We start from the raw sequence: 57,671 nt of genomic DNA, 5'->3' as shown, positions 1-57,671 counted from the left end.
TTTATCATTTGCGGCAGCTATCTCTTTATTAGCGGCAATGTAGCCTAATCTCCAGCCTGTCATGGCAAAAGCCTTTGAAAATCCATTAACCACAATTACCCGATCTTTAATGCTATCAAACTGAGCAATCGACTCATGGCTATCAACAAAGTTAATGTGTTCATAGATCTCATCAGATAGGATATAGATGTTTGGATATTTCTCAAAAACCTTAACTAGCGCAGCTAATTCTTCCTTATTATAAACCGAACCTGTTGGATTACATGGCGAAGAGAACATGAAAAGTTTAGATTTTGGTGTAATGGCAGCTTCTAGTTGCTCAGGTGTAATCTTAAAATTACTTTCAAGATCAGTATCAATAAAAACTGACTTCCCTTCAGCAAGCGTTACCATTTCTGAATAAGAAACCCAGTAAGGTGTAGGAATAATCACTTCATCTTCTGGATCAATTAATGTCAGAATTACGTTTGAAAGAGATTGTTTAGCACCAGTAGAAACTACAATCTGAGAGATATCATAATCCAGATTGTTTTCAGTCTTTAGCTTTTTAACAATGGCCTGGCGTAAATCAGGATAACCTGGAACAGGGGAGTAGCGGGTGTAGTTTTCGTCTAATGCTTGTTTTGCAGCATTTTTAACATGGTCAGGCGTATTAAAATCGGGTTCACCAACGCTTAAACTAATGATGTTAATGCCCTTAGACGCTAATTCGCGACCAAGCTTAGTCATTTTAAGGGTTGCAGATTCTGATAGACTGTTGATTCTTTTAGATAAGGTGCTCATGGTTAATTACTTTGAAGGCAAATATATAAACCAAATATTATTCTGCACTAAAAAATGCATAGTTTTTATTATTTAATTTGAACGATAAGCGTATTTTTGGAAAAAAAAATCGTGACAATCAAGAAAAAAGCAATAGCCATTTCACTTTTAGTGAGCGTGGTATTGATGTTTGCTAAATTCGTAGCCTATTTTATTACAGGGTCTAATGCTATTTTAACAGATGCTGCAGAGAGCATTGTTAATGTTATAGCCGGAAGTTTTGCTTTCTACAGTATCTATTTAAGTACACAACCACGAGATGAAAATCACCCTTATGGCCATGGTAAAGTAGAATTCTTCTCCGCTTTTGTTGAAGGTATATTAATTCTTATTGCCGGTGTGATAATTATTTTTAAATCATCTTACAATCTCATTTACCCCCATGCAGTTGGTAAGCTATTAGAAGGTACTTTGATCATTGGGATAACAGGCTTAATCAATATGATTGTAGGTTTAAAGTTGATCAGTATTGGCGAAAAGGAACATTCTGTAACACTAAAGGCTGATGGAAAACATTTATTGACTGATACTTATACCAGTGCCGCAATTGTTATAGGCTTGATTTTAATACAACTGACAAATATAATTTGGCTCGATAGTTTGTTATCAGTATTGGTGGGCTTTTATATTATTTATACCGGCTATCAGCTTACTAGAGGATCTGTTGGTGGATTGATGGATGAAAGTGATTTTACTCTTGTAGAGGAGGTTGTAGATGTTTTACAAAAAAACAGGCACAATCCGTGGATTGACGTTCATAATCTTAGAACCCAGCAATATGGGCCAGAATTTCACATCGATTGCCATGTTACCCTGCCTTACTACTTTGATTTAAACCAGGTTCACCGAGAGATATCGCAAATTGATGAACTGATTAATAAAAATGGATTTCGAAAAGCTGAATTATTTATTCACGCTGATCCATGTTTACCCGAGTGTTGCCACTATTGCCATATGAGCGAGTGTAAAGTTCGTGCACAAGATTTCAAGAGCGAGATTGTCTGGACACCTGAAATCGTTATTAAAAACAAAAAACATTTCGAAAATGAGTTACTTTAATGTCAGGGTATACGGTTTAATCATTAACCAGAATAACGAAGTTTTAGTGAGTGATGAAGAGGAGTATGGTGTGCGTTTTAGTAAATTTCCTGGTGGTGGCTTGGAATTAGGAGAAGGTTTATTAGATGGCCTTAAGCGTGAATTTATGGAAGAGTGCAACGCAGAAATTGATATTATAAAGCACTTTTACACTACAGACTTTTTTGAGAAATCTTCTTTTAATGACAGTCAGCTGATTAGTATCTATTATCTCGTAAAAGAAAAAGCACCACTGCAATTGACCTTTAAAACTAAAATTTTTGATTTTGATTCAGAAGGTGAAATACTACAGGCATTTCGGTGGGTTGCTATTAACGATCTCGTAGTTGAAGATATCGCTTTTAAAACAGATCAGGTAGTGGCTCAGATGTTAAAAGATCAGTTTGCTAAAATTTAAATGCTTTTAAAAATGAATATTAAAATAGGAGAAATTTAATTCCTCCATTATTTAACCCAATGGCATTTTGCTTGTATCCATATAAAGAATATTCCAGCGTTGCCCATCCAAATCAATAAAACCGCAGCCATACATCCAACCATCTTTATAGCCAGGTTCGCCATAAAGTATTCCTCCTGCTTCGATTACTTTTTTGGAGATTTCGTCAACCTCTTCAGGACTTTCCGCATCAATTGAAAATAAAACTTCTGAGCCGGTTAATTGCTCCGGAAGATCCACACCTGCAAAACCTTCAAAAATAGATTTTTGGAAAAGCATGATCACCAATTTATCATCTCCAACAAGAAAGGATGCCGAATCATCACCAGCACCATAATTTGTATTAGGCGTAAATCCGATGTGTGTAAAAAATGCTTTTGATTTACTTACATCTTTAACAGGTAAATTAATCCAGATTGATCTTGTCATAATGTGTGGTAATTCTATTTTAAATGGTGTAAGTAAAAATGCTTGCCTGGTAACTAATCAAAGCAAGCAAGACTTACATTTATTTTTTAGTCGTTTTCTTCAGGTATTTTTTAGCCAACTCTTCTGGCGCTACCGTACAATACGATTTGGTTATCGCATCCTTTAAGGTTTCAGGTTCAATAAATTTGATCTCAAAAATAGTCCATCCTTGCTTTCCCCAACCTGCTTGTGCAGGATAAATTGCAGAAGGATCTAAATCAGAAAATTTATTTTGATCTTTAGGTGTTAATCTAAAAACGGCCTTTAAATTTAAATTATCAATAGTAATGAAAATTTTATCATCAACTTTAAAAGAGTTTTTATTTGCGTTAGGTGCTTCAGCAACATTTTCAAATGATAGGGTAAGATCTCTAAAAGAATCTGGAGTCATAATATTAGTTTTAAAATTAATCTTTTGATAGAATAATATAAGCGTTTTGAATTAACAAACTTACATCAATTTTGATGGTTTTTCGAAATATAAAATTCGGGTATAGCTGTAAAATCTTGTTTTATGTGATTTCGGTTGCACTATTACAAATGAAATCACATCATAAGGGATATATGAATTAGAGTTGAAATAACTTTTGAGGATATTGCTCGGCGTGGTTCAATATTAAATTTAGAATGTAACTGTTTGATTGATAAACAGCCAGGTCATTTTTAAGCGGAGCTATACCATCTGAAAGGAAATTCTTATTAGTAAAGTAGCCCATGCCATAGAATTTACCTTTCTCAATCAGTAGGCAACTTATTTCATCAGCCTCTCTACCTTCATCAACCAATGCAAAGCTCGGTTGAGTGTGTAGAATATCATCTATTGCGGCATTCAATTTTTTATTATAAACAGACACAGTTTCAATACTGCTGCAGGCACCAAAACATTGGCCATTTTCATGGGCTTTACAACGTGTAGCCGTTTTCTGTAAATAACAAAGTTTATTGCAAAGTTGATATTTATCTATAAGCAGATTTAAAAAATTATATCCTTCCAGCAAGCTATTAAAACTTTGAATGGCTTTGTTGTTGGTTCTATGTTTATCAATTCCAAGGCGCAGGTACCCATTTTGATCTTCGAAAATACATAAGTCATATTTATGTTCATAGCGTTTCATCGCCCTGTTATTTTCTGGCCAAAGGCGTTTAATTTCATTAGCCTCCAGTATTAAAGCCATTAACTCAGTACCGCAAAGTACATAATCAATATGATGAATATTTTTTAAGAAATCCTGACGCTGTTTATTGGCTTTGTTACCTGTGAAATGACTGGCAACCCGTTTTTTTAAATCTTTAGCCTTACCCACATAAACAATTTTTCCTTTGGCATCTTTAAAATAATAAACTCCAGGTTGGTTGGGTAATCGTAAAAAAGATTCCTTATTCAGATTTGGTGGTAAAACTTGTTCCTTAGAGGTCTTTTTAAGCATTTCTGCAATAACACCTTCCAAATCATGTTCTAAAAGCAGATTAAAAAGAATACTGGTAGCATCGGCATCGCCGGCTGCACGGTGACGATTTTGAATTGGAATATTTAAACTGCTACATAATTTACCCAAGCTATAGGATGATTTGCCTGGAATTAATTTTCGGCTTAATCTTACCGTACACAATTTTCTACATTGAAGATCAAAACCTGCCTGATCTAAATGATGTTTGAGAAATGAATAATCGAAGTTTACATTATGGGCCACAAAAACCTTATCATGCAAAAGTTGATAAATTTGCAGCGCTACATCACCAAAAGTAGGTGCATCAACCAACATACTGTCATCAATTCCAGTAAGCGCTGTAATATAGTCTGGAATAGGTATACTAGGGTTGATAAGGGTGCTAAATGACTCTACCACTTGATTACCATCATGAATATTGATGGCAACTTCAGTAATACCATTTGCTGACGCGTGGCCACCAGTGGTTTCAATATCTACAACTGCGTATAACATAGGTTTAATTGAAATACAAATTTATGCTAAAATAATTAGTATTACAACGATTTAGATATTTCTTAAACAAAAAAAGCGACTGCCTAAAAGGGTAGTCGCTTAAATACGATGTATAAACTTTTAAAGTTTCCTTAATAATTTGCTCAGGTTTGGCTTAATACCAATTGAGATTGGAACAGTGTTAAAAGTTCTATCCTGAATTTTTTTGAATCCATACATATAGCTAGCTTCAATAAATAAGTTAGCTCCTCCAATGTTATATTCAATTCCACCTCCACCTTCGGCAATCCCCAAACTATTGGATTTGTTATCCATATTTACTTGTAAGGTACTCGCATTAACACCTGCCTGAGGCGTTAAGATAAATCCACCTCCTGCACCAGCAAAGCCATAAAATGCCCATTTATTTACAATTTTACGATAACCAAGGGCTACGTTCAATAAATAAGTAGTCGATCTGCCTTTTTGTATAGTATATGCAAAACCCGGATCAGGCGTAATTTGATTAAAAGTAAATGCATGCAAACTCACTTTTGGATAGAGAAACAAGCCACTATCACCTAAACCTAAATTAATACCCAATGAGGTTGAAAATTTAGGTTTAAAGTAATCTGATGTTTGTCCCATTGGAAAAGCAAAGCCAACACCACTCATGCTGTAAAGCTTATCTGGTCGACTGGTTTGTGCACTTGCATTTATAGATAATGCGGTACATAGCAATATGATCGGAGTTAAAAATCTGATTTTCATATACGTATATTAGTTGTTAGTTAGTTTATTTACTTTTTGCAATAAATCAGTCATGTTAAATGGTTTTTCTAAGTAATCATCAGGATGAAATTGCTGCGATGCAATATAATTCTCATTATAACGGGCAGATGCCAAGATAACCGGTATGTTCTCCGTTTCACTATTTGAACGAAGCTCTTTAAAAACTGCCCGGCCATCCATTCCATTTAGCATAATATCTAAAATAATCAGATCTGGCTGATAATCTTTAATCGTCTTAAAAATAAATCTGGGTGATAACAGCGGATAAACATTATATTTTTGGGCTTCTAGCGCAAGTTGAAAGACTTCTAAGATATCAGGATCATCATCTACAACTAAAATTCTTTTCAAAATAGATATTCAATTAATAATTTAGTGGACTATCCTAATACAAATTTACTACAGGAAAGTTTTAACCAGAAGGCAAAAATAATAAGTGCTATAGTTTAATTTTTTTAAAGATCTTATTTCATAAAAGAAATACAAGCTCTTTATTTACGCCATTCCACATGAAATGGGATTTTTCCTATCATCAAAATAAGATCATCTAGATTGCAGTATATTCAGATTTTATCAATAAAGAAATGAATGAATTTAATATTAAATATGATTAGTAAAATAAATAACAAATGAATAAAATGATTATATTTAAAATATTGTATTTCAATATTTTATCCTTAAAATAGTATTTATCAAAGTATGAATTGTTATCGTCTACGACTATAAAATCTAAACATCATCCCATGAAAAATAAAATTGATCGTTTAAGTGTTTCCATCACCAATAAGGTGATCGAACTTCAGGAACACGGGTATGACTTCGATTTCCTTCTGCTGGCCAATGGAAGCTTACTTTGTATGCAAACCAATATGAATTATCCCATCAATAGTGTGTCAATCAATATGATAGAGCATGGTTATGATTTTTTTGGAAAGTGTTACAAAAACATTCATGCCGTAGAAACAGGAAATGGCGAACGTGGCGTATTACTCACTGAATCCATCTTATAATTAATCATTCTGCATATTTCACTGTTTTTATTTTAAATCGTAAATCATGTTTTGGCATTCCTATAAGTTTTAAATGAAAATATTTAGTTTTGCAATTCAATTTTGATTGAATTTATTTTTTTTCATTAACATTTTCCTTTCTTATTGATAAAGAGCAACTTTATCTGCAAATCTTTCTTTATACAGTGCTTAAAACATTTTCAAAGCTTCATTTTCTTTTCAGTTTTAATTTTATTGAATATATTTAAACAAAAATGAGTCATGTCACTATATCATATATAATCAATTTGCTAAAAGTCTGCTCATCTATAAAATTTATCTAATCAAGTATAATTACGTTATCTCAAAATTTAAAAACATCGCCCACATCAATTGTGTTAAATTATTTGGTGGGTTTAAAATATCATCCAAAATCCCAACGCTACCACATGAAACAAATATTTGATCAGCTATCTGCAGACTTTAGTAAGCTCACTACTCAACGTTACAGTACGAGCTTTTCTTTAGGTATTTATTTCTTAGGGAAAGAATTGCGTCAGCCTATTTATTCGATTTATGGTTTTGTGCGTTTGGCTGATGAAATTGTTGATAGTTTTCATGAATACGATAAGAAATATCTGTTGGATAAATTTAAACAGGATACTTTTGAAGCCATTGATTTAGGAATTAGTTTAAATCCCATTTTAAATTCCTTTCAGAAAGTTGTTAATCAATATCAAATTGATCATGAGCTGATTTCTCTTTTCTTAAATAGCATGGAAATGGATCTCCTGGAAAAGACATATACGCCCGAATTATATGGAGAATATATTTTGGGTTCTGCAGAAGTTGTCGGATTAATGTGCCTAAAGGTTTTTACCAGTGGTGATGAATCAGAATATCAGCGTTTAAAACCATACGCGATGAAATTAGGCTCTGCCTTTCAAAAGATAAACTTCTTACGGGATATCAAAGCAGATTACCAAAGCCTTAACCGATGTTATTTTCCAAATGTAAATCTGAAAGTATTCTGTGATGTAGATAAGAAAGCCATTGAGAATGAAATTGAGGATGAATTTGCTGAAGCACTTATCGGCATTAAGATGCTACCGATGAGTTCTAGAAATGGTGTCTATTTGTCTTACATCTATTATAAAAAGTTATTTTCTAAAATTAAGGGTTTAAGTGCGGAAAGAATAATGATGGAAAGAATCAGAATTTCAAATCACCTGAAAATTGGTTTAATGTTCGATTCCATTATCAGACACAAATTAAATGTGATTTAAGGCTGAATGGAAGACCAAGTAATTCTAGTCGACGTAAATGATTTTCCAGTAGGTTACATGGAAAAATTAGAAGCACATCAAAAGGGCATACTTCATCGAGCCTTTTCTATATTTATCTTTAATTCAAAAGATGAGTTATTGTTACAACAGCGTGCGATAAATAAATATCACTCCGGTGGCTTATGGACAAATACCTGCTGTAGTCATCCTAAACCCGGAGAAAATAACCTGGAGGCCGCCAATCGCCGGTTGATGGAAGAAATGGGAATGAAGACCGATTTAAGTTATGCGTTTAATTTTACTTACCGGGCAGCGTTTGATAATGGATTAATAGAACATGAGTTTGATCACGTATTTTTTGGAAAATCAGATCTTCTTCCCATATTAAATAGGGAAGAGGTAGAGAACTTTAAATATCTGAGTTTACCTTCATTAAAGGAAGAATTACAACGTAATCCTGATGATTATACACCATGGCTTAGAATCTGCCTGGATAAGGTAATCGAGCATTATCAATCCTATTAAAACTAAAAACGGGCATACAGCCTAAGCCATATACCCGTATCTAAATTAACGCTCTCGGCAGCAAATATAAGGTAAGATTATTGATACTTCCAAATTACTTAATATGTATTTTACATTTAGATTATATAACAAGAAAGGCTGAATTAGGGTGGTTTCATAAGATGCTGTCTTTCAGTATTTTGATTTTCAAACGAAGACTTTATAATTTTTAAAAAATTATTCTGTTAACAATTTAATATCATTAAAAAGGATAAATTAACCATGTTACAGTTTTTTAAACCTGAATTTATTTTTAATTCTCTCATTAAAATATCTGCCCTTTGAAGTTGCAGATTTAAAGGAATTGAACACCGTTTGCGGCACATTTTTATAATGATAGATGTATCCGCTAACAAATACAATGGTTAATATTTTTGATTCGGCGTGATAGCTAAAACTTTTAATGACAGACGAAGGCATAAAATCTATTGCATAATAAAATCAAATACGCTTATTTTTCTTCATCTGCATGTAGCTCAGATTCTTCTTTTGCTACCCTTATTTTTTCTTTCTTCAGATCGATCCTGATAATATTATACAAACTCATATAAATATTGGCAATCCATACTATAGAGAAAAATGAAATAATATAGCCTCGCCAGTCAGGATAAATTAGGGTATACCTGGTAATAAGCAGGATTAAAATGGTAACGTAATGGCTAAAGCAATATTCGCAGGTAAAAACGTAAAAGAACTTTCTTTTAATTAAGCGCTGGCAGTTTTTAGATCGATCAACACAAAACAATCTCGCTTCCTTAAAAATTTCCTCTTTAGTAACTGTCCAGGCAATGCAAGCCACTGGTATGGCCAATACGAAAAGATAATAAATAGGTAGCTCCATAAAAAAGTAGATTTGTTTATAGTAACCTTAAATCCAGGTAAATGTTTACATGCGTTTAAACATTTTGAAAGGTGAGCTGTTAGTTAGGTATTCAATTTAAAATGTTATGGATAGATCAGAAATTATTGCACTTCTTGAGGTGATTAATCAACAAGTGAGTTCTTCAGTATTAGGTGGCAGAGAAGATGATTATGAAGAATTGGAAAGCATGGGTTTAATTACCATTGATAGAGATTCGGTGCAATGGGCTGCTACAATAACGCCAGCCGGAATCGCTTATTTGGGACATGATTAATGCCTGGAGGTAGGCATAGTTTAGCTTGATTATGAATTTAATCTGTTAAATTTGCGATAAGTGAAAAAACTGCATGTATTTAATATGCCTTTCACTTATACTTATGAATAATTTTCAACTTAGAACAGTTAACGTTACCAGATATGTAACGCCTTTGCGTGAAGGCGGCTCTATGCCTGCAATTGCCGAAGCGGATGATGACTTTCTGTATGTATTAAAGTTTCGAGGGGCCGGACAGGGACCTCGGGCATTAATTGCAGAATTAATTGGTGGTGAAGTTGCCAGAATACTTGGCTTACGCATACCAGAATTGGTTTTTGCCCAGTTAGATGAAGCCTTTGGCCGTACAGAGCCTGATGAAGAAATTCAGGATTTGCTGAAGGCCAGTGTGGGCTTAAATCTGGCGCTGCATTACCTTTCAGGTGCCATTACTTTTGATCCAACCGTAACTACAGTAGATCCGAAATTAGCCTCGCAAATTGTATGGCTGGATTGTTTTTTAACCAATATGGATCGTACTTGCCGCAACACCAATATGTTGGTTTGGCATAAAGAACTTTGGTTAATTGATCATGGCGCATCCTTATACTTTCACCATTCCTGGCAAAACTGGGAAGAACAGGCTACACGCCCGTTTTTTTTAGTTAAAGATCATGTATTACTTCCATGGGCATCAGAGCTGGAAGAGGTTGATCAGGAATTTCGCGCTATCCTTAATGGCGAAAAAATAAATGCCATCATTGATTTGATTCCGGATGTCTGGCTAGAAGGAGAAACCAATTTTCCGACTAAAGAAGCGCATAGAAAAGCTTACGCTTATTTTCTGGAAACCAGATTAAATCATTCTCAAATATTTTTAAAAGAAGCACAGCATGCAAGAGAGATACTTATTTGAGTACGCTGTAATTCGGGTAATGCCAAGGGTAGAACGCGAAGAGTTTCTTAATGTTGGCATCATTTTGTTCTGTGCGAAGAAGAAATTTTTGAAAAGTATTTTTTTTCTGGATGAATCTAAAATTAAGGCCATTTATGCGAAGATTGATCTGGAAGATTTGATGGCTAACTTGACAGCTTTTGAGCGAATCAGCAGTGGAATAAAAGGATCTGGCCCCATTGGCGAATATGATCAGGCATCCAGGTTCAGGTGGTTAACGGCCACCAGAAGTACAGTAATACAATGTTCAAAAGTTCATCCTGGATTTTGCCTTGATGCAGAAGAAACCATGATCAGGTTACACCAGGAGCTGGTACTCTAAAACTTGAACATTAACCATTTCAATCAAGCTTAATAAAATTCAATTGTCAAAAGAATATTTTAAAAATCTGCAGGATCTGCTTCATATCGAGCGTGAAGAAGATTTACAGTCGTACTTAAAGCTAACGCAAAATACCTCAGCCGCTGATCGGAGAGCGCTTGGATTAACCTGGTACCCAATCGCAATTCGCAATACAGAAATGGGTAAAGGTGATTATTTAACGGTAGAATTAGAGCGAACCACCCATCAGGATTTGTCGCATCAGTTTCGGTTTGGTTCGTCAGTGGTTTTATTTTCTAACCATGATCCAAAAACTGATCAGGTGGAAGGAATTATCTCACATCAAAGTGCCAATAAGGTGAAAGTAAGTCTTCGGATAGATGAACTGCCTGACTGGGCCAGGGATGGTAAACTTGGTTTAGATTTATTATTTGATAACAATAGCTATGATGAAATGCAGCAGGCATTGAAACAGGCTACAAATCTTACCGAAGATGCTGCTGAAAACAAGTTAATTAAAGTAATTGCCTCGGGTGAAAAACCTTCTTTTCAACATACTGAAAAATTCATTCTGCCTAATGGACTCAATGAATCTCAGCAACTTGCAGTAAGTAAAATCGTTTCTGCAGATCACCTGGCTATTATTCATGGTCCTCCCGGAACTGGCAAAACCACCACTATTGTACAGGCAATAAAGTCGTTAATTAAACACCGCGATCAAAAAATATTGGTTGTGGCTCCAAGTAATACGGCAGTTGACTTACTGACTGAAAAACTAGCGATAGAAGGTTTAAATGTAATTCGGATAGGAAATCCGGCAAGGGTTTCAGAAAAATTGTTATCAGCTACCTTAGATCATCAAATGGCTGATCATCAGGAAATGAAAACAATCAAGACCTTAAAAAAACAGGCAAGTGAGTACAAAAACATGGCGCATAAATATAAGCGCAGTTTTGGTAAGGCTGAGCGTGACCAACGTAAGGCACTCTTTGATGAAGCGCATAAAATAGGGAAGGAAATAGAAAAAACCGAATCCTATATCATGGATCACCTGTTTAATAAAGCGCAGGTAATTACAGCAACATTGGTAGGAGCGAATCACTATACTGTTCGCCAATTGAAATACCATACTGTAGTGATTGATGAGGCTGGACAAGCTCTGGAACCTGCTTGTTGGATTCCGATTTTGAAAGCCCAAAAGCTAATTTTAGCAGGCGATCACTTTCAGTTACCACCAACTATAAAATCTACAGAAGCAGCAAAAAAAGGATTAAGTAATACTTTGCTCGAAAAGTTGGTAAACCTTCATCCTGAATCTGTTGTGCTTTTGAATGAACAATACCGCATGAACAAAAATATCATGGGCTATTCATCAAAGGTTTTTTATGAAGACAAATTAATTGCACATGCTTCGGTAGCTGAACAATTGCTTTTTAAAGATGATGAGCCACTCAATTTTATTGATACTGCTGGTTGCAGTTTTGATGAAAAGTTAGATGGTACAAGCACCACCAATCCGGAAGAAGCCGCATTTCTGATCAGACATTTGCATCAACTGGTAACCCGGTTACAAATGGATTTTTCTCTGGAATATTTTCCAACCATTGCCATTATTTCCCCCTATAAACAGCAAGTCCAGATTTTAAAAGCCCTGATGCTGGAAGATGATCTTTTACTTAAGCACCAAAACAAAATTGCCGTAAATACCATTGATAGTTTTCAAGGGCAGGAGCGGGATGTGGTTTATATTAGCTTAACCAGAAGCAATTCGGAAGGAAATATTGGTTTCTTATCAGACACGAGGAGAATGAATGTGGCGATGACCAGAGCTAGAAAAAAATTGGTGGTAATTGGCGACAGCTCTACACTTTCTAAAGCTAAATTTTATGCAGACTTTATTGGTTATGCTGAAAAACTAAACACTTATCATAGCGCCTGGGAATATATTGATACCTAGATAGAATTGTATTACAGTTTATTTTTTATTTTGTATTAAATTATTATTTTTGAACAGATAATCCTAGATTTCGATTCATTTAAAGCTCAAATTGAAACAATTCATAGTTGATTTTGATTAATTTGAGTCAGAGTTCGGTGATTTAGACTTCACAGAATCCAATAAGTATTTAAATGAATCAAGGTTTGAAAATTTTAATTGCAGATGATAGCGAATTGATGCGTATCGTCATGAAAGGTTTTTTTAAGAAATTTCTGTCAACATGTGAAATTTCAGAAACCTCCAATTTGTCAGAAACATTTAACCTGCTGAATAAACAAGATTTCGATTTTCTTTTGCTGGATATCAATATGCCGAGTGGCGATAGTGATCCGGATACCGTTAAAGAAATATTAGCCATACAGGAGAACGTAAAAGTTTGTATGTTTTCTGGTAATGACAAAAATACTTTAGAACAGGACTATCGGGACGCAGGCGCTATCGGTTTTATTCAGAAAAACGGAGACATGTCTGAAGCACTAAAAGAAGTATTAGCTAACAATTTCTAATTTATTTTCTTCCAGTTTTCCTGAAATTGTGGCTCCGGCAATCAGCAGTTCGTTGGTGATCATTTTGGTGTATTCTGTAATTTCAGATTTAAAGTCTTTAACAGATGAACCAGACCTGATTTCTTCCAATCGCTTTTCCCACTGACCGGTTAATTCTGCCTGTGCAATTTGCTTGTCTTTAACCACTTCGTAAACCACAAGGCCCTTAGCAGTTGGAACTAAATTTCTTTTTTCACGCGTGATATATGTTCGGGTAATTAGTGTTTCAATAATAGATGCCCGGGTGGCTGGTGTACCTAATCCGCTGTCTTTCATTGCATAACGCAACTCTTCATCTTCAATTTCTTTACCACAAGTTTCAAGGGACTTAAGCAGAGAAGCCTCATTATACATGGCTTTTGGCTTGGTCTGTTTTTCCAGCAATGATTTTTCTGTAATTGGCAATTGTTCACCCACTACCACCTTTGGTAAGGCAGCATTATCCTCATCTTTTTTATCTTCATCCGTTTCATTAAAAACAGCACGCCATCCTGCCGATCGGATTACTGTTCCGTTAGCCAGAAAAGTTAAACCCGATTGAATGGTGATTTTGGTAATTTCCTTCAGGCATTCCTGGTGAAAAGCTTCGATCATCCTACCCACCACCATATCATATATCGCTTGTCGGTCACTGCTTAAACCATAAGCTTCTACGCCCGTAGGTAAAACTGCATGGTGATCAGTCACCTTTTTTGCGTTAACACTGCGCTTATTGAGTTTGATGGTTTGTAAAAATTGTGCTTGTTTACCGAAATCTGGATGATTGGTAAACTTTGAAATTAAATTGGGCACACCTGCAAAAACATCATCTCCAATATACCTGGAACCTGTACGAGGATAGGAAACCAGTTTGCTTTCATATAAGTTCTGTAAAATGCCCAAAGTCTGATCAGCAGTATAGCCTTTCTTCTTATTGGCTTCTTGCTGTAAACTACTTAGATCGTGCAGGAGTGGTGGTGGTTCTTTTCTAGGTTTTGCTTCCACAGCAGTGATGTTTCCACCATTTGGAAATCCAGATGCTACGTCCTCCACCAGAGCAAATAATTTTTCCGCCTCTTCCTTATCTTTATAGTTTGTGGTTGAAACAGCCTTAAAAACCTGCTCATCTTTAACCAATAAAATACTGAGCTGGTAATAGGTTTGTGGAACAAAGTTTTTAATTTCCAGGAAACGGGCACAAATCATGGCCAGGGTAGGTGTTTGCACTCTTCCCAATGACAACACGGTTCTGTTCCCAGCAGAAATACTAAGCGCCTGCGTGGCATTCATTCCCACCAGCCAATCTGATTCAGAGCGACAATGGGCAGAGTTGAAAAGTGTATCGTAATCCGTTCCGGGCTTTAAATTCCGAAAACCATCTTTAATGGCTTCATCAGTTTGTGAGGAAATCCAAAGTCTTTTAAACGGCTTTTTGCATTTAAGGTAATAATAAATGTAACGGAAAATTAATTCACCTTCCCGTCCGGCATCCGTAGCCACTATGATTTCTGTAGCCTCATCAAAAAGCTTTTTAATCGTATCTAATTGTTTTCTTACCGCAGGATCTTCAACAAACCCATCTTTAGTTTTTATTTTACGGATGGCTAGCTTAAACTTAGCTGGCAACATGGGTAAATGTTGTCGCCTCCAGCCAATAAAACCATAATCCTGAGGAGGTGCCAATTGTAATAAATGCCCAAATGCCCAGGTAAAAGAATATCCTTTACCTTCAATGTATCCATCTTTTCTGGTGGTTGCTCCGAAAACTTTAGCAAGTTCACGACCAACAGAGGGCTTTTCTGCAATTACAATTTTCATGAATGGGGCTTATTTTTCAAACCCCAAAGATCGCTAAAATAACTCATGGCGAGCTTAATTTTTTACTCACATGTTAAAGTATTGAGCGCTAAACATTTTGATGCTTTCTGTGTTAGCTTCTTGTATTTTTTTAACCTGCAGGATGATATTTATTGTATTTTACGCAGCGGTTTGCAAGGAAATAAGGAAGAAATGTTGTTTGTCAGTTTAAAAGATTTCTCCATTTCGGTCGAAATGACGATAGGTTAAATATCGTTTAGAATATGTGTAACTGAATGAAGAAGCGTTGTTTGTCAGTTTAAAAGATTTCTCCACTTCGGTCGAAATGACGATAAGTTAAATATCGTTTAGAATATGTGTAACTGAATGAAGAAGCGTTGTTTGCGGTTTAAAAGATTTCTCCACTTCGGTCAAATGACGATAAGTTAAATATCGTTTAGAATATGTGTAACTGAATGAAGAAGCATTGTTTCCGGTTTAAAGGATTTCTCTTTTTCGGTCGTAATGATAATATAGGTCGAAATCAGTTTAGTAACAATTGCTACCTATTCAAATCATAATGATGAATGGAAAAACAGTATAACTTATTTAATCATGAAATTCAGGTTCATTTTGAACCAAAACTGGTAAGGGTATTTAGTGATGCTGCACTTTGGGCATTTCTGAAAGATGATGCAGGAACGCGATTTGAAATTTTAGTTAAAATCATTAAAGATGATTACCTGAAGAAATATGAGGTAGAACTTAATATCACCAACGATTCATTGATTGTAGAAATTTTGGTTCACGTATATTGTGACTATATTGGTTTAAGATTTAATCAAGTGGTTAAGATTAAATTCATTCAAAAATTAGTCGTTAAGTTACTAGAGCGGGCTGAAGTGGTGGATTGCGGCGAGCGGAGTGTAGATAGCAATCGCTGGGTTTGGGATTTGCTCTCCAAATATAAAAAAGCTTTTATCAAAATTCTACCTAAAAATTTAAACAGGAGAAAACTGAAATAATAGCTGAATTTTAAAGTTCTTTTGCTAAATTCACAAGAAAACCCTTCAATTTTTCTAAAGAGTCAATAATCTTTTGATTTTCTTTTACATCCGATTTATTATTTTTTAAATGCTCTTTAGCGCCTTTAAGTGTAAAGCCTTTTTCATCTACTAAATTGAAGATGATTTTAAGGTTTTCAATGTCTTCAGGTGTAAAAAGACGATTGCCTTTCTTGTTTTTCTTGGGCTGAAGGATATCAAACTCCTTCTCGTAAAAACGGATTTGAGATGCATTAACATTAAACATTTCAGTCACTTCGCCCATCGTATAATACATTTTATTAATGTCTCTTTCTTTGTACGGCATAACTTGTGCTTGATTATTAGGGTTTTACATCGATTATTTAAAGCATTCAAATGTAACTCGATTTTTCCTGATTAACGCAATAAAATTTTAATTTTGTTCCTTCAATATTTAAAATAATGACAGCTAAAGAGATAAGACAGGCATTCCTTCATTTTTTCGAACAGAAACAACATCATATAGTGGTTTCGGCACCCATAGTGGTAAAAAACGACCCTACTTTAATGTTTACCAATGCCGGGATGAACCAGTTTAAGGATTTGTTTTTGGGAGAGGCTGCTATTAAATATGCCAGAGTTACAGATACACAACGTTGTTTGCGGGTATCAGGAAAACATAATGATCTGGAAGAGGTGGGTATAGATACTTATCACCATACCATGTTCGAGATGCTTGGAAACTGGAGTTTTGGCGATTATTTTAAAAAGGAAGCCATTGCCTGGAGCTGGGAATTATTAACTGAGGTGTATAAAATACCTAAAGATCAATTATACGTTACCTATTTTGAAGGCGATGAAAAAGAGGGTTTAGAGAAAGACCAGGAAGCTTACGACCTTTGGAAACAATATGTGGATGAAAGCCATATTTTACCCGGCAATAAGAAAGATAATTTCTGGGAGATGGGCGAAACAGGTCCTTGTGGTCCGTGTTCTGAAATCCATGTTGACTGTCGTACTGATGATGAAAAGGCATTGGTTAATGGCGCTACTTTGGTAAATGCCGATCATCCGCAGGTAATTGAAATCTGGAACAATGTTTTTATGCAGTTTAACCGTTTGAAAGATGGTTCATTGCAAAGTTTGCCTGCCAAACATGTGGATACCGGAATGGGCTTTGAAAGATTGGTAAGGGTTTTACAGGAAAAAACGTCTAATTACGATACCGATGTTTTCCAGCCGATGATTCAGTTTATTGCTGAAAAATCAGGCATTCAATATGGCGCTGATGAAAAAACGGACATTGCCATGCGGGTAATGGCTGATCATATCCGTGCCATTTCGTTCGTAATTGCTGATGGTCAGTTGCCATCTAATAACAAAGCTGGTTATGTTATCCGCAGGATTTTACGCCGTGCAGTTCGTTACGCTTATACTTTTTTAAACTTCAAAGAGCCATTTTTGAATCAACTGGTACCTTTGCTGGCTGAACAGTTTAAAGGCGTTTTTGATGAATTGGTTGCACAACAGGATTTTGTACAGAAAGTGGTTTTAGAGGAGGAAGTTTCTTTTTTGAGAACCTTAGGTCGTGGAATTGAAAAGGTTTTGGAATATGAGCGCAAAAAGTATCTTAATGATAGAGGATATGATATTAATTCTGAATTGTCTTTAGAACAGTTTAAAGATAAAGTCGCATATGGAATTAAGGTTGATGGTGATTTTGCATTTGAATTATATGATACCTATGGTTTTCCAATTGATTTAACAGTATTAATTGGTAAAGAAAGAGGTTTTAGAGTTGATACGGATGGATTTGAAATAGCACTCGAAAAGCAAAAAAATCGTTCTCGTGCCGCCACAGCTATCGATACTGGCGATTGGGTAATCGTTAATGCTGATGATCAAAGTGAATTTGTAGGTTATGATGATTTAGAAATTGCAACGGAGATTTTAAAATACCGTAAAGTTAAAGCAAAAGGGAAGGAGCAATATCAGATTGTTCTACGCCAAACGCCTTTTTATGCAGAAAGTGGTGGACAAGTAGGAGATACTGGTCGTTTAGAAGATCACAGTCGCCAGTTTTGGGTAGACATTACAGATACCAAGAAAGAAAATGGATTAACAGTGCATTTTGCAGATATTCTGCCAGATAACCTTGAAGGAAAATTCTGGGCAGTGGTGGATGAAGATAAACGTGTGCTCACTGAAGATAATCACTCTGCGACACACTTGTTGCATGCTGCTTTAAAACAGGTTTTGGGTCAGCATGTTAACCAGAAAGGTTCATTGGTGAATGCAGATTACTTACGTTTTGATTTTTCACACTTTGCGAAAGTTACAGAAGAAGAACTTGCACAAATTGAAGTCATTGTAAACCAGAAAATCAGAGCAAACATTAAGCTGAAAGAACAAAGAAATGTACCTTATCAAGATGCCATTGAAAGTGGTGTAACAGCTTTATTTGGTGAGAAATATGGTGATTTTGTTCGGATGATTACTTTTGATGATCATTTTTCAAAAGAACTTTGTGGCGGTACGCATGTAAAAGCAACCGGACAAATTGGTTCATTTAAGATCGTTTCTGAAAGTGCCGTTGCAGCAGGTGTTCGCCGGATTGAGGCCATCACGGCTGATAAAGCGGAACAGTATTTCTTAGATCAACGTAAAGAATTAGGCCATTTAAAAGCACTCTTAAATGGTTCGAAAGATCTTTCGGCATCAGTCCAAGCTTTACTGGATGAAAACACTAAACTGAAAAAAGAAATCGAAAAAACCACTTTAGAGCGTGTTGGAAACTTAAAGAATGAAATTGTACACCATGTAAGGGGCATAAATGGGGTAAACCTTATTGCCAGACACATCGATCTGCAAAGCGCTGATGCCATTAAAAATTTGGCTTTCTCACTTAAAGATATGGTTGATAATCTCTTTTTAGTATTTACCACTGAAATTGATGGCAAGCCTGGCATTACTGTAATGTTATCTGATGGCCTGGTAAAACAGGGAATGAATGCATCCAACATCGTTCGTGAGCTGGGTAAGGAAATTCAGGGTGGAGGTGGAGGTCAGCCTTTTTATGCGACTGCTGGTGGTAAAAATCCTGCTGGTTTAGGAAAGGTGCTGGAAAAAGCTGAAGATTTTATTCCAAAAGGATAATAAATTATCGTTAGCCGGGATCTCTAATCCCGGCTTTTCTAGTTGCGGATTTAAAATCCGCAGTTAATTATAGGCGAGATTACAAATCTCACCCAACGGTTAGTTAGCCGGGATCTCCAATCCTGACTTTTCTAGTTGCGGATTTAAAATCTGCAGTTAATTATAGATAATATTTTACTCTAAAATCTTAAATCTTCATGCAATTGGTTTATATGAGGATTTCTTATTTATAGCTTACTATCGTGCTGACTACATCAGGCTAATAAACTTTTAACGCTTGTATATTTAGGGACGTTTTGCTCAAAAAGATAAGATCAGCAGAAAATAATTACATTGCATAATTAATACTCACTATTAAACAAGTTTAAATGGGCCTCGGATTTTCGTTATTTTTTATTTTTATTGCTATTAAAATAATGAACAAACATCTGGATAAAGATATTATTCAACCCACGGTGGTAGAAAATCCAAACCTCGGCGAAACCAAACTCATCAATTACTTTCCGATAATTTTTCACCTCACTATTATTGTACTGATTTTGTTCTCGTGTTTTAGGTCTGGAATTATGAGCGAGGCACGTATAGGCTTACTGATTTCAGATGGGATTTTTCAATTTGTAAGTACCATACTCATTTATATCATTGCGCTTATCAATCCGTTTGTATCTTTTTCCACCGAAATGAGAAAAAAAATTACCGATAAGGCTCAGGATCAGGATTTTAACTGGCTCAATTGGCTATTAAAAAATAGAAACTGGCAGTTATTAAAGGGTTTAGCCTGTATTGCTATTATAGGCTATTGCATATATGAAGGTTATCTGGTTATCCCAAATTTGAATCAGGGCGTTTTATCAGGAATAGCAGTTGTGCTGATTTTCTTTTTTGTACTCAGTAATATCATACAGTTAATTCAAAATCCGGTATTGTTTAAGCAAAAAACATTGTTTAGGCTATCTATGCTTTACAAGTCTTTCAAATTGGTCTTCCTGATATCTCTTGGTTTGCTTATAACTATTTTCGTCTTCACACTAGTTTTGAAGATTGATCAGCATAAACGTATTCTGACTTCGGGAAGCATATTGCTTGTTTATAATGTGGTGATGGCTTATAATGAATTCAAAATCCTTCGCGTTAATTAATGATACTTCCTCAAAGCACGGATTGCAATAAACAATCCAATCAGTGTTAAAAATGCACTTAAAATAAAAGGAGCACCAGGAAAATATAAAGGTGTTCCATCTTCAATAAAGTAAACAAAAATATGGCTAACCAGCCATGGCCCGATAATAGCGGCAAGGCTTTGCAAACTGGTGGTAATTCCTTGAATTTCTCCTTGTGCATTTTCTGGCACCTGGTTGGAAATAATACTTTGCATCGCTGGTCCGCCAATACCCGCCAAACAATAAGGTATGATGAACAACATCATCATTGTTCCGTTTTTAGCAAAGGCAAAACATAAAAAACCGATCACATATAGTATTAATCCAATATAAATTGCCTTTCTATTTCCAATTTTGGGAATAACAATCCGGATCAATCCACCTTGAACTAGCGCAACCATAATCCCCACCACGGCCAGCGAATAGCCAATCATCTTTGGTGTCCATTGGAACTTTTCAATCACATAATATGACCAATTGGATTGAACGGAATGACTGGCAATATAAAGTAATAATAAAGTGGCCAGCAAACCTAAAATCGCCGGGTATTTTGATGCATTGATAAACGAACCAACCGGATTGGCACGTTTCCATGAGAATTTTCTACGTTTCTCTTTTGCCAGCGACTCTGGCAGAATAAAATAACCATACAACCAGTTGAGTAATGACAGGCCCGCTGCAACCATAAAAGGTACTCTTAACCCAAAGCTGCTGAGCAAGCCTCCACCAACTGAACCTAAAATAAAACCTAATCCAAATGCAGCACCCACTAATCCGAAGTTTTGAGCTTTTTTCTCCGGTGTTGAGATGTCTGCAATGTATGCCATACCAGTAGTAAAGCTTGCACCGGTAATCCCGGCAATAATTCTTCCTATAAAAAACCAGAATATGGATGGCGCAAAGGAGAGAAGCAGATAATCCATGCCAAGGCCAAACAAAGAAAAAAGCAAGATTGGTCGCCTGCCATACTGATCACTTAAACCACCCAGGATGGGAGAAAAAATGAATTGCGGCAAAGCAAACGCAACCATAAGGTAGCCTCCATAATCTGCAGCTACGCTAGTGCTTCCACCGGTAAATTCTTTTATAAGATTTGGTAAAACCGGAATGATGATTCCGAAACCAGTACAATCAATCAAAAGCGTAAACATAATAAAGATCATCGCCGATTGTTTCTGCTGAGCCATAGGTTTAGATTATATACAAAAATAGAATTTTGGAGTTAATCTTTTAAGGGTTATTGTTTTAATTCAATAATAAGGTGCTGGTTTGATTTTTAAAGATTGGTGGCATTAGTTATTAAATGTTGATTGGATGAGCATACCTGAATTTGATAATTACGGATTGATTTTAACACCCCGGTCTGCGACCACCCCTCTGAAAGAGGGGAATTACGATCGCCATTCCCTCCGATGCATCGGAGGGTGATCAAACGGCCAGGTGGTTGAAATATAAATACCTATTCAAAGCATTGTAGTTAGATCATTAATCAAATTAAGGTTATTAAGATACGAGGAATCGATATTATAAAAAACTTATTTAAATACGACTGTAAGAACACCAAAAAAATCTTTCATCTAAAAACCTTTAACTACGGCCAAAACTTTTCCACAATGCCTTATTTCGGCATATTTTTGCTAAATTCGCAAGGTTATAACAATAGCTTTTTGAAACATCGTTTTTGATAACGAGAATAATAACTTATGGCAGAAGATTTAGAAAATCAACAAAACGACAAAATCATCCAGATTAATATAGAGGAGCAGATGAAATCGGCCTACATTGACTATTCAATGTCGGTAATCGTATCAAGGGCTTTGCCTGATGTACGTGATGGCTTGAAACCGGTTCACCGCCGTGTTTTATACGGCATGCTTGATCTGGGCGTTACCAGTAATAAACCACATAAAAAATCTGCCCGTATTGTTGGTGAAGTTTTAGGTAAATATCACCCACATGGTGATGCATCTGTATATTTCACCATGGTTCGTATGGCTCAGGATTGGAGTTTGCGTTATCCAATGGTAGATGGACAAGGAAACTTTGGTCACATCGATGGTGACTCACCAGCTGCGATGCGTTATACAGAGGCTCGTTTCTCTAAAATCGCAGAAGAAATGCTGGCCGATATTAATAAGGATACGGTAGATTTTCAGTTAAACTTTGATGATACCTTACAGGAACCAACAGTTTTACCTGCAAAAATCCCTAACTTATTGGTAAACGGATCTTCAGGTATTGCAGTGGGTATGGCCACGAACATGGCGCCACATAATTTAACTGAAGTAATTGATGGTGTAGTAAATTATATCGACAACAGAGACATCACGATTGAGGAATTAATGAAGTTTGTAAAAGCTCCTGATTTCCCTACCGGTGGTATTATTTATGGCTATACAGGTGTAAAAGAAGCTTTCGAAACAGGGCGTGGACGTATCGTGATGCGTGCCAAGGCTGAAATCGAAAGCATTAAAGACCGCGAAGTAATCATCGTTACAGAAATTCCTTATCAGGTTAATAAAGCCATGATGATTGAGCGTACTGCTGAATTGGTAGGCGAGAAAAAACTGGAAGGTATTTCGAACATTAAAGATGAATCGAACAAAGATGGTATCCGCATCGTTTACGAAATTAAGCGTGATGCAAATGCATCCATTGTTTTAAACAACCTATATAAGTATACTGCTTTACAAACATCATTCAGTGTAAATAATATTGCATTGGTGAAGGGTCGTCCACAAATGTTAAATCTGAAAGATTTAATTGTACATTTTGTAGACCACAGACATGATGTTATTGTTCGCCGTACCAAATATGAATTGGCTGAAGCTGAAAAACGTGCGCACATTTTAGAAGGTTATTTAATTGCTTTAGATCATTTAGACGAGGTAATTAAATTAATTCGTGCATCAGAAACTCCAGAAGAGGCTCGCATGGGCTTGATGGAGACATTTGGTTTAAGTGATCTTCAGGCACGTGCCATTCTGGATATGACACTTCGTCGTTTAACAGGACTAGAGCGTGATAAAATTAAAGAAGAGTATGCAGAATTGATGAAAACCATTGAAAGCTTAAAAGCTATTCTTGCTGATGAAGGTTTGCGGATGCAGATTATCAAAGACGAGTTAGCAGAAATTCAGCAAAAATTCGGCGATGAGCGTAGAACAACTATTGTTCATTCAGCTGAAGACATGAGCATGGAAGATTTCATCGATGATGAAGAAGTAGTGATCACCATTTCCCATGAAGGTTACGTAAAACGTACGCCAGCAACTGAGTTCAGGGCACAAGGTAGAGGTGGAAAAGGATCTAAAGGAAGTACTTCACGAAACGAAGATTTCATTGAACACATGTTGGTGGCTACTAACCACAATTATATGTTATTCTTTACCGAAGCCGGAAGATGTTTCTGGTTGCGGGTTTACGAAATTCCGGAAGGTTCCAGAACCAGTAAAGGAAGGGCGATACAAAACATTATCAATATTCCGAAAGACGAGAAAATTAAGGCTTACATCAAAGTGAAGAACCTGAAAGATCAGGAATACTTAGAGAACAATTTCATTATTATGTGTACTAAAAAAGGTACCATTAAGAAAACCTCTCTGGAGTCTTATTCACGTCCGCGTGTAAATGGTATTAACGCCATCAATATCAACGACGGAGATGTATTATTAGAAGCTTGTTTAACTAACGGTCAGAGCGAAATTGTAATGGCATTACGTTCTGGAAGGGCCATTCGCTTTAATGAAAGTACCGTTCGCCCGATGGGTAGAACAGCTACCGGAGTTCGTGGCGTGAGACTTGCGCATGATAAAGATGAGGTTGTTGGCATGATTGCTGTAAACAATCCGGAGGTTACGGTGTTAGTAGTATCAGAAAAAGGATACGGAAAACGGACTGACATTGAAGATTACCGCGTAACCAATCGTGGTGGTAAAGGTGTAAAAACAATCAATGTAACTGAGAAAACCGGACAATTAGTATCCATTAAAGACGTTACAGATAGCGAAGATCTGATGATCATTAACCGTTCAGGTATTGTAATCAGAATTCCTGTTTCAGCATTAAGAGTAATGGGACGTGCTACGCAAGGTGTGCGTTTAATCTCGCTGAAGGGTGATGATGAGATTGCATCGGTTACGAAGATTGATCACGAAGAGGATGAAGAAGAAGCAGTTGATTTAGATGGTGTATTGGTGGTTGATGGTGAAGAACTAGAAGCTGATCCAACTACTGAAGCTGAGGAAACTGAAGAAGAGGAAGAAGAAGGTGATGCTGATAACGAAACGGAAGAATAAGTTAAACTAAAATAAAAATTAGAATAAAAATTATGAAAAGAGTATTTCTAGGTATAATTTTAGCAGGAGCGTTTAGCGCTACATTTGCTCAGAAAAGTGAGGTTAATGAAGCTAAAAAAGCATGGGGAATTTTTCAGTTAACAACACAAGGTGCAACACCTTTGGATAAAAAACTAGAATCTATTAAAGCTGGTTTGGCCCATACAGATAAAGCCATTGCTGATGAGAAATCTAAAGTAATGCCTGAAGCATGGTCATATCGTGCGTTATTTGCCTCTTCAGCAGCTATCATGGATACAGTGAATGTGGCTAACGCTGATGCAAATTTAAAAGTTGCTCAGGATGCATTGGTAGAAGCTAAAAAACTAGATACCAAAGGCGCTGAAAAAGAAAACATCACATTGGCTGAAACCAATATTTCCAATGCGGTTAGAAACGCAGGTGTTTTGGCTTACAATAAAAAAGACTACAAAACTGCTTATACCAAATTTGTACAGGCCACAGTAATGAATCCAACTGATACTGCAATGTATCTGAATGCGGGTATTGCTGCCAGAAATGTAGAGGATTATCCAGGGATGATTCAGCAATTTAAAAAGGTAATTTCTTTAAATTCTCCGCAATCTAAAGATTTATATAACGAATTGGTTGATGTAACTTTAAGAAAACAAAAGGATACTACAGCTGCCTTAGCGCTTATCGCTGAAGCTGTTGCTAAATATCCGGACAATGCGGATTTGATTAAAACAGAAACTCAAATCTATATTGATAGAGGTGATGTAGCAAAATCTGAGAAAATGTTAAATACATTGGCTACAAAAGAACCTACTAACCCAAGTTATCAGGTATTACTGGGAAATATTTATTTTTCTCAGGCTTTAAAACTTCAGGCAGATCGTAATAAAATCGATCCAAAAAAAGTAAAAGAATTTAATGAGGTAACAGTAAGAATGAATGGCTTATTGGATAAATCATTGCCATTTTACAAAAAAGCTATAGAAATTGATCCAAAAAATGCTGGTGCTTTAGAAACGTTAAAAACCATTTATGCGTTTAGAAACGATACTAAAAACTATAATGATGTGAAGGCTAAATTAGATGCCTTGCCAAAACAATAGTTAAAAGCTAAAATTTAAAAAAGAGTCCTGATTTGATCAGGACTCTTTTTTTTTGTTTATTTTTACAGGATCAGCATTTTTTATACCCATTATATCTAGATCTACTATGCAAAATGGTTTTAAGCTATTAATAGCACTTATAGTTTTGACATCACTAAATACTTTCGCTCAGAAAAGTCAGATTTTGATTGCTCGTAATTCGGTAGGAAAGCTTCAGGCATCTATTGCAAATAAAGAAGATGAAAAAAAGCAGCTAGCCATTATTACAGAGGGTTTAAAAGCCATTGAATCTGCTGAAAAGGATAATAAGACAAAAAACTGGGCAGAAACCTGGTCGCTAAAATCTTACCTGACATCTTATGCGTCTATAATTGATACAGATGCTTCCAATGCTGATAAATTTTACGAAGCCGCAAATACAGCAATTAAACAAGCCAGAGGTTTAGATAAATATGAAGATAATTCAGGTCTGATCAAGGCTTCCAATCATAATATTTTGATTAAAAAGCAGGAGCGGGGCAATGCTTCTTATTTCAATAATGATTTTAAGGAAGCTTACGATGATTTGAAAGAGGTAAGCGATAGTTTTCCAACAGATACCACATTAGCCTTGAATACAGCAATCTGTGCATTAAATATTCAAAATTACGACGAGGCGATTAATTATTTCAACAGAGCTAAAGATAATGGGATTCGCAATGCATCTATGTTTCAAAAACTTGCTCAATTGTATAGCGCTAAATATGATAATGAAACAGCGATCAAAACATTGGAAGATGGTTTATTAAAAAATCCTTTTAACCATAATCTGACCAATGAGTATATCAATTTGCTTTTAGATACTGAAAACTATGCGAAAGCAACCAGTTTAATTGAAGGCAACCTTAAGGTTGAAAAAGCAAATAAACTGCTTTATTTCTTATATGGATACCTGCAGCAAGCTGGTGGAAATAATTCAACTGCAATTCTGGCTTATGACAAAGCTTTGGCTACAGATCAAAATTACTTTGATGCATTGTATCAGATAAGTCTGGCTTATATTAATACGGCAAATGAAACTTTGCAAAAAGCAGATCCAGAAAAAGCATCAAAATACAATTCTTTAATTAACCGGGCACAACTTGCTTTGCAACGTGCCAATGAAATTAATCCGAACGATAAAAAAACTGTTCAGTTATTGCTTGACATTTATTCTCGCAAAAAAGAAACTGACAAAGTACAGGAACTTAACCGCAAACTTCAGGAGTTGTAATAGGAGATCAATTCTTAAGCAGTAGGGTTTTATAAATATCAACTTAACATAATATTAATTATGAGACAATCTAGTTGATTATTTGTAGTAGACAATATTTGTCTTTTAGAGATATATGATTATGACATATCTCTAAATACGGTCGGGAGTTTTATTAATACTTTGATAATCCAGAATTAACTGATTAATAAAAATATTTCGTGATCTTTATAGTACAAAAACCTATAATTATGAAAAAGATCATTTCAATTTGCATGCTTGTATTATGTGTCGTATCCTTAACAACATATGCTACACCAGAAGTACCAAAACCAGTTAGCAGCATCAAAGCTAAAGTAACTACTTACAATGTCCGTTTGGGTTACAGAAATCTTGATGGCAGTGTAACTACTTCAGTATCTACAGAATCGCCAGGCTTTACCATTTATAACCAGGAAAGCGGTGATGATTATTATGCTGAAAATGGACCATCTTCGTTCGGAACATTTTTACCTTATCAATTGCCAGGTACGATTAATGGTTTACCTGCAGGAACCTATGAGTTTAGTGCAGAAAGAGGTCAGGGAAACTGGACAGGTTATGGATCTATCACCGTAACCTTATCTCCAGAAATGATAGGCGCTGACGGTTATGTAACTGTTTACGTTCCTATTGCCTGGGTAGAATAAAATTCAATCATTTAATTTAATCAATGAGCAGTCTTAATAACCAAGACTGCTCATTGATGTTTATATCCTCAATTATATTCATCTTTTCCAATCGCTAAAAGTGAATTATTCCAATAGCTTTCAATCAGCATTATTAGCCGATTTGATCAACTAAATACTTGGTTTTTTGTTGTGCTTGTATGTATGATCATTTCACCTTTCCTGAAGCCGATGCTTTACAAATAGCCTTATCAAAGCAACTTATTTTTAAGCCACTCAAGTCCATTCATACTATTGCCGGAGCTGATATTTCTTTTGATAAAGGAAGCTCAACCATGTATGCAGGAATAGTAATTTTAAGCTTTCCAGAAATGGTGGTTCAATCATATGCACTTGAAACCTATGAAACAACTTTCCCTTATCAGCCTGGATATTTGGGTTTTAAAGAAGTGCCTGCGCTTTTAAAAGTATGGGATTTGATTCCGGTAAAGCCTGATGTCGTAGTATTGGATGGCAATGGCATTTTGCATCCCAGGCGAATGGGCGTTGCATCACATTTCGGTGTGCTGACCAATCAACCAACCATTGGCTGTGCCAAGAGTATATTATATGGCGATAACCATCTTCCTGAAAAATCTAAATTTAGTACGGCTGAAATTAAAAGTCATGGTGAAATATTGGGTTATGCTCTAAGAACCAAAGACAATAATAAACCTGTTTATATTTCTGCAGGACACTTAATCACAAATGAGCATGCTTTAGCCGTGATTAAAAAATGTATTGGAAATTATAGAATACCTGAACCAACCCGGTTGATTCATGATATTGTAAATGATTTTAGGACAGGTAAATTAAAGGCTGGATTTCATATTAAAACCCAGCCCCTCACCTTATTTTAAATCCAGTTGATTCCCTTTTTCAGCAACTGTAAAGTCTGATGCTCTTCTGAGCCAATTTCTGGCTGAATATTATATCCCCAATTTGCTTGTGGTGGTAAACTCATTAAAATAGACTCAATTCTACCATTGGTTTCTAAACCAAATTTAGTTCCTGAATCATATACCAGATTAAATTCTACGTATCTGCTTCTACGTTGATATTGCCACTCTTTTTGAAGATCAGTAAATTCTTTATCGCGGTTTCGCTCCAGTAATTCAGTATAAATGGGTAGAAAAGTTTCACCGATATTGGCAGAAAAATCTAAGATTCCTTCCCACGATAAATTGGTGTTATCTGGTTTTAATCTGTCGTAAAAAATTCCACCTATGCCTCGTGTTTCTTCTCGGTGTTTAATGAAAAAGTAATTATCAGCCTGTTCTTTAAATTTCGGATAAAATTCAGGGTTAAATTCATCACAGGCATTTTTCAATTTGTGATGAAAAAACCTTGCGTCATTTTCAAATACATAATGTGGTGTTAAATCTATTCCACCGCCAAACCAACGCGTTTCTTCGTTCAGTTCAAAATACCGGATGTTCATATGAATAATTGGAACCAGTGGATGATTAGGATGAATCACAATGGAAACCCCTGTGGCAAAAAAATCATCTTCCGTTACGTTAAAAGCCTTTTTTATCGGTTCAGGTAATTTGCCATAAACGGCTGAAAAGTTTACGCCACCCTTTTCAATAATAGAGCCATTTTGCATAATTCGGGTGCGACCACCTCCCCCACCATTTCTCTCCCACAATTCCTCTTCAAATTTTCCTTTGCCATCGGCAATCTCTAATCCTTTGCAAATTTCATCCTGAATCTGCCTGTAACGCGCTGCAACCTCTTCTTTAAATATCATGATTTATTTACCTTTAAATACAAATTTAAGGCTATTCATGCGCTAATGTCGATTTATCTGTAGATAGTACATTTTATTGACATTGATCGAAGACAGCAGAATTTTCGAAGCTTTAGAAGTTATGAGAAAGTTTAAATCTGACACTTATTCTTCCAGATAATTCAAATCTTTGTTAAAACTTTCTTTAAGTGACACTACAGAAATCATCGCAATAATGGTAACAATTCCCATCACAATAAATCCTGCGGTCACAATACTATATTGATGAACAAAGAATTCAAATATCAAAGTAATTGGTATTAAGGCACCACGAACAAAATTCGGTGCAGTAGTGGTTACGGTAGAACGAATATTGGTACCAAACTGTTCTGCAGCAATGGTTACAAAGGTAGCCCAGTAACCCACTGCAAAACCCATAACCAGACAGATTAGAATGAAACTGCTTTCTGTTAAATTATGGCTTGTAAGGTAAAAGATAACGGCAATAACAGATAAGCTTTGAAAGATTAACACCGTTTTTTTACGAGATCTGAGTATCTGTGCCAGAAAACCACAGACTACATCGCCTATGGCAATTCCAAAATAAGTATACATAATGCCTGTACCAGCATTCAGCACTTCTTTAGCGCCCAATGCCTTACCAATTTCAGGCGATTGTGTAACTAAAATGCCCACAATAAACCACAGTGGTAAACCCAGACAAATACAGGCAAGATATTTAAAGAACCTTTTACGATCTGAAAACAACATAAAAAAATTTCCTTTTGAAACATTTGTGGATTGTTCTGCATGCTTAAACATGCCTGATTCAAATGTTCCAACACGAAGAAGCAAAAGCAATAATCCCATGCCTCCACCCACAAAATAAGAAGTTTGCCAGGTAAAGTGCTTACCAATAGTAGCGGCAGCAGCAGCACCTAATAATCCAATTCCGGCAACTACCATGGTTCCATACCCACGCTTTTCTTTATCCATGGTTTCGGTTACCAAGGTAATCCCTGCGCCCAATTCCCCTGCCAGACCAATACCGGCAACAAATCTAATAATGGCATAGGTATGTACATCGGTGGCGAAGCCGTTTGCAATGTTGGCTAGCGAATACATTAAGATGGAACCGAACAAAACCTTAATCCGGCCAAATTTATCTCCAATAATTCCCCATAATAATCCACCAAGAAGCAAACCAAACATCTGCATATTAATTACGTACTCACCATCGGTCCGCATGTGTTCTGGTGAAACACCAATATCTGAAAAGCTTTTTAGTCTGACTACTGAAAATAATACGAGATCATAGATATCTACAAAGTAACCTAGGGCGGCAACTATAACCAGAAAGATAACGTTTCGGTTGTTTGATTTGATTTGGGAATCCATTCAGCTATTTGGTTTAATTGCTGAAAGTACAAATTCGCCCAAATAAAAAAAATAGATATTAAAAATAAAAGCCATCCGTTTGGGATGGCTTTTATATCTCCTACATTGGAGGTGTTTTTGTTGTTGTATCCGGTGGTGTTGTTTTAGAAGTATCCATTGGAGTAGTTGTTTTTGTTGTATCCATTGGAGTAGTTGTGGTTGAATCCATCTTAGTACTGTCTGAAGAACCAGCCATATTTTTAGATGAATTGCATGCTGAAGTGGCAATCATGATCGTACCAGCAAAAGCAAGACTTAAGATTATTTTTTTCATAGTTTTTTATTGTTATCTGTATTCTCTAACAACTATGTTACCATTTGGTTTTATTTTTTTGATTCAAAAGGTGATTAATATCCTGTAAGTGACTATATTTCAATTTATTAAATATAAATAAATTACATATTATGAGGTGTCAAACATACACTATCACGGCTCTTTTTTTGATCAATAACCATCTTAAACAGGATTGTTACTTCTAAAAATCACATTCCAGGCAATAAATCTTTCTTTTAAAATTTCAATATTATCAAATAGAATGCTACAGGATTTCAAGTAATCTTTAAGCACATATTTGCTTTGCCATGCTTTCCTATAATCCATTCGATCTTATTCATTCATAATGATGCTTAATAAAATGCTTTGCTATAAAATATAACCAAAACATCATCTTAAAACTTTAATAAATGGCAAATGTTTCTGATATTAGTGATGTATGATTATTTCTCAAAATACCCTAAAATGGGTAATGCGCTTCTATCCACCATTGTTTTTTCAGCGCATCTGGGTTCAGAAATTTGATGATGATTTTAAAAGTTGTAGTGTAAAAATTGGTAAAAGCTTTTTGAACAAAAACTACAATGGATCTATTTTTGGAGGAACCATATACGCTGCTACAGATCCATTTTATGCACTATTGTTTGATCAGCTGATGCAACGCAGGGGATTTAAAGTTAGGGTATGGTTAAAAAGTGCGTCCATTCAATATTTAAAGCCGGGCCACTCTCACCTTTTCTTTACGATCAGGGTTACTGATGAGATGGTTACCGAAGCTGAGGAAGCGTTAAAGACATTAGGTAAATTTGTAAAGGCTTACCCAATGGAAATCACCAATAAAAAAGGTGAACTTTGCGCTACCGTAATGAATGAAATTTATATCCGAAACCTGCACCAGGGCGAAGTGCCTACGGTTGCTTATTAATAGATGATATGCCGAGTATTAAAAGTTTGATTTTGCAAGGTGAGGGCGTTCAGCTCGACTTTAAAAAAACCATTACCAATACGGAGAAAATTGCTAAAAGCCTCGTTGCCTTTACCAATAATAAAGGCGGTAAACTATTAATTGGTGTGGCCGATAATGGAACCATTAAAGGTGTAAAGTCCGAGGAAGAAGAAAAGTACATGATTCTAACAGCGGCACATCAGCTTTGTAAACCAGCTATTGAGCCATCATTTGAAGAAATTTATGTAGATGATAAGCTGGTGCTGGTGGTCAATATTCCAGAGAGCGATACCAAGCCTCATTATGCCCTTGATGAGCAGAAAAAGTGGTGGGCCTACATTCGTATTGATGATAAAAGTGTACTCGCCAGCAAGATTATTGTAGAGGTTTTAAAAAATGATCATCAGGATCAAGGGGTGCTCATCTCCTATTCAGACAATGAAAAAAAGCTTCTGGAATATCTGGATCATAAGGAAAGAATAACACTTAAAGAATTCAGTAAGTTGCTGCGATGCTCTTACCGGAAGGCGCAGAAAATCCTAGTGGATCTGATTATTACCAATGTGATTAAAATTCACACTACTGAAAAAGAAGAATATTTTACAGCTGTTAAATCAATTTAGTTTTGCATATAGAAACTGTCGAAGTCCTGCTGAGCTTGTGGCCATTAAGACTTCGCAAGTTGTCCGACTTACGAAGTTTCAATGGAATTGCGGGTTGGGAAACTTCGTCAGCCTAATAAAGGATTGTGAAAATCGAGCTGGCAATCTTTTTTGCGAGAGAGATTGCTTCACTCCATCACTAAATCCTGCCCTTCCGTTCGCAATGACGATTCATCTTCAGTTATAATCAAGTGGCTTTTTCTGCTGACGAAACCTCCCTGGTGAGAGCTGACTATTTATTAAGTAAAGGTTTTGGATGCACATGGAAACTGGCGAAGTCTTGCTTCGCTCTTGGCATTTAAGACTTCGCAAGTTGATCCGACTTACGAAGTTTCAATGGGATTGCGGGTTGGGAAAATTCGTAAGTCTAATATAGGATTGTGAAAAATCTAGCTGGCAATCTGTTTTGCGAGAGAGATTGCTTCACTCCATCGCTAAATCCTGTCCTTCAGTTCGCAATGACGATTCTTATACCGTTATTATTAAGTGGCTTTTCTGCAGATGAAACCTCCTTTGGAGAGCTGGCAATCTATTTTGCGAGAGAGATTGCTTCACTCCATCGCTAAATCCTATCCTTCAGTTCGCAATGACGATTCTTCTAACGTTATAATTAAGTGGCTTTTTCTGCTTACGAAACCGCCCTGGTGAGAGCTCAATATCTATTTTACCAGAGAAATTGCTTCACTGCTAAATCCTGCCTTTCAGTTAGCAATGACAACTCCTCCAAATTAAAAATTTATTTTCGCTGCTTTGATTGAAATTTAAAAACCCGACCTTTGCGGACTATGTTTTCTAAAATCTACTCAAAATACAAACAATATTATAAAGAAAATTTAATTTTAGCTTTACCTATTGTAGGTTCTCAGGTGGGTCACACCCTTGTACATATGGCTGATAGTGTGATTGTGGGGCACTTTACAGATACCACTCAGTTAGCATCTGTATCATTGGTGAACAGTATTTTTATATTGATCATGGTGATTGGATTGGGTATTTCTTACGGTTTAACTCCTTTAATCGCACAGGAAAATGGTCGGCAAAATCATGAAGAGTGCGGTAAGCTTTTATCCAATAGTTTAATTATTAATATTCTCATAGGAATTTGCTTGTATTGTCTGGTGCATTTTGGCGTATTGTTAATAATTGATCACTTAGACCAAACACCTGCAGTTGTAGCCTATGCTAAACCTTATTTAGGCTTACTTTCAGCATCTATCATTCCATTATTGGTTTTTCAAACGTTTAAACAATTTGCAGAAGGTTTGGGGTTTACCAAACAGGCAATGTTTGTGTCTATTTGGGGTAACCTGCTCAATATCACCCTTGGAATTATTTTTGTAAAAGGCATGTTTGGAATTAGGCCTATGGGCGTAAGTGGTGTAGGCTTAAGTACCTTGATTGATAGAAGTTTAATGGCCATAGTAATGGCAATTTATGTTTTGCGCTCCAAGCATTTTAAGAAATACCTGGTTAGTTTTAAAGCTACATTCATTGATAAAATCAGAGCAGGAAAAATTATTAAAATTGGTGCGCCAGTGGCCATGCAGTATTCTTTCGAAATTAGTGCATTTAGTGGCGCAGCTATCCTAATAGGTACTATTGGTGCCGTTGAGCAGGCTGCGCATCAGATTGCAATTGGCCTGGCCGCAATGACTTACATGATGGCCAGTGGTGTGGCTTCAGCAGCGACCATTAAAACCGGAAATAATTTTGGTAAAAATAATTTTAATGACCTTCGCAAATCGGCAATAGCCAGTTATCATGTTATTTTACTTTTCATGTCGTGTACAGCGATCATCTTTATGTTAGCTAATAACCTGATGCCTTTTATTTATACAGGTGATTTAAAAGTAGTGGCTATCGCATCGCAACTGCTGATCATTGCCGGCTTTTTTCAGCTGTTTGATGGCACGCAGGTAGTGGGTTTAGGTGTACTCCGTGGAATTGGTGATGTGAATATGCCAACGTTTATTACCTTTTTAGCTTATTGGGTAGTGGGCATTCCTGTTGGTTATGTGCTAGGTTTTCACTTTGGCCTGGGCGTTAATGGTATCTGGTATGGATTAACATTAGGTTTATTAACAGCTTCAATCCTATTGTTCTTGAGATTTCAGAACAAAACAAGAGCCTTAAGTATGAATGTGGAAAATCGATTATAATTATTTAGATGCGAGCTGAATTATTTTCCACCAACGTTAACAACTACTCCAATAGTGAAAATAGAGTTTCCGGCAGACATATATTTTCGATTCTTTAAGCCAATATTGCTGCTAGTCGTATATTGAAGCTGAATAATTTTACTTAATGCCATCCTGGTGAAGAAAATCGGCTCAAAGAAAATATTATCTTCTTTGGGCTGTACCACGCCATTCAGAAAAAAGCGATCCATTTTAACATGACTAATCCGCAACGCGGTACCATAATTAATGGGAAAGTCTGTTCCGAATAAACGAAGATTGTTTTTTTTCTTAGAGCTATAATTTACCTGTAAAAAGGATTTTCTATAATCTACTTCCTGCAGTTGACTGCAGATAAGCTCATCATTTTTATAATCTCTATAGGTGATATCACTCCAACCCTTTCCAACACCGCCGTAAATCTCAATGATCCTGTTATTGTCTGGTCCAAAAGTATCATAATAGCCACCACCAATCTCGATTAATTTATGTCCAAAATCTTTGCTTCTGCGATCGTTGTTCATCGTTGATCCGCTAAAAAGCACACCGATATGATTTGAAACGGCGTAAGCACCATTGATACTGGTATTCCCTTTTAAAGAGATATGTCCGCCACCGCTAAATTCACCCTGCTTACTTAACATTGGGGTATTAGGTACATTCGGCATATATACGGAAGAACAACTTGCGGCAAAAAGTGCCAGAACTGGAATGGTAAAACGTAGGTATTTAATCATAGATGTCTTAATAAACAGATTTTTTAAGCAAAAATTGTGTTAAATTTTAATATTCATGAAGTTCATTACACGCTTGAATTCGTCGTGCAGGTTTGCTTTTAGGTGAATTGGTGCGGCAGTTACCGGATGACTGAAACTTAATTCTGAAGCATGAAGAAGCATGGTAGACATATTCCATTGCTCTAAAAAGAATTTGTTTTGTTTATTGCATCCATGAGTACGGTCTCCAATAATGGGATGTAAAATATGACTAAAGTGCCTCCTTAACTGATGCATTCTGCCGGTTTTAGGTGTAGCTTCTACTAAAGAATACCTGGAAGTAGAATGTTTTCCAAAAGGAATAGCTATTTCGGCATGTTGCAAGGTTTTAAAAGAAGTATATGCCTCCTGCATGGTTCCGTTTTCCTTTGCAAGAGGATAGTCAATGTCCATCGCATCTGGAGCAAAGCCCCTTAGGATGGCCAAATATTTTTTAATCGTTTGGATATTCATAAACTGCTGATGCATAGCAATTTCAGTATCTTTATCGAAAGCGAAAAGTAATATCCCACTGGTTTTTCGATCTAAACGGTGTACTGGACTAACGTGTCTGCCAACCTGATCGCGAAGCATTTGTAAAGCAAATTCTGTAGCATCTCTAGCAATTGATGATTGATGTACCAGCAAACCATGTGGCTTGTTAATCGCAATTAGATAATCGTCTTCGTAAATAATCTCCAGCATATTTTGGCGAAGATAATCATCTATGACTTATAACTCAATGCTTGGGGAAATTATATTCTAAAGATTACAAATGCTATCTGCATTTTTTAATGATACAAATCAAATGCTACTTTATAGGTATTGCAGTGCGCATCAACAATATCGCGGATGTTGGCAGAATAACCGCCACCCATACTAATTTGCAAAGGCAAACCTTTGGTTTTACAAGCTTGGATAACCATTCGGTCACGTTCTTTACAAGCAACTTTAGTCAGGGAGATCTTTCCTAACTTATCTGTAGATAGCACATCTACTCCAGATAAATAAAAAACGAAATCCGGATTCGATTTTTGGAAGGCCACTTGGAGATGATAACTCAATAAATCTATGTATTCTTCATCTTCCACACCATCATTTAACGGAACATCCAGATCAGATTGTTCTTTTCTAAAAGGAAAGTTTTTATCACCATGCATAGAAAAGGTAAAAACCCTTGGTTCATTTCTGAAGATTTCTGCTGTCCCGTTTCCCTGGTGTACATCTAAATCTATAATTAATATGCTCTTACTTAACTTATTATTTAATAGGTAATTAGATGCTATAGCCTGATCATTTAACATACAAAATCCTTCACCCCAGTTACTTCCTGAATGGTGTGTGCCACCTGCTACATTAAAAGCCACTCCTGCCCCTAACGCAAATTTTGCCCCGTCAATGGTCCCTCGAGTAATCCTCAACTCTCGCTCTAATAACTGTGCATTTAGCGGAAAGCCTATTCTTCTTTGTTCCTTAGCCGGGAGCGTTAGGTCTCTTAGTTGCATCCAATAATCGTGCTGATGCGTCCATAAAACAATATCTTCACTAATGGGCTCTGGTTCAAAAAGATTATCTGGCGTAATAATTCCTTCGTGAAGTAGTTGTTCTGGAATTAGCTCATATTTCAGCATCGGAAAACGATGCCCTTCCGGTAATGGGTGAGCATAGATACGATGATAGGCAATCTTAATCATTAACTGAGAATTTCCTCCACATGTTTTTCAATGTTATTGCAGATGGTATCAACGGGTAAGTCGTTTGCATCCAGTCCGAACGGATCTTCTATTTCTTCAGCAATAAGCTCTAAACTCGCTAATACATAAAGGATAAAGGGAACAATAAGCACTAAATAATAGCCCAAACTGAAAACCCAGCCAACAGGAATAGTCAGTACATAAATAAAGATAAACTTTTTGATGAACGCACTATATGAAAAGGGAATGGGTGTATTCTTTATTCGTTCACAACCTCCACAAATGTCCGTAAACTGATTCACATCATTGGTTAAAAGGATGAGTTGTTCATGTGAGATTAATCCTTCTCGCACCAGATCATATAGGCGGGTAATTAAACTGCTGGCAATCTGATTTGGAATATGTTGTCCGTCCTTCACCTCGATCAGAAAGCTATTTTTTCCAAAATATTTCTTTTCACGAAGGTGTTCTTTCATGGCAAAGGCATACTTCGGGATTCCATATTCAAAGAAACGTAAATGTTCATCTGGTAATTTTAGCGCCTTAATTTTCATGGCGAAATTCCGGCTTACGTTGGTGAGTGCACCAAGAAGTTTTCTGCCATCCCACCAGCGATCATAAGCTGTGTTCGTACGGAAAACCAATAACATGGAAATCACAAAACCCAGCAAACTGTGCATCATTCCAATATTGCTGACATAATCACTTTTGGATAATTTAAAAACATTCAATTCCAGAAAAGCAATAAATGCCGAAACCACCGAAACACAAACCATCAACGGCCAAAGTTTAATGAGTGTATCTCCCTTATGAAAGTGAAAAATAAAGGTAAACCAGTCTTTAGGATTGTAATTGATCATAATAAATTAAACTATAAAACTTTTTTGCATACTTTTAATAGCGCTTGCCCTGTTAAATATATATCTTCAAAAGAATTGTATAGTGGTATAGGACTTAGCCTAATCACGTCTGGTTCGCGCCAATCTCCAAGAATATGTTCAGCAACCAAACCATCAAATATTTCTTTTCCTTTATGGGCTGCAATAATAGACAGTTGAGCGCCTCTCTCCTCTGGCTTTGCAGGAGTTATAATTTTAAATTGCTGAAGATTTAAAATCTTATTTATCTCATTTATAATATATTCAAGATATCCTGTTAAATTAATACTTTTAATTCTTAATGGAGCTAAAAAGCCAGCTTCCTTAAATATTTCTAATGAAGCATGATAAAGTGCCATTGGTATTACTTGTGTACAGCTTACCTGCCATCCGTCTGCGCCAGCCTCTGGAATAAATCCCTTTTCCATTTTAAATCGCTTATTTTCCTGATAGCCCCACCAACCTGCAAACCTGTTTAAATCCTGATTTTGAAAATGTTTTTCATGAACAAAAATACCAGCAATTCCGCCAGGACCTGAATTTTGATATTTATAAGAACACCAGCAGGCGAAATCAACTCCCCAATCGTGGAGTTTAACTGGAACATTTCCGGCTGCATGTGCTAAATCCCAACCTACCATTGCGCCTACAGCATGGCCTGCCTGTGTGATTTTCTCCATGTCATACCATTGACCAGTATAATAATTAATTCCACCAAATAATATTAAGGCTATTTCTTCACCATGTTCATCAATTTTAGAGAGGATGTCTTCTGTTCTAAGCGTATCTTCACCAGATCTTGGAAAAACCTCAATAATGGCATTAGCAGGATTAAATCCGTGAAATCTTACCTGGCTTTCAATGGCGTATTGATCAGATGGAAAGGCACCACCTTCCATCATAATTTTGAAGCGCTTACCTTTTGGCTGGTAAAAACTTACCATTAACAAATGCAAATTTACAGTGAGCGTATTCATCGGGCAAACTTCAGCAGGAAAAGCACCCACTAACGGAGCCATTAAATCTTTTAGTTCTTTATGATAGTACATCCAAGGTTTATCTCCTTCAAACCATCCTTCTACTGCCAGATTAGCCCAGTTGGATAATTGCTTTTGCAATACTTCATTTGCAACTTTAGGTTGAAGTCCTAAAGAGTTTCCACACAGATATATAAAATCTTTTCCTTCGCGATTTGGAAATAAAAACTGATGTCTGAAATCCTTTAATACATCAGCCTGATCCTGCGCTTGAGCAAACGCTAAATTGTTTTCAAAATTCATTATTCAATATTACAAAAAAAGCAGGTATTGTTGCCAATCCTGCTTTTTAAAATGAGTTTCTTTATTTAGAATTTCATCGTATCGTGTTTCCCCATGTCTGGCGTATCACCCGTAACTACTGCCTTAAGTATGCTAAACAGAACTACAATTTTTGATGATGATGAATCCCAGTACTCTGCTTCTTCTGGTGTTACCTTAATCAAAATTAATCTAGGATCTTCTACACCATCCGGAAACCAGGCTTTTACGAAAGGTGAAAAATAAGATTCTTTTCTTACCTGATCATCTACCAGTTCAGCCTTACCTTTTACGGTTAAATAGGTGTTTTTAGAAGGATCACTATAAGCAAGCAATACGTTATTTTCTCTAGAAATCTCTTTTGATTTTAACGAATACTCATTGGTGAAGAACCAGATGCTTCCATCTTCTTCGATTTTTGCAGTACCCATTGGTCTGCTTCCCAATTCATCATTTGCAGAAAAAGTAGTGAACATACAAGTACGCACACTTTCTGCCATTTCTTTCAAGATTGATATATTTTTCTCGTTTTTCATTTCTTAGGTATTTTATTCAAAAACAGGATTGGATCAAAAATGTTTGAAGAACTAAACCTTATTTGGCTTACTGACATACTTATTACCTTTGATAAAGAATCGCCATGGTAATAATGCATGTTCCTGTGCATAGGCAATGCCTACTCTTGGTACAGCGATAATTTCATCTTCCTGATAATATAACTGATGATCTTCGATCCATATTTCATCGCCAGAAAGATCTTTCAGGTTAAAACCTCTGTCAATACCTAAGGCTTTAGCCGCAGAACCTGGACCTGATGAAATGGCTGGCTTTGTAACAGGCATGTTTCTTCTCTCTTCAATAACTTCTTTCCCAATTAATGGTTCAATGGCTCGGATGAGTACTGCATGTGGATCATCTTTTACAGAACTTACTACATTAAATAAATTATGCATGCCATAACAAAGATAAACGTAGGCCACACCACCCTGGCTATACATGGTTTCAGTACGATTGGTTCGACGACCACCATAGGAATGTGATGCTTTATCTTTTATTCCGTAATAGGCTTCTGTTTCTACAATAATTCCAGCAGTAATCTGACCATCAATATTGGTGTACAAAACTTTGCCCAGTAAGTCTTTTGCTAATGCAATTACGTCTTCGTTGAGATAATATTCTGGAGATAATTTCAATATTAATATAAACTATTTATTTAATAAAATATTGATAACTTGTTCTAAATAAACCTGATCTATATCATCGAAGTGCTCTAAAAATTCGCTATCAACATCCAAAACACCGATTACCTGATTATCCTTAATCAAGGGCAATACTATTTCTGATTTCGATGCAGAGGCACAGGCAATATGTCCGGGAAATTCATCCACGTTTGGTACAATTAAAGTTTTCTCTTGCAGCCATGATGATCCGCAAACGCCCTTTCCTTTAGCAATTCTTGTACAAGCCACCGGACCTTGAAACGGGCCTAATACAAGTTCATCATTTTTCACCAGATAAAAACCCACCCAAAACCAGTTAAATTGCTCTTTTAGTGCCGCAGAAACATTAGCCATATTGGCTACAAAATCTGTTTCTCCAAACAACAATCCTTCAATTTGAGGGATAAGGGATTGGTATTGCGCCTCTTTTGAAATTGCTCTGTCTATAGTTAAATCTTCTGCCATGCACCAAAGTTAAAAAGGATTTAGCTGTGTTTTACTTAATAATTTTGATAATGACATTAAATTGAGCGTAATGATCTGTTAATTTATTTAGTTTTGAAGCCATAAACATCTTATCAAATGATTGCTGCTTTAACCATTACGAAGTTTCGCCGATATGGTATTCCATTTGCATTTCTAGGCATGGCTATACTCCGGCTCCCCCTTTGGCTCAATCGAAATTGTAAATTTTGGAAATTAATGGGTAGCGGAAAAGATGCGCAGGTAGACCTCCCTCCAGATTTTAAACATTGGGCCATCATCACCACTTGGGATAATGAAGAAGATTGTGATGAATTTTATGCCAGTTCGTTTCCAATCAAGTGGTTTAGGTTTTTTGGATATGAAGAGTTTACTATTTTATTAAAAGCTTTAAGTAGTCATGGTTTATGGTCAGGTAAAGAGCCATTTAAATCTATTGAAAACACAAAATTAGATCAAGGTAAAATTGCTGTAATCACAAGAGCAAAGATCCATTTTAGTAAATTAAAAGAGTTTAAAAGTAATATTAAAAGAGCGGCAGATCAAATGAGAATATCAGAAGGTTTTATTTTATCTGCTGGTGTAGGTGAGAATCCATTCTTAGATCAGGCTACATTTTCCATTTGGGAAAATGCAGCGTATATGAAGAACTATGCTTATAAGTCATTTGATCACGCTGATATCATCAAACTCACTAGAGAACGACAGTGGTATTCCGAAGATCTCTTTGCACGTTTCGAAATCCTAAAAATGGAAGGTGTTTTTAATGGAAAATCAGTAAATGAATATCAGCCACTTCATCAATCAAATAATTAAACCCAATGAGAGTTATTGCAGAATTACCGCACCCGGAATGTAAGATTACTATCTTTTCGATGAATCAGAAATATATTGTAAAGTTTGAGCAAGGTACTTTTGAGCAAAGTTATAAACTGGCAGAAATGGACTTGAGTGGAGGAGGCGTAAATGATGTATTCGAAATTCTAGATGAGGAATTTATCGCTACTGTAATTGATCGATTCAAACTCATGAGGGGTGATTTTACAACTGCCTATAACAGGCATCAATTTTAACAATTACCATACGTAATTCACTGATTAACAGATACATATTTTGCATAACAAAATTTAATATTGCAAATAGTACTAGAATTATCTTGAATTTCAACATTTATGTATTTTAGAATATCACATAAAGTTATTTAACTCATTGATTAATTGTGTTTTATTTAGTTCTACAGAATATAATTTGGAAGGACTTTATTGCCAAATAAATGAAAATAATGCAATTTATTTAAAAAGTTAAATCAGTGAATGGATTCAATTTTAATTCATGATAGATTGACATATCCATTAATTCACTTGTTTTTTATCTATAATATTTCTTTCATTTTATAGCAATACTGGAAAGGCTTCCAAAGTGAAAATGCAACAGACAGGAATCAAATTCGGCTTTTAAGACAAAGAAGAATGATTAAGAAATCATCGTATCGTGAACCACTACCCTATACCAGTTATTGGAAAACTTTTCTATAGCAGCCAAGTGTATAGGATCTTCTTGGTAGGCATTGTGATCTTCGATATTATCAAAAGTGATTGTAAGCGAATACGTAAATGAATTATCAGTAACCGGGCGTATTGGTGTGTTGGCCGCAAGGCCATAACTCAATGTTTTAACGTATTTACTCAAACGCAACTGCTCAAAGAAATTTTTAAAATTTTCTATTTCAGGTTTTGTTAATTGTGGCTTTAACCAGAACATTACAAAATGTTGTATTTTTACGCTATTGGAGAGTTGATTGTCTGACATTTTTTTTTGATACAAGTTAAAAAAAATAGGCAAAAAAAAAAGCGGCTATTTAAAATAACCGCTTTTATAACACTATTGTTATCTAGTTTTTAGGTTGTACACGACCAGATTTTCTGTCTTCGCCTCTACCGATTAAATAACCGCCACCAGCGCCAACTAAACCACCGATAATAGCACCTCGTCCTTTTTTCTTATCAATTAATGCTCCACCAACTGCACCAGCTGCACCACCAATTACGGTACCCTTAGCAGCATCACTCCATCCTTTTTTCTTAGCTGTTGGTTGAGTCGTTCCAGCATATGAACTAGAACTTCCGCCTGAACTACCTCCAGAACTAGCATAAGATCTTGATGATTTTGAAGTCCTGGCACCAGCGGCTCTTGCAGCAGCCAGTTCTTCCTGATGTTTAGCTTCTTTTTCTGCTTCAACTTTAGCTACTTCAGCTTTTTTGAAACTATCTAAACGTAAGCTGTCTTTTACTGCTTTAATTGCCAATTGTTTGCCGGCTTCTTTTTGTTTTAACTCAGCTTCTTCTTTTGCTTTGTTATTACAAGCAAACATTACTGAACTTAATGCGATTACTACAAATATCTTTTTCATAACGTTTTCCTTTTAATGAGTCTACCCGGGTATCCTAACCATACAAGCAGGTTTCATTTAGTTGTGTGATTAATTTATATACACCTAGAAAAAATGATGCCAAAAATTTTTCTTACACCTTTAAGATATCAAATCTATATACCAAAAGCCTGATCTCTCTGGTTTGGTATCACATATGTTTGAAGCAATGTCTTTGGAAACAGGTGCCGGGTAGGTTCTAAAAACTTTCTCTCCGATAGTGAAGTCAATTTTATGGCGGAAGATTGGTCCTTCAAAAGCAAAGGTATGGAACTCTCCATTTTCACCACAAGGATCAACACCTTCTGGAAGCTTATCTATTAATTCAGAGGTAATTACTTCTCCACAATAATTTTCGAGATCAGTTTGTGCACAAACAATGATGGTTTTATAGGTCAGTCTTAAAAACTCTCCAATCAAATCCTTCGTGTTTTTTTTCCATAACGGAAATATCCCTTGAAGACCTATTTCGCTCAGTTTCTTTTCCCGGTAGTGGCGAAGATCTTCCAGAAAAATGTCCCCGAATATAGAATGTGTAATGCCTTCAGTTTTAAATTTTGTGAGATGATGTGCCATGGTAGTATCATACGTTTCCATGTCAGGCATTTCACCCAACCGAATCTGATAAAGTGGAATTCCAATACTTTCAGCCTGGGTGATTAATAGCGCCTCCCGCACACCGTGCATGGAAATCCTATTGTATTTTTCAGTAACTGTAGTGACTAAATAACGAATTTCAATAGAAGGATCTTGTAGGACATAATGTAGTGCCAACGTACTATCTTTGCCTCCACTCCAATTAAAAATACAAATCTTTTTATCCATCAGATAATAGCGCTTGAAGTACTTCCATACCTTCTATGGCATTTTTCTCAATAAACACTACATTTTTATAACGCCTTACATCTGGTGTTTTTGGATCTATAATATACTTACGAGTAATGGGAGGAACAAAATCAATGAGACCTGCAGCTGGATAAACAGCCAGCGATGTACCAATCAATACGAAGATATCTGCCTTCATGCAAATTTCTGCTGCAACTTCAATCATTGGAACAGCTTCTCCAAACCACACCACATGCGGACGTAGCTGAGAACCGAATTCACAAAGTTCGCCCATCTTTATTTCAGCGCCCTGAATGGGATAAGTGTGATTTGATTTGAGATCAGATTGAGATTTAGTGATGATGCCATGTAAATGTGTAACCTTTGTAGAACCAGCTCTTTCGTGTAGGTCGTCTATATTTTGAGTAATGATTTCAACATCAAAGTTGCGTTCCAATGTGGCAAGGGCAAAATGGGCAGCGTTGGGTTGCGCGGCAAGTACCTGCATTCTACGTTCGTTATAAAATTGCTGTACTAGTTCAGGGTTTCGCTCCCAGGCTTCGGGAGTGGCCACGTCATATATATTATAACCTTCCCATAAGCCATCAGCATCCCGAAAGGTTTTTAATCCACTTTCGGCACTAATTCCTGCTCCTGTTAAAACAACTAATTTCATAAGTAAATTAGGCGGGTTGATTAAAAAATATATCCTTTTTCAGGTTGATAAATTTATCAGCGAGCTGTTCCCCTGCTGTAAATAAATCGGGATGAAACATGCAGGCTAAGGCTTCAATTCCTTCTACCAATGTTCCAATACTTGGTTGGGTAAACATATCAAAATCTGCCAGGTATACCTGATTTTGTTTTACAGCTTCTAAATCCTCCCACCCTTTTTTAGAAGTCAGTAAATTCATTTCTTCCCTAGTTCTATTGATATCAAAACCACATGGGGCAATAACCAAAACCTCAGGGTTATATTTTAAAATCTTTTCCCAAGGGGTTACGATTGAATCACCTGCGGGATTAGAAAGCATGTCTACACCTCCGGCAGCTGCGATTTGAAAGGGAATCCAATGTCCACAATTGTAAACAGGCTCAATCCACTCCATTAACATTACGCGTTTTAATGGGGCTCTGTTTGCTCTTAATTGATCTAATATGGAGTTTGTTTTTTGCTGAAGATTAGCCAAATAATGCAAAGCCACTTCTTCTTTGCCGAGTGCCTTGGCAATGGTTATCGCACATTCATAAACGTCTTGCAGGTTGTTGGGCGATAGCGGAACCAATTTGGGTTGCTTACTAAGCTTCATTACTGCTGTTTCCGTACAAACAGTGTCGATATTACAAACCTCGCAGATATCCTGTGTGAAGACAATATCAGGTGCGATGCTTTCTAAAAGTTCATCATCCACCCAGTATAAACTTTTGCCTTGTGCTTTTGAAGCCGAAAAAATTCTATCGATCTCAATGCTGGAATAATTTTTACCTTCCAGGATGCAACGCACAATTTTAGGTTGATTAGCTGCCTCTTTCGGACATTCGAAGGTTACACCAAACAAATATTCCTGCAGTCCCATATCGTAAATCATTTTGGTAGCAGCAGGTAAAAAGGAGACAACTTTCATGGTGTAATATTTTTGGTGTTTTTTGATTTCAGAATGTGCTTTTTAGTGCTATTCTAAAAGTTAAAGATAAAAAAAATCCTCTTTTGAACTGAATCAAAAGAGGATTTATCAATGAATATCTTTAATTATAATCTCTGCGTTTGTAGTTTTAATACTGGAAATTTCGATTTTAAAATTTCGAAAGCCCCAAAAAGAACCACACCATATATTAATGTACCTTCTAAAAACCTGATTTCAAAAGGAATTGCCCTTTCCAAACATAGCCAAAAACCTGCAAGGTCTTGTGTGTATGAAGGATTTTTGAACCAAATACCGAAATCAGTAACCACCCAATGGATGAAAACGATGGCAAGCGTTGAACCCAATAAGGTTACAGCATTAATTTTACTTAGCAACACACGCCCAACCAATACCATTAAAGCAAAGGCAATATAGGTCCAGTACCAACCTTCATATAGAAACCCATTACTGTATTGTTTAAAAATAGTGTTAGCTAAAACGAAATCACTTAAAAATAAGCTCAACAATGGAAAAGCAAAGGCCTTCACATTGTCCTTAAAATAAGCACCACCAAACAATGCCACTGCTCCTATAGAAGAGAAGTTAGCAAATTGAAGTGCATCAGAATTAAAGGTGATTAGCAGACGTAAGGCTGTAATGACCAATATCATTAGCAATACCGTAACGTTGCGTGGATTAAATTTTAGATTGGACATATTTATAATATTAGGTAATGGAGTATAAATTGTAATATGAATATTAAAATCTTATTAATTCCTATACCCTTTACATTAAAGCAAAGTTATATTTTATTAGCGGATATTAAAAGTTACACCTGCATTAAAATTAAAGCCTAAAGTGTTGTAACCAATAATTTCATTGTATTTTTCATTCAGGATATTTTTAGCATCGAAGAAAATTTTAACTCTTCTTTTTGCTAAGGCGTATTCCGCATAGGCACTTAATAGTTTATAACCTGGTAAATTTTCTACAGCATAAGTGGTGAAATTGCCATCAGTACGGGTACCAAAATACCTGAAATTAGCATTTACATATAAGTTTGAAGTAGCTTGGATACCTGTTGTAACACCAATAGAATGTTTAGGTCTTCTGAACAGAAAATCTTCAACCCTATTATTTACACTGTTGTATTCGTTTCCGGTTACGTAAGAATAATAACCATTGATGTCTAACTTCCATATTTTAACTGCTGGTTCAATTTCAAAACCTTTTACTTTCTGGCTTTCCTGATTGATGTATCCTGCGGCAAAATCATAAATAATTGCATCTGTTAAATCTCTTTTGAAACCAGCTACGCGTAAAGAGAATTTGTCATCAGCAAAGCTGAAGTTTGCGCCAGCTTCATAATTCTGTGATTTTTCCGGTTTCAGTCCTAAATTAGCACCATACTGCCCGAAAAGCATATTTAACGTTGGAATTTTGAATGCTGTTGAAACCGTTCCAAATAATTTAATCTCTTTGATAATGTTTATACTCGGTGTGATCGTATAGGTATAGTTTTCTCCATATTGTTCATGTTTATTGTAACGTCCGCCAACTTCCAGATTAAAAATACTTAAGTCATGTAAAAACAATGAACCATAAGCTGCAAAAATATTGGTTTCAGGTCGGTTGGTACCAGAAGTTAAATGCATTTCCCTGTTCTCAATTCCGGCCAATAAATTTAATTTCTCTCCTAATTTTTGGTTATAAAATAAATCAATCAGGCTAATACTACCAGAACCCATGCTGGTGTAAGGAAAACTGTCAAAACTGCTTAAAGTATTATTTGAAGTTGTTTGATAGCTATAGTTCAGGTTTATTTTACCAGAGCCAAAGTCATATTTTGTATTCAAACCACCGCTGAAGTTTTTTAAAGTCGTATTATTAGCAGAAGGACCATCAGCAAATGCACCTTCATCTATTTTATAGTTTCCCCGGTAATAGCGTATAAAGGGATTAACAGAGAAATGCTTATCTAGCTGTATACCAAAATTTGCACTTACACCATCGGTTTTATAACCATCCTTATCAAATTCAGTATTATTTCCACCTGGGTTTGCTGCTTCAGAGATTCCATCACTTTTTTGGTGCGTATAATTCACATTATAAGTAAAGCCATCTACGGCACCATTTAAACCAATGGTTCCTTTGTAGGTTTCATAACTTCCGGCACTAGCTACGCCATAAACCGTATTTCCTTTTGGTCCACCCTTTTTAGTTACAATATTGATTACTCCAGCTACAGCATCAGAACCATAAATGGTAGATTGTCCGCCTTTCAGAATTTCAATATGATCGATTTGATCGATAGAAAATAAGCGTAAATCAAAAGCACCGCCATTTCCCGAAGGATCATTCTGAACGATACCATCGATTAAAACCACAGCATAGGCACTTCCTGCTCCTCTAAAAAACACTGATTTGTTCAAACCCGGATTACTTCCTGAGCCGGCAACGATAATACCAGCTTGTTCACTAATTAATTCAGGAAGTGATATGCCATTACTGCGATCTAAAGTTTCGCGACTGATAATGCTGACTACTTTACCCGTTTGCGATTGTTTCTGATCGTTCTTAGTCGCAGAAATAACCACATCCTTAAGTTTTAAGGTGTCCTGAGCATTGGCTTCACCAATACCGAATTGCACAAGGCCGATGCCTGCTGCAATTAAAAATTTTGTTTTGTTCATTTGATTGTGAGTTTTGCCCACAGCCAACAGATAGAAAAGGAAATGAAAATACGAAACCGTTAAGTACTCCAATCCTAGCTTCAATCCCCGAAAGCTATGAAATTATATACTTATGGCAGGTCTTCTGACTTACTCCCGGTTGTTTTGCCTTCCCATTCAGTTAATAAACAGTGGCATAGAATTAAAAAACCGTTATAGAGCTTACAGCTGCGGGACAGTTGCAGAATTACACTGCATTCCCTTTTAATTCCGGCACGAAGTGCACCGGAAACCAAAAGCGCTGCAAAAGTAGTAAAATAAAGCTATTCGTAAAATATTAAACCTTATAGGTTTTAAAACCTATAAGGTTCGTTGTAGTAACTATTCCGCCATTAAAATCGATTTTGTTTCAGCAAGTTTGGATTTTTCTTCTTCGCTCACTAGAGGAAAATCAAGATTTAGTTTTTTTAGCTTGTCTAAAATAATTTCGCTGATGGCTAAGCGAGCAAACCATTTCTTATCTGCCGGAATTACATGCCATGGTGCAACCTCTGTACTTGTTTCGTTAATGGCTTCCTGATAAGCTGACATATACTCATCCCAAAGCGCCCTCTCCTTAATATCACCAGAAGAGAATTTCCAGTTTTTAGTAGGGTCTTCAATTCGTTCGAGGAAGCGTTGTTTTTGTTCGGCTTTACCTACGTTCAGAAAGAATTTTAAGATAACGGTTCCATTGGCGCAAAGGTGTGATTCGAAGTTGCGGATACTCTCATATCGCTTTTTCCAGAAATCTTTATCTACTTTTTTCACATCCTGAATACCTGGAATATTTTCATTCAGAATATATTCCGGATGTACTTTACAGGCGAGTACATTTTCATAGTGAGAACGGTTATGTATACCAATCCTGCCCCGTTCGGGCAAAGCAAGGTAATGTCGCCATAAAAAATCATGTTCATATTCCTTGGCCGTAGGTACTTTGAAGCTGAATACCTGACAGCCTTGCGGATTTAATCCACTCATTACATGCGCAATAGCACTGTCTTTTCCAGCTGCATCCATAGCCTGGAAAATAATTAAAATGGAATGTGTTCCTGCGGCATATAATTTTTCTTGCAGGTGGCTGATCTCAATTTTAGTTTTAATCAGTTCATCCTTTGCCTTTTCTTTATTGAAAGTACCTGTATAATCGGTTTCAACATTCTTTAAAGAAAATTTTTTATCTCCTTGTACAATTAGCGCTTTAAATTCGTTTTTCATACTTATACATTCGTTTTTAATAATTCAGTGTAGCAATATTTTAAATATAGAACTAAAAAATAAGTAAATTAAAAACGTTAATTTGCATATAGAGTTTTTTATATTTAACGCCCATAGCATTTACCAAAATACCATCTTAGCCAATATGTTTAAAGAGATAAAAAACAAGTACTTACGTTATTCTGCAATATTTTTATTCTTTATAATAATTTTCTTTTCTGCGCTTCAACTTAATTTTTTATGGCTTTTTGGTTATTCACCAAGTACGAAGGATATAAAAATGCCTACCCTGAGGGTTGGATCTGAACTTTATACTTCAGATGGTAAACTTATCGGAAGGTACTTTAAAGAGAACAGGACACCCGTAAATTTTAATGAAATTGCACCAAGTGTAATTAATGCACTCGTAGCTACAGAAGACGTTCGTTTTTATAAACACTGGGGCGTAGATGCACAAGCGGTTGGACGTGCTGTTATTGGATTGGGAGAAAAAGGCGGTGCAAGTACCATTACACAGCAGCTGGCTAAAAACCTTTATCGAACCCGATATAATAAATCGCAAGGATTTCTGGTAAAAGTTCCGGTGATCAGAACCGTTATATTTAAATTAAAAGAATGGATGACAGCCGTTAAACTGGAATCTAATTATTCGAAAAATGACATCATTACGATGTACCTGAATACGGTTTCATTTGGAAATAATGCCTATGGAATTAAAACCGCAAGTAGAGTTTATTTTGATAAAGATGCAAAAGATCTAAGTATTACAGACGCAGCCATGCTGGTGGGGATGCTTAAAGGTACCACAATGTACAATCCTACTAAAAACCCTGAACGGGCCTTGGAGCGGAGAAATGTTGTGCTAAGGCAAATGAATAAATACAATTACCTGAGCAATGATAGCCTGAAGGAACTATCTAAAGAACCGGTTAAGTTAAAAGCAGGTCAATTGGAAGATGGTAGTGATGGTGATTCTTACCTAAGGGCAGCGGTGGCGAAATATTTAGAAAAATGGTGTTTAGATAATGGTTATGATTTGTATGAAGACGGTTTAAAAATATACACCACAATTGATTCTAAGTTGCAGAAATATGCAGAAGAAGCTGTTGCAGAACAGATGAAAACTTTACAACGTAGATTTTACAGTGTTTGGGGAAATGAAGACCCATGGTATGATTCTGAAAAAAATAAAGTAGACTACCCGGAAAGAGCAATGAAAAATCTACCCATCTACAGCACGTTGATGAAGAAATTTCCAAATCAGCCGGATTCGGTTACTGCATATTTCAATAAGAAAAAGCGAATGCAGATTTTTACTTACAAAGGTGATCGCGATACTTCATTCTCAACATTAGATTCCATTCGTTATTACGGAAAGATTTTAAATACCGGAATGATGACCATGGAACCGGCAAGTGGAAAAATTAAAGTATGGGTGGGTGGAATTGATCATAAATTTTTCAAATATGATCATGTTAACCAATCTAAACGCCAGGCCGGATCAACCTTTAAACCTTTTGCTTACTTAACGGCATTAGAACAAGGAATGAGTCCTTGTGATAAATTTACAGACAAACCCGTTAAAATAAAATACCAGGATAAAGGGGAAACCAAATATTGGGAGCCTAAAAATGCTGACTATAGTGTTACTTATCAGGAAATGAGCTTACGTTCGGCTATGGCAAGATCTGTGAATACCATCACTGCTCAGGTTACTGAAAAAGTAGGTTGGGATAATGTGGTTAAATATGCGCATGAGTGTGGAATTGACAGCCATTTAGAATCTGTTCCTTCGGTGAGTTTAGGTTCAAACGATGTAACCGTTTATGAAATGGTAAAGGCTTACAGCACTTTCATGAACAAAGGTATTAAGACTGATCCTATTTTAGTTGAAAAAATTACAGATCAGGACAACAACGTAATTGATGAATTCAAACCAAAAACAAAGCGTGTACTCACTGAAGAAATTGCCTGGTTAATGACTTACATGTTCCGCGGAGGTATGGAAGAACCAAGAGGAACTTCTCAGGCTTTATGGGAATGGCCAGATTTGTTTAAAAAGAATAACCAGATTGGTGGTAAAACAGGTACCTCTTCCGATTATGTTGATGCCTGGTACATGGGTTTAACAAAAGATTTGGTTACAGGTGTTTGGGTGGGTTGCGATGAAAGAACAGCGCATTTTAAAAATGGTGAACAAGGTGAGGGATCAAGAACAGCCCTACCTATCTTTGCCAAATTTATGGAAAAGGTTTATTTGGATCCATCTACCGGTTACTCTTATGGACCATTCCCTAAAGCTACAGTAGAAATTACACGAAGTTACAATTGTCCAAGCCCTCAATATGTAAGAGATACCACTACAGTAGACACAACTGCCGTAGATTCTACGCAGTTTGATGTGCCAGTGACAGTTGATCCTGCCAATCCGGTAACACCATCTGAGCAAGAAGTCAAAAAAGAAGATAAAAAACAAGATCCTGACCCAACCCAACCTGTACAAACGGTTCCACTTACCAGAAAAGAAGAAAGAGAATTGAGAAGAAAACAGCGACAGGAAGAAAAAGAAAAGAAAAATAACGAAAATAATTAATCATTGCCTCGTATTTAATTAGCCTGTATAAACACTGAAATGTTAAATAAGAAATAATATTTTAAACATTAACTATTTTTGATTTTGAATCTTAATAGTTCAATTTCGTACGTTTTAAAACTTCATTCACTAAACCACACATATGAAAAAAGGCTCTACTTTAATAAGCAGGTACCTTCTACTATTGTTCTTACTTGTAATTTCCTTTTCAGTTCAGGCGCAGTATTTCGGACAAAATAAAGTAAGGTATAAAAAACTTGATTTCAAGGTGTTGCAAACACCACATTTTGAAATTTATTATTATATAAAAAATGAAGCCTTATTAAAGAAATTTTCTCAGGAGGCAGAGACCTGGTATAAAATGCATCAGGAAGTATTCAGAGATACTTTTTTAAAGAAAAATCCGATTATCCTTTATAACAACCATCCCGATTTTCAGCAAACCACTGCATTGCAGGGTGAAATAAGTATAGGTACAGGTGGTGTAACGGAAGCTTTAAAGAATAGGGTAATTATGCCAGTAATGGAACTAAACAGTCAAACCAGGCACGTACTGGGTCATGAATTAGTTCACGCATTTCAATACCATACACTTTTAGAAAAAGATTCTATTAGTCTGGAAAATGTAGGCCAGACACCACTTTGGATGGTTGAAGGAATGGCAGAGTACCTTTCTATCGGTAAAAAGGATGCCTTTACTTCCATGTGGATGCGTGATGCCATGCTGAACCGAGATATCCCTTCATTGAAAGATTTAACCAATTCCAATAAATACTTTCCTTACCGTTATGGTCAGGCATTCTGGACTTATATAGGTTCTCAATACGGAGATACCACCATTGTTCCTTTATTTAAGAATACGGCAAAATATGGCTATCAAAACGCCATTCGATATACTTTTGGCTATGATGATAAGACTTTGTCTGGCTTATGGAAAAACGCCATTGATGCACACTATAAGCCGATGCTGAAGGCGGATAGTTCGCAGATCAAAATTACGGGAACTAAAATTATAGACAATAAAAATGCGGGAAACATGAACGTCGCTCCTGCTCTGAGTCCAGATGGAAAATATTTAGCTTTCATGTCTGAAAAAGATCTTTTTGGTATTGATCTGTTTCTGGCCGATGCCAAAACAGGAAGAATCATCAGGAAGCTAAGTAGCCAGATCAGTAATGGCCATATTGATGATTTTAATTTTATCGAATCTGCTGGTGCCTGGTCGCCAGACAGCAAGCAGTTTGCATTTAGTATTTTCAGTCATGGCAGAAACCAGATGATGATCATTAATGTATCAAATGGAACAACCATTTCCCAAACCTCTATGCAACAGGTACAGCAATTTGGAAATCTTACCTGGTCTCCAAATGGAAAAGATATTGCGTTTTCAGGAATGGTAGAAGGCCAGAGTGATATTTTTTCTTATAATTTAGATACAAAGCAAATTACTCAAATTACCAATGATGTTTATTCTGATTATGCGCCTAATTATTCTCCTGATGGAAAAAAGATTGTATTCTCTTCAGACAGAGCAGCTATCCAAACCAATAATATAAATGCAGTAAATCCTATTAACTTGGCCATTTATGATATTGAAAATAAAACGGTTAGCAATTTAAATGTCTTTCCAGGTGCCAATAACTTAAACGCACAATTTTCTGGAAATAGCCAGAATATTTATTTCTTATCCAACAGAGATGGCTTTAGAAACCTTTACAAATACAATTTTACTGATAACACTGTTGACCAGCTTACTGATTATTTCACAGGAATTAGTGGGATTACAGAATTTTCACCTGCGATTTCAGTATCCCCTACTGATGATATTGTTTATAGCTATTACCGTTACCAACGTTACACCCTATATAATGCCAAACTAAGTAGCTTCAAACCAAAAAGAATTGGAAATCAGAATGAAAATTTTGATGCCGCAATTCTTCCACCTATGGAAAATATTGGGGTAAACATTGTAAACTCTAATTTAAACAACTTCGACAGGTTTGAAAAAGTGGTGACAGATTCTTTAAAAACAGTGGCCTACAAACCTAAATTCAGACTGGATTATTTGGCGAATAGTGGCGTTGGTGTTTCTTCAAGTCGATTTGGTACCGGGGTTTCAGGTGGTATCGTGGGTATGTTCAGTGATATTTTAGGAACAAATCAGATCATTGCCAATATCTCCGTTAATGGACAGATTTATGATGCCGGAGGTTTGGTAGGATACATTAACCAGAAAAGCAGAATTAATTGGGGTGCTGCGGTTTCTCACATTCCATATGTATCAGGTTTTAATTCGGTTAGCTATGAGAAACTGCCAGCAGACAATAACACTACTGTTGATGCGGTATCACAAAATACAGATATCATTAGAACTTTTGAAGATCAGGTACAGCTTTTTGCAGCATATCCATTTAGTAAAATTCATCGTTTTGAATTAGGTGGCGCGTTTTCGCGTTACAGTTATAGGATCGATCGATATAGCAATTATTACAATTCGGCAGGTAGTTATATAGGTTCTGACCGAAAAAGGATTTCAAATGAAATAGCTTCACAGGATTATGGCATTCCTTTTAATTCCTTTACCCTTTACCAAGTAAATGCGGGCTTTGTTGGGGATAATTCTATTTTTGGTCTTACTGGTCCGTTAGATGGTTTTAGATACCGTGTAAGTGCAGAAAAATATTTTGGTACATACAATTTTTCAGGTGTAACTGCAGACTTAAGAAAGTACTGGAGATTAAAACCAGTTACTATAGCTGCTAGAACTTATAATACTTTAAGAATTGGCAAAGATGCTGATCGCCTCTATCCCATGTATGTGGGCTATCCTTATTTAGTACGAGGATATGAATCAAATTCGATTTATAAAACGACTTCAGCTCAATCTTCAGAATCTTTTGATATCAATCAGTTAACAGGTAGTAAGATTGCTGTATTCAATTTCGAACTTAGGTTACCTTTTACCGGACCTAAGAAACTGGCGGCAATACCATCTAAATTCCTTTTTAGCGATTTAAATTTATTCTTCGATGCTGGTTTAGCCTGGACGAATGACACGAAAGTCAAATTTAAAAACGAACCAACTTATGTAACGGAGATTTTAAAAGATGCCAATGGAAATCCTGCTTTAGATAGCAAAGGAAACCAACTTACATTTCAATCTACAACCGAGCGTGTTCCTGTAATGAGCGTGGGTATCTCTTTAAGGGTAAATGTTTTTGGTTATTTTGTTCTTGAACCTTATTACGCCATTCCATTCCAGCGTAAAGATGTTAAAAGTGGCGTATTTGGCTTAACCTTTGCACCTGGTTGGTAATCAGCATTTGATCCAACTTAAAAAGCGTTCCCATTTAAATTGGAGCGCTTTTTTTGTGCAAGAAGTATTTTACTTTATGATAAGCTGGTAAAAGCCAGATTAATCTGATTGGTTACATTTCTATGTAGCAATATGTTTTCGAAATCTAAACCAATTGTTAAATCTATCCAATCCGGATTGCAAGACCTTACTAAACGCTCCTTTTGCATTCTGGTAAACCGACTTATTATTTTAAAACGTGCCAACGCTTGTGCTTCACTTTTAAATTCTTCAAAGTATACTAAACGGGTTAATTGTTGTCCATTATCAAAAAACAAATTTGGCATCTGTTTATAGAAATCTAATGTTTTAATTAAATCAGAACTCATGCCTACATGCATGCTGGTGCGATTTCTGTCGGTAACGATGTAAACAAACTTTTTCATAATCTTCAAATTTTTAATTAAACTAAACTATTTAGTATACCTTCTTGCAATTCAAAATAATATTACTAACTTTATGAGCATAAAATTACTAACTATTTTAGTAATTCCAAATTTATTTTAAAATTTATTTTTATGTCGAATATTTCAAATAACTTAAAGTATCTCAGAAAGAAAAAGGGCCATACGCAGCAGAATTTCGCTGATATCATGGAAATCAAGAGATCACTTATTGGTGCCTATGAAGAAGATAGAGCAGAGCCAAAATATGACTTGCTAAAAAAAATAGCAGAATATTTCGATTTAACCATTGATGAATTCATTAATGAAAAGATAAGTGATAGCTGGAAACCGAAGTTAAAAAGTGCTGGTTCTAATTTAAGGGTATTGAGTATTTCGGTAGATCAGAACGACAGAGAAAACATCGAGTTAGTACCTGTAAAAGCCAGTGCTGGTTATCTTAATGGCTTTTCCGATCCGCAATACATCAGCGATCTTCCTAAATTTCAATTACCACTACCCGCACTTCGCCAGGGTACATTCCGGGCTTTCGAAATTATGGGCGACAGTATGTTACCCGTTCAGCCTGGAAGTATAATTATTGGTGAATATCTAGATAATTGGAATGAAGTTAAAACAGGTGAAACTTACGTCATCATCAGTAAAAATGAAGGTGTAGTTTATAAAAGGGCTGGAAACCGTTTTAAGGAAAATAAAGATTTGAAATTAATTTCTGACAATAAAGTGTATGATCCATATACCATTGCTGCAGATGATATTCTTGAAATCTGGAAGGCAAAGGCTTATATCTCTACTTCTTTACCTGAACCTGCACCAGATCCAACAATGGAAACCTTAACCCAAATGATGGCACAAATGCAAAAATCAATTTCTCAGTTAAATAAAAATTAACACTTTTTAACTTATGCCCGATTAAACTGTTTGATGCTTTTCATCTCTATTATACAAACACATAAATAATAAGAACATGAAAAAAGCAATCTTAACAATCGCGATAGCAGTAATGGGTTTTACTGCTGCATTTGCGCAAGACAGTTCCAGAACATCAAGAAAACAAATGCCTAAAATGACTGCTGAACAAAGAGCAGAGAAGGCTACTTCCAGATTAGAAAAAAAATTAAGCTTAACCGCAGATCAAAAATCAAAAATCTATGCTGTTGAACTTGAAA

Annotated in this window: 59 protein-coding genes and 1 riboswitch (2 of these 60 cut by a window edge); of the genes, 28 read left to right on the top strand and 31 right to left on the bottom strand. The window is 36.0% G+C overall.

Translation table 11 applies throughout. The features are described from left to right. Nucleotides 1–783, bottom strand: the 5' portion of a protein-coding gene (locus EV200_RS15800; RefSeq protein WP_188754124.1) for a pyridoxal phosphate-dependent aminotransferase. Its footprint begins 414 nt before the window's first position; only the first 783 of its 1,197 coding nucleotides appear in the window; its start codon is at nucleotides 781–783; its stop codon lies off the left edge, out of view. A 111-nt stretch (nucleotides 784–894) separates the two neighbouring features. On the opposite strand from EV200_RS15800, the gene EV200_RS15795 reads away from it, so the two are divergent. Together EV200_RS15795 and EV200_RS15790 are read left to right on the top strand one after the other, a co-directional pair. Continuing rightward, complete coding sequence (locus tag EV200_RS15795; RefSeq protein WP_132534349.1) at nucleotides 895–1,881, top strand: cation diffusion facilitator family transporter; 987 nt, start codon at nucleotides 895–897, stop codon at nucleotides 1,879–1,881. Further along, a complete protein-coding gene (locus EV200_RS15790; protein WP_132534347.1) occupies nucleotides 1,868–2,317 on the top strand; it encodes an NUDIX domain-containing protein in 450 nt (149 codons plus the stop codon). The genes EV200_RS15795 and EV200_RS15790 overlap by 14 nt, the downstream gene beginning before the upstream one ends. A gap of 51 nt (nucleotides 2,318–2,368) precedes the next feature. Here EV200_RS15790 and EV200_RS15785 read toward each other — a convergent pair whose 3' ends face one another. The 5 genes from EV200_RS15785 to EV200_RS15765 form a co-directional block, all read right to left on the bottom strand. Continuing rightward, complete coding sequence (locus tag EV200_RS15785) at nucleotides 2,369–2,785, bottom strand: VOC family protein (protein WP_132534345.1); 417 nt, start codon at nucleotides 2,783–2,785, stop codon at nucleotides 2,369–2,371. A gap of 79 nt (nucleotides 2,786–2,864) precedes the next feature. Then, nucleotides 2,865–3,215: an MmcQ/YjbR family DNA-binding protein gene (locus EV200_RS15780; protein ID WP_051666445.1), complete on the bottom strand. Its 351-nt coding sequence runs from the start codon at nucleotides 3,213–3,215 to the stop codon at nucleotides 2,865–2,867. 178 nt (nucleotides 3,216–3,393) lie between these two features. Then, the gene (locus tag EV200_RS15775; protein ID WP_132534343.1) at nucleotides 3,394–4,767 is read right to left on the bottom strand and encodes an exonuclease domain-containing protein; all 1,374 of its coding nucleotides are present in this window, start codon (nucleotides 4,765–4,767) and stop codon (nucleotides 3,394–3,396) included. Between the two features lie 120 nt (nucleotides 4,768–4,887). Next, nucleotides 4,888–5,517, bottom strand: coding sequence for an autotransporter outer membrane beta-barrel domain-containing protein (locus tag EV200_RS15770; RefSeq protein WP_132534341.1), 630 nt, complete (start codon nucleotides 5,515–5,517; stop codon nucleotides 4,888–4,890). A gap of 9 nt (nucleotides 5,518–5,526) precedes the next feature. Then, nucleotides 5,527–5,889, bottom strand: a complete 363-nt coding sequence (locus tag EV200_RS15765) for a response regulator (protein ID WP_165877945.1) — start codon at nucleotides 5,887–5,889, stop codon at nucleotides 5,527–5,529. 392 nt (nucleotides 5,890–6,281) lie between these two features. Between EV200_RS15765 and EV200_RS15760 the strand changes: the two genes are divergently transcribed. The 3 genes from EV200_RS15760 (at nucleotide 6,282) to idi (ending at nucleotide 8,338) form a co-directional block, all read left to right on the top strand. Continuing rightward, nucleotides 6,282–6,548 carry a hypothetical protein gene (locus EV200_RS15760; protein WP_132534337.1) on the top strand — a complete coding sequence of 89 codons (267 nt, stop codon included), beginning with the start codon at nucleotides 6,282–6,284 and terminating at the stop codon, nucleotides 6,546–6,548. Between the two features lie 428 nt (nucleotides 6,549–6,976). Continuing rightward, complete coding sequence (locus tag EV200_RS15755; RefSeq protein ID WP_132534334.1) at nucleotides 6,977–7,813, top strand: phytoene/squalene synthase family protein; 837 nt, start codon at nucleotides 6,977–6,979, stop codon at nucleotides 7,811–7,813. A 6-nt stretch (nucleotides 7,814–7,819) separates the two neighbouring features. Beyond that, entirely contained in the window at nucleotides 7,820–8,338 is a 519-nt protein-coding gene (idi, locus tag EV200_RS15750; RefSeq protein WP_132534331.1) for an isopentenyl-diphosphate Delta-isomerase, read from the top strand. A 264-nt stretch (nucleotides 8,339–8,602) separates the two neighbouring features. Here the strand turns inward: idi and EV200_RS15745 are convergent, their stop codons facing one another. Both EV200_RS15745 and EV200_RS15740 read right to left on the bottom strand, forming a co-directional pair. Next, on the bottom strand, nucleotides 8,603–8,797 hold the full coding sequence (locus tag EV200_RS15745; RefSeq protein ID WP_132534329.1) for a KTSC domain-containing protein: 195 nt from the start codon (nucleotides 8,795–8,797) through the stop codon (nucleotides 8,603–8,605). Between the two features lie 31 nt (nucleotides 8,798–8,828). Beyond that, on the bottom strand, nucleotides 8,829–9,218 hold the full coding sequence (locus tag EV200_RS15740; RefSeq protein WP_132534327.1) for a hypothetical protein: 390 nt from the start codon (nucleotides 9,216–9,218) through the stop codon (nucleotides 8,829–8,831). Between the two features lie 106 nt (nucleotides 9,219–9,324). Here EV200_RS15740 and EV200_RS15735 point away from each other — a divergent pair, with 106 nt between their 5' ends. The 5 genes from EV200_RS15735 (at nucleotide 9,325) to EV200_RS15715 (ending at nucleotide 13,274) form a co-directional block, all read left to right on the top strand. Next, nucleotides 9,325–9,513, top strand: a complete 189-nt coding sequence (locus tag EV200_RS15735; protein WP_132534325.1) for a hypothetical protein — start codon at nucleotides 9,325–9,327, stop codon at nucleotides 9,511–9,513. Between the two features lie 103 nt (nucleotides 9,514–9,616). Then, nucleotides 9,617–10,408: a HipA family kinase gene (locus tag EV200_RS15730; RefSeq protein WP_132534323.1), complete on the top strand. Its 792-nt coding sequence runs from the start codon at nucleotides 9,617–9,619 to the stop codon at nucleotides 10,406–10,408. Then, nucleotides 10,386–10,769, top strand: a complete 384-nt coding sequence (locus EV200_RS15725) for a DUF3037 domain-containing protein (RefSeq protein ID WP_132534321.1) — start codon at nucleotides 10,386–10,388, stop codon at nucleotides 10,767–10,769. Before EV200_RS15730 ends, EV200_RS15725 begins: the two co-directional genes overlap by 23 nt. A 43-nt stretch (nucleotides 10,770–10,812) precedes the next feature. Then, complete coding sequence (locus EV200_RS15720; protein WP_132534319.1) at nucleotides 10,813–12,726, top strand: AAA domain-containing protein; 1,914 nt, start codon at nucleotides 10,813–10,815, stop codon at nucleotides 12,724–12,726. Between the two features lie 173 nt (nucleotides 12,727–12,899). Beyond that, complete coding sequence (locus tag EV200_RS15715; RefSeq protein WP_132534317.1) at nucleotides 12,900–13,274, top strand: response regulator; 375 nt, start codon at nucleotides 12,900–12,902, stop codon at nucleotides 13,272–13,274. Here EV200_RS15715 and topB read toward each other — a convergent pair. Then, entirely contained in the window at nucleotides 13,257–15,110 is a 1,854-nt protein-coding gene (topB, locus tag EV200_RS15710) for a DNA topoisomerase III (RefSeq protein ID WP_132534315.1), read from the bottom strand. The genes EV200_RS15715 and topB overlap by 18 nt on opposite strands. Nucleotides 15,111–15,155: 45 nt before the next feature. Between topB and EV200_RS15705 the strand changes: the two genes are divergently transcribed. Both EV200_RS15705 and EV200_RS15700 read left to right on the top strand, forming a co-directional pair. After that, nucleotides 15,156–15,359 carry a hypothetical protein gene (locus EV200_RS15705; protein WP_132534312.1) on the top strand — a complete coding sequence of 68 codons (204 nt, stop codon included), beginning with the start codon at nucleotides 15,156–15,158 and terminating at the stop codon, nucleotides 15,357–15,359. 317 nt (nucleotides 15,360–15,676) lie between these two features. Then, nucleotides 15,677–16,114: a hypothetical protein gene (locus tag EV200_RS15700; RefSeq protein WP_132534310.1), complete on the top strand. Its 438-nt coding sequence runs from the start codon at nucleotides 15,677–15,679 to the stop codon at nucleotides 16,112–16,114. Between the two features lie 10 nt (nucleotides 16,115–16,124). Here EV200_RS15700 and EV200_RS15695 read toward each other — a convergent pair whose 3' ends face one another. After that, nucleotides 16,125–16,460 carry a MerR family transcriptional regulator gene (locus EV200_RS15695; protein ID WP_029285247.1) on the bottom strand — a complete coding sequence of 112 codons (336 nt, stop codon included), beginning with the start codon at nucleotides 16,458–16,460 and terminating at the stop codon, nucleotides 16,125–16,127. A 116-nt stretch (nucleotides 16,461–16,576) separates the two neighbouring features. Here EV200_RS15695 and alaS point away from each other — a divergent pair, with 116 nt between their 5' ends. After that, nucleotides 16,577–19,270: an alanine--tRNA ligase gene (gene alaS / locus EV200_RS15690; RefSeq protein ID WP_132534307.1), complete on the top strand. Its 2,694-nt coding sequence runs from the start codon at nucleotides 16,577–16,579 to the stop codon at nucleotides 19,268–19,270. A gap of 416 nt (nucleotides 19,271–19,686) precedes the next feature. Next, nucleotides 19,687–20,409: a hypothetical protein gene (locus tag EV200_RS15685; RefSeq protein WP_132534305.1), complete on the top strand. Its 723-nt coding sequence runs from the start codon at nucleotides 19,687–19,689 to the stop codon at nucleotides 20,407–20,409. On the opposite strand, the gene EV200_RS15680 is transcribed toward EV200_RS15685, so the two are convergent. Next, nucleotides 20,406–21,617: a TCR/Tet family MFS transporter gene (locus EV200_RS15680; RefSeq protein WP_132534303.1), complete on the bottom strand. Its 1,212-nt coding sequence runs from the start codon at nucleotides 21,615–21,617 to the stop codon at nucleotides 20,406–20,408. The two genes, EV200_RS15685 and EV200_RS15680, sit on opposite strands and share 4 nt — an antisense overlap. Before the next feature lie 516 nt (nucleotides 21,618–22,133). Here EV200_RS15680 and gyrA point away from each other — a divergent pair. The 5 genes from gyrA to EV200_RS15655 all read left to right on the top strand — a co-directional run bounded on the left by gyrA (nucleotide 22,134) and on the right by EV200_RS15655 (nucleotide 28,644). Further along, nucleotides 22,134–24,728 carry a DNA gyrase subunit A gene (gene gyrA, locus EV200_RS15675; protein WP_132534301.1) on the top strand — a complete coding sequence of 865 codons (2,595 nt, stop codon included), beginning with the start codon at nucleotides 22,134–22,136 and terminating at the stop codon, nucleotides 24,726–24,728. A gap of 32 nt (nucleotides 24,729–24,760) precedes the next feature. Further along, nucleotides 24,761–25,846: a tetratricopeptide repeat protein gene (locus tag EV200_RS15670; RefSeq protein WP_132534299.1), complete on the top strand. Its 1,086-nt coding sequence runs from the start codon at nucleotides 24,761–24,763 to the stop codon at nucleotides 25,844–25,846. A gap of 145 nt (nucleotides 25,847–25,991) precedes the next feature. Further along, on the top strand, nucleotides 25,992–27,098 hold the full coding sequence (locus EV200_RS15665; RefSeq protein ID WP_229676853.1) for a tetratricopeptide repeat protein: 1,107 nt from the start codon (nucleotides 25,992–25,994) through the stop codon (nucleotides 27,096–27,098). A 230-nt stretch (nucleotides 27,099–27,328) separates the two neighbouring features. Further along, a complete protein-coding gene (locus EV200_RS15660; protein ID WP_132534295.1) occupies nucleotides 27,329–27,766 on the top strand; it encodes a hypothetical protein in 438 nt (145 codons plus the stop codon). A 179-nt stretch (nucleotides 27,767–27,945) separates the two neighbouring features. Further along, nucleotides 27,946–28,644, top strand: coding sequence for an endonuclease V (locus EV200_RS15655; RefSeq protein ID WP_132534293.1), 699 nt, complete (start codon nucleotides 27,946–27,948; stop codon nucleotides 28,642–28,644). Here EV200_RS15655 and hemF read toward each other — a convergent pair. The 3 genes from hemF to EV200_RS15640 all read right to left on the bottom strand — a co-directional run bounded on the left by hemF (nucleotide 28,641) and on the right by EV200_RS15640 (nucleotide 31,227). After that, on the bottom strand, nucleotides 28,641–29,537 hold the full coding sequence (hemF, locus tag EV200_RS15650; protein WP_132534291.1) for an oxygen-dependent coproporphyrinogen oxidase: 897 nt from the start codon (nucleotides 29,535–29,537) through the stop codon (nucleotides 28,641–28,643). The genes EV200_RS15655 and hemF overlap by 4 nt on opposite strands. 144 nt (nucleotides 29,538–29,681) lie before the next feature. After that, nucleotides 29,682–30,914, bottom strand: a complete 1,233-nt coding sequence (locus tag EV200_RS15645) for an MFS transporter (RefSeq protein ID WP_132534289.1) — start codon at nucleotides 30,912–30,914, stop codon at nucleotides 29,682–29,684. 100 nt (nucleotides 30,915–31,014) lie between these two features. After that, a complete protein-coding gene (locus EV200_RS15640; RefSeq protein ID WP_029285224.1) occupies nucleotides 31,015–31,227 on the bottom strand; it encodes a hypothetical protein in 213 nt (70 codons plus the stop codon). A gap of 439 nt (nucleotides 31,228–31,666) precedes the next feature. On the opposite strand from EV200_RS15640, the gene EV200_RS15635 reads away from it, so the two are divergent. The 3 genes from EV200_RS15635 (at nucleotide 31,667) to EV200_RS15625 (ending at nucleotide 34,994) form a co-directional block, all read left to right on the top strand. Then, a complete protein-coding gene (locus EV200_RS15635) occupies nucleotides 31,667–32,152 on the top strand; it encodes a DUF4442 domain-containing protein (protein ID WP_132534287.1) in 486 nt (161 codons plus the stop codon). Between the two features lie 8 nt (nucleotides 32,153–32,160). Then, nucleotides 32,161–32,796 (top strand): AlbA family DNA-binding domain-containing protein, encoded by a 636-nt coding sequence (locus EV200_RS15630; protein ID WP_132534285.1) that lies wholly within the window; start codon nucleotides 32,161–32,163, stop codon nucleotides 32,794–32,796. 824 nt (nucleotides 32,797–33,620) lie between these two features. Further along, entirely contained in the window at nucleotides 33,621–34,994 is a 1,374-nt protein-coding gene (locus EV200_RS15625; RefSeq protein WP_132534282.1) for an MATE family efflux transporter, read from the top strand. A 20-nt stretch (nucleotides 34,995–35,014) separates the two neighbouring features. On the opposite strand, the gene EV200_RS15620 is transcribed toward EV200_RS15625, so the two are convergent. The 8 genes from EV200_RS15620 to EV200_RS15585 form a co-directional block, all read right to left on the bottom strand. Then, entirely contained in the window at nucleotides 35,015–35,749 is a 735-nt protein-coding gene (locus EV200_RS15620; RefSeq protein ID WP_132534280.1) for a hypothetical protein, read from the bottom strand. Between the two features lie 39 nt (nucleotides 35,750–35,788). Next, the gene (locus EV200_RS15615; protein ID WP_132534278.1) at nucleotides 35,789–36,472 is read right to left on the bottom strand and encodes a pseudouridine synthase; all 684 of its coding nucleotides are present in this window, start codon (nucleotides 36,470–36,472) and stop codon (nucleotides 35,789–35,791) included. 86 nt (nucleotides 36,473–36,558) lie between these two features. Next, on the bottom strand, nucleotides 36,559–37,461 hold the full coding sequence (locus EV200_RS15610) for a histone deacetylase family protein (protein ID WP_132534276.1): 903 nt from the start codon (nucleotides 37,459–37,461) through the stop codon (nucleotides 36,559–36,561). Next, nucleotides 37,461–38,321, bottom strand: a complete 861-nt coding sequence (locus EV200_RS15605; RefSeq protein ID WP_132534274.1) for a bestrophin family protein — start codon at nucleotides 38,319–38,321, stop codon at nucleotides 37,461–37,463. The genes EV200_RS15610 and EV200_RS15605 overlap by 1 nt, the downstream gene beginning before the upstream one ends. An 11-nt stretch (nucleotides 38,322–38,332) precedes the next feature. Next, on the bottom strand, nucleotides 38,333–39,619 hold the full coding sequence (gene kynU / locus EV200_RS15600; RefSeq protein WP_132534272.1) for a kynureninase: 1,287 nt from the start codon (nucleotides 39,617–39,619) through the stop codon (nucleotides 38,333–38,335). A gap of 65 nt (nucleotides 39,620–39,684) precedes the next feature. Continuing rightward, complete coding sequence (locus EV200_RS15595; protein ID WP_132534270.1) at nucleotides 39,685–40,173, bottom strand: pyridoxamine 5'-phosphate oxidase family protein; 489 nt, start codon at nucleotides 40,171–40,173, stop codon at nucleotides 39,685–39,687. A gap of 51 nt (nucleotides 40,174–40,224) precedes the next feature. After that, the gene (locus tag EV200_RS15590; protein ID WP_132534268.1) at nucleotides 40,225–40,830 is read right to left on the bottom strand and encodes a DNA-3-methyladenine glycosylase; all 606 of its coding nucleotides are present in this window, start codon (nucleotides 40,828–40,830) and stop codon (nucleotides 40,225–40,227) included. Nucleotides 40,831–40,842: 12 nt separating this feature from the next. Continuing rightward, nucleotides 40,843–41,322 (bottom strand): GAF domain-containing protein, encoded by a 480-nt coding sequence (locus EV200_RS15585; protein ID WP_132534266.1) that lies wholly within the window; start codon nucleotides 41,320–41,322, stop codon nucleotides 40,843–40,845. 117 nt (nucleotides 41,323–41,439) lie between these two features. Between EV200_RS15585 and EV200_RS15580 the strand changes: the two genes are divergently transcribed. Continuing rightward, nucleotides 41,440–42,156: a DUF3291 domain-containing protein gene (locus tag EV200_RS15580; RefSeq protein ID WP_132534264.1), complete on the top strand. Its 717-nt coding sequence runs from the start codon at nucleotides 41,440–41,442 to the stop codon at nucleotides 42,154–42,156. Between the two features lie 5 nt (nucleotides 42,157–42,161). Continuing rightward, on the top strand, nucleotides 42,162–42,413 hold the full coding sequence (locus tag EV200_RS15575) for a hypothetical protein (RefSeq protein WP_132534262.1): 252 nt from the start codon (nucleotides 42,162–42,164) through the stop codon (nucleotides 42,411–42,413). A 400-nt stretch (nucleotides 42,414–42,813) separates the two neighbouring features. Here the strand turns inward: EV200_RS15575 and EV200_RS15570 are convergent, their stop codons facing one another. From EV200_RS15570 to EV200_RS15535, 8 genes are all read right to left on the bottom strand, one after another. Then, nucleotides 42,814–43,149, bottom strand: coding sequence for a Dabb family protein (locus EV200_RS15570; protein WP_132534260.1), 336 nt, complete (start codon nucleotides 43,147–43,149; stop codon nucleotides 42,814–42,816). An 82-nt stretch (nucleotides 43,150–43,231) separates the two neighbouring features. After that, nucleotides 43,232–43,750 (bottom strand): YMGG-like glycine zipper-containing protein, encoded by a 519-nt coding sequence (locus EV200_RS15565; RefSeq protein WP_132534258.1) that lies wholly within the window; start codon nucleotides 43,748–43,750, stop codon nucleotides 43,232–43,234. Nucleotides 43,751–43,870: 120 nt separating this feature from the next. Continuing rightward, complete coding sequence (locus tag EV200_RS15560) at nucleotides 43,871–44,593, bottom strand: Dph6-related ATP pyrophosphatase (protein ID WP_132534256.1); 723 nt, start codon at nucleotides 44,591–44,593, stop codon at nucleotides 43,871–43,873. Beyond that, nucleotides 44,586–45,269, bottom strand: a complete 684-nt coding sequence (locus tag EV200_RS15555) for an SIR2 family NAD-dependent protein deacylase (protein WP_132534254.1) — start codon at nucleotides 45,267–45,269, stop codon at nucleotides 44,586–44,588. The genes EV200_RS15560 and EV200_RS15555 overlap by 8 nt, the downstream gene beginning before the upstream one ends. Before the next feature lie 7 nt (nucleotides 45,270–45,276). Next, on the bottom strand, nucleotides 45,277–46,218 hold the full coding sequence (locus EV200_RS15550; protein ID WP_132534252.1) for an ABC transporter substrate-binding protein: 942 nt from the start codon (nucleotides 46,216–46,218) through the stop codon (nucleotides 45,277–45,279). Nucleotides 46,219–46,343: 125 nt separating this feature from the next. Beyond that, nucleotides 46,344–46,934, bottom strand: a complete 591-nt coding sequence (locus EV200_RS15545; RefSeq protein WP_132534250.1) for a DUF6580 family putative transport protein — start codon at nucleotides 46,932–46,934, stop codon at nucleotides 46,344–46,346. 96 nt (nucleotides 46,935–47,030) lie between these two features. Then, the gene (locus tag EV200_RS15540) at nucleotides 47,031–48,911 is read right to left on the bottom strand and encodes a TonB-dependent receptor plug domain-containing protein (protein WP_132534248.1); all 1,881 of its coding nucleotides are present in this window, start codon (nucleotides 48,909–48,911) and stop codon (nucleotides 47,031–47,033) included. Nucleotides 48,912–49,008: 97 nt separating this feature from the next. Further along, a riboswitch (cobalamin riboswitch) is annotated at nucleotides 49,009–49,202 on the bottom strand. A 69-nt stretch (nucleotides 49,203–49,271) separates the two neighbouring features. Next, a complete protein-coding gene (locus EV200_RS15535; protein ID WP_132534246.1) occupies nucleotides 49,272–50,150 on the bottom strand; it encodes a polyphosphate kinase 2 family protein in 879 nt (292 codons plus the stop codon). Nucleotides 50,151–50,295: 145 nt separating this feature from the next. On the opposite strand from EV200_RS15535, the gene EV200_RS15530 reads away from it, so the two are divergent. Together EV200_RS15530 and EV200_RS15525 are read left to right on the top strand one after the other, a co-directional pair. Beyond that, nucleotides 50,296–52,743 (top strand): transglycosylase domain-containing protein, encoded by a 2,448-nt coding sequence (locus tag EV200_RS15530; RefSeq protein WP_132534244.1) that lies wholly within the window; start codon nucleotides 50,296–50,298, stop codon nucleotides 52,741–52,743. 142 nt (nucleotides 52,744–52,885) lie between these two features. Then, nucleotides 52,886–56,059: a basic secretory protein-like protein gene (locus EV200_RS15525; protein ID WP_132534242.1), complete on the top strand. Its 3,174-nt coding sequence runs from the start codon at nucleotides 52,886–52,888 to the stop codon at nucleotides 56,057–56,059. 74 nt (nucleotides 56,060–56,133) lie between these two features. Here the strand turns inward: EV200_RS15525 and EV200_RS15520 are convergent, their stop codons facing one another. Further along, nucleotides 56,134–56,484, bottom strand: coding sequence for a GIY-YIG nuclease family protein (locus EV200_RS15520; protein ID WP_029285173.1), 351 nt, complete (start codon nucleotides 56,482–56,484; stop codon nucleotides 56,134–56,136). 132 nt (nucleotides 56,485–56,616) lie between these two features. Here EV200_RS15520 and EV200_RS15515 point away from each other — a divergent pair, with 132 nt between their 5' ends. Together EV200_RS15515 and EV200_RS15510 are read left to right on the top strand one after the other, a co-directional pair. After that, nucleotides 56,617–57,393, top strand: a complete 777-nt coding sequence (locus tag EV200_RS15515; protein WP_132534240.1) for an XRE family transcriptional regulator — start codon at nucleotides 56,617–56,619, stop codon at nucleotides 57,391–57,393. A gap of 76 nt (nucleotides 57,394–57,469) precedes the next feature. Beyond that, nucleotides 57,470–57,671: the beginning of a hypothetical protein gene (locus EV200_RS15510; RefSeq protein WP_132534238.1), read on the top strand. 233 nt of this gene lie beyond the right edge of the window; 202 of the gene's 435 nt are visible here — the first part of the coding sequence; its start codon is at nucleotides 57,470–57,472; its stop codon lies beyond the right edge, outside the window.

This window comes from Pedobacter psychrotolerans, from assembly GCF_004340665.1.
Lineage (GTDB): Bacteria > Bacteroidota > Bacteroidia > Sphingobacteriales > Sphingobacteriaceae > Pedobacter > Pedobacter psychrotolerans.
The sequence above is the reverse complement of the archived record's forward strand: the minus strand, read 5'-3'. Positions and strand labels throughout refer to the sequence as shown.

Bases quoted from the DNA above. Each gene is read 5' to 3' on its own strand.
- EV200_RS15790 (WP_132534347.1), top strand. From the start codon at position 1,868: ATGAGTTACTTTAATGTCAGGGTATACGGTTTAATCATTAACCAGAAT.
- EV200_RS15785 (WP_132534345.1), bottom strand. From the start codon at position 2,785: ATGACAAGATCAATCTGGATTAATTTACCTGTTAAAGATGTAAGTAAA.
- EV200_RS15780 (WP_051666445.1), bottom strand. From the start codon at position 3,215: ATGACTCCAGATTCTTTTAGAGATCTTACCCTATCATTTGAAAATGTT.
- EV200_RS15775 (WP_132534343.1), bottom strand. From the start codon at position 4,767: ATGTTATACGCAGTTGTAGATATTGAAACCACTGGTGGCCACGCGTCA.
- EV200_RS15770 (WP_132534341.1), bottom strand. From the start codon at position 5,517: ATGAAAATCAGATTTTTAACTCCGATCATATTGCTATGTACCGCATTA.
- EV200_RS15760 (WP_132534337.1), top strand. From the start codon at position 6,282: ATGAAAAATAAAATTGATCGTTTAAGTGTTTCCATCACCAATAAGGTG.
- EV200_RS15755 (WP_132534334.1), top strand. From the start codon at position 6,977: ATGAAACAAATATTTGATCAGCTATCTGCAGACTTTAGTAAGCTCACT.
- idi (WP_132534331.1), top strand. From the start codon at position 7,820: ATGGAAGACCAAGTAATTCTAGTCGACGTAAATGATTTTCCAGTAGGT.
- EV200_RS15745 (WP_132534329.1), bottom strand. From the start codon at position 8,797: ATGCCTTCGTCTGTCATTAAAAGTTTTAGCTATCACGCCGAATCAAAA.
- EV200_RS15740 (WP_132534327.1), bottom strand. From the start codon at position 9,218: ATGGAGCTACCTATTTATTATCTTTTCGTATTGGCCATACCAGTGGCT.
- EV200_RS15735 (WP_132534325.1), top strand. From the start codon at position 9,325: ATGGATAGATCAGAAATTATTGCACTTCTTGAGGTGATTAATCAACAA.
- EV200_RS15730 (WP_132534323.1), top strand. From the start codon at position 9,617: ATGAATAATTTTCAACTTAGAACAGTTAACGTTACCAGATATGTAACG.
- EV200_RS15725 (WP_132534321.1), top strand. From the start codon at position 10,386: ATGCAAGAGAGATACTTATTTGAGTACGCTGTAATTCGGGTAATGCCA.
- EV200_RS15715 (WP_132534317.1), top strand. From the start codon at position 12,900: ATGAATCAAGGTTTGAAAATTTTAATTGCAGATGATAGCGAATTGATG.
- topB (WP_132534315.1), bottom strand. From the start codon at position 15,110: ATGAAAATTGTAATTGCAGAAAAGCCCTCTGTTGGTCGTGAACTTGCT.
- EV200_RS15705 (WP_132534312.1), top strand. From the start codon at position 15,156: ATGGCGAGCTTAATTTTTTACTCACATGTTAAAGTATTGAGCGCTAAA.
- EV200_RS15700 (WP_132534310.1), top strand. From the start codon at position 15,677: ATGGAAAAACAGTATAACTTATTTAATCATGAAATTCAGGTTCATTTT.
- EV200_RS15695 (WP_029285247.1), bottom strand. From the start codon at position 16,460: ATGCCGTACAAAGAAAGAGACATTAATAAAATGTATTATACGATGGGC.
- alaS (WP_132534307.1), top strand. From the start codon at position 16,577: ATGACAGCTAAAGAGATAAGACAGGCATTCCTTCATTTTTTCGAACAG.
- EV200_RS15685 (WP_132534305.1), top strand. From the start codon at position 19,687: ATGAACAAACATCTGGATAAAGATATTATTCAACCCACGGTGGTAGAA.
- EV200_RS15680 (WP_132534303.1), bottom strand. From the start codon at position 21,617: ATGGCTCAGCAGAAACAATCGGCGATGATCTTTATTATGTTTACGCTT.
- gyrA (WP_132534301.1), top strand. From the start codon at position 22,134: ATGGCAGAAGATTTAGAAAATCAACAAAACGACAAAATCATCCAGATT.
- EV200_RS15670 (WP_132534299.1), top strand. From the start codon at position 24,761: ATGAAAAGAGTATTTCTAGGTATAATTTTAGCAGGAGCGTTTAGCGCT.
- EV200_RS15660 (WP_132534295.1), top strand. From the start codon at position 27,329: ATGAAAAAGATCATTTCAATTTGCATGCTTGTATTATGTGTCGTATCC.
- EV200_RS15655 (WP_132534293.1), top strand. From the start codon at position 27,946: ATGTATGATCATTTCACCTTTCCTGAAGCCGATGCTTTACAAATAGCC.
- hemF (WP_132534291.1), bottom strand. From the start codon at position 29,537: ATGATATTTAAAGAAGAGGTTGCAGCGCGTTACAGGCAGATTCAGGAT.
- EV200_RS15645 (WP_132534289.1), bottom strand. From the start codon at position 30,914: ATGGATTCCCAAATCAAATCAAACAACCGAAACGTTATCTTTCTGGTT.
- EV200_RS15640 (WP_029285224.1), bottom strand. From the start codon at position 31,227: ATGAAAAAAATAATCTTAAGTCTTGCTTTTGCTGGTACGATCATGATT.
- EV200_RS15635 (WP_132534287.1), top strand. From the start codon at position 31,667: ATGATTATTTCTCAAAATACCCTAAAATGGGTAATGCGCTTCTATCCA.
- EV200_RS15630 (WP_132534285.1), top strand. From the start codon at position 32,161: ATGCCGAGTATTAAAAGTTTGATTTTGCAAGGTGAGGGCGTTCAGCTC.
- EV200_RS15625 (WP_132534282.1), top strand. From the start codon at position 33,621: ATGTTTTCTAAAATCTACTCAAAATACAAACAATATTATAAAGAAAAT.
- EV200_RS15620 (WP_132534280.1), bottom strand. From the start codon at position 35,749: ATGATTAAATACCTACGTTTTACCATTCCAGTTCTGGCACTTTTTGCC.
- EV200_RS15615 (WP_132534278.1), bottom strand. From the start codon at position 36,472: ATGCTGGAGATTATTTACGAAGACGATTATCTAATTGCGATTAACAAG.
- EV200_RS15610 (WP_132534276.1), bottom strand. From the start codon at position 37,461: ATGATTAAGATTGCCTATCATCGTATCTATGCTCACCCATTACCGGAA.
- EV200_RS15605 (WP_132534274.1), bottom strand. From the start codon at position 38,321: ATGATCAATTACAATCCTAAAGACTGGTTTACCTTTATTTTTCACTTT.
- kynU (WP_132534272.1), bottom strand. From the start codon at position 39,619: ATGAATTTTGAAAACAATTTAGCGTTTGCTCAAGCGCAGGATCAGGCT.
- EV200_RS15595 (WP_132534270.1), bottom strand. From the start codon at position 40,173: ATGAAAAACGAGAAAAATATATCAATCTTGAAAGAAATGGCAGAAAGT.
- EV200_RS15585 (WP_132534266.1), bottom strand. From the start codon at position 41,322: ATGGCAGAAGATTTAACTATAGACAGAGCAATTTCAAAAGAGGCGCAA.
- EV200_RS15580 (WP_132534264.1), top strand. From the start codon at position 41,440: ATGATTGCTGCTTTAACCATTACGAAGTTTCGCCGATATGGTATTCCA.
- EV200_RS15575 (WP_132534262.1), top strand. From the start codon at position 42,162: ATGAGAGTTATTGCAGAATTACCGCACCCGGAATGTAAGATTACTATC.
- EV200_RS15570 (WP_132534260.1), bottom strand. From the start codon at position 43,149: ATGTCAGACAATCAACTCTCCAATAGCGTAAAAATACAACATTTTGTA.
- EV200_RS15565 (WP_132534258.1), bottom strand. From the start codon at position 43,750: ATGAAAAAGATATTTGTAGTAATCGCATTAAGTTCAGTAATGTTTGCT.
- EV200_RS15560 (WP_132534256.1), bottom strand. From the start codon at position 44,593: ATGGATAAAAAGATTTGTATTTTTAATTGGAGTGGAGGCAAAGATAGT.
- EV200_RS15555 (WP_132534254.1), bottom strand. From the start codon at position 45,269: ATGAAATTAGTTGTTTTAACAGGAGCAGGAATTAGTGCCGAAAGTGGA.
- EV200_RS15550 (WP_132534252.1), bottom strand. From the start codon at position 46,218: ATGAAAGTTGTCTCCTTTTTACCTGCTGCTACCAAAATGATTTACGAT.
- EV200_RS15545 (WP_132534250.1), bottom strand. From the start codon at position 46,934: ATGTCCAATCTAAAATTTAATCCACGCAACGTTACGGTATTGCTAATG.
- EV200_RS15540 (WP_132534248.1), bottom strand. From the start codon at position 48,911: ATGAACAAAACAAAATTTTTAATTGCAGCAGGCATCGGCCTTGTGCAA.
- EV200_RS15535 (WP_132534246.1), bottom strand. From the start codon at position 50,150: ATGAAAAACGAATTTAAAGCGCTAATTGTACAAGGAGATAAAAAATTT.
- EV200_RS15530 (WP_132534244.1), top strand. From the start codon at position 50,296: ATGTTTAAAGAGATAAAAAACAAGTACTTACGTTATTCTGCAATATTT.
- EV200_RS15525 (WP_132534242.1), top strand. From the start codon at position 52,886: ATGAAAAAAGGCTCTACTTTAATAAGCAGGTACCTTCTACTATTGTTC.
- EV200_RS15520 (WP_029285173.1), bottom strand. From the start codon at position 56,484: ATGAAAAAGTTTGTTTACATCGTTACCGACAGAAATCGCACCAGCATG.
- EV200_RS15515 (WP_132534240.1), top strand. From the start codon at position 56,617: ATGTCGAATATTTCAAATAACTTAAAGTATCTCAGAAAGAAAAAGGGC.